Annotated in this window: 59 protein-coding genes (2 of these 59 only partly in view); 29 read left to right on the top strand and 30 right to left on the bottom strand. The window is 64.7% G+C overall.

Annotation, left to right across the window (positions count from 1 at the left end; translation table 11 throughout):
• The 5 genes from guaB to GL300_RS03945 form a co-directional block, all read left to right on the top strand.
• On the top strand, positions 1 to 954 hold the 3' portion of the coding sequence (guaB, locus tag GL300_RS03965) for an IMP dehydrogenase (protein ID WP_155038248.1). The gene continues 495 nt to the left of window position 1, outside the view; only the last 954 of its 1,449 coding nucleotides appear in the window; its start codon lies beyond the left edge, outside the window; it ends in the stop codon at positions 952 to 954.
• Positions 955 to 1,049: 95 nt separating this feature from the next.
• Entirely contained in the window at positions 1,050 to 1,856 is an 807-nt protein-coding gene (locus GL300_RS03960) for a lysozyme family protein (protein WP_155038247.1), read from the top strand.
• A 54-nt stretch (positions 1,857 to 1,910) separates the two neighbouring features.
• On the top strand, positions 1,911 to 3,059 hold the full coding sequence (locus tag GL300_RS03955; RefSeq protein ID WP_155038246.1) for an RsmB/NOP family class I SAM-dependent RNA methyltransferase: 1,149 nt from the start codon (positions 1,911 to 1,913) through the stop codon (positions 3,057 to 3,059).
• 53 nt (positions 3,060 to 3,112) lie between these two features.
• A complete protein-coding gene (locus tag GL300_RS03950) occupies positions 3,113 to 3,454 on the top strand; it encodes a hypothetical protein (protein WP_155038245.1) in 342 nt (113 codons plus the stop codon).
• An 88-nt stretch (positions 3,455 to 3,542) separates the two neighbouring features.
• Positions 3,543 to 5,150 (top strand): ATP-binding protein, encoded by a 1,608-nt coding sequence (locus GL300_RS03945; protein WP_246195068.1) that lies wholly within the window; start codon positions 3,543 to 3,545, stop codon positions 5,148 to 5,150.
• On the opposite strand, the gene GL300_RS03940 is transcribed toward GL300_RS03945, so the two are convergent.
• Complete coding sequence (locus GL300_RS03940) at positions 5,135 to 5,719, bottom strand: sulfotransferase family protein (RefSeq protein ID WP_155038243.1); 585 nt, start codon at positions 5,717 to 5,719, stop codon at positions 5,135 to 5,137. The genes GL300_RS03945 and GL300_RS03940 overlap by 16 nt on opposite strands.
• A 243-nt stretch (positions 5,720 to 5,962) precedes the next feature.
• On the opposite strand from GL300_RS03940, the gene recA reads away from it, so the two are divergent.
• The 4 genes from recA to GL300_RS03920 all read left to right on the top strand — a co-directional run bounded on the left by recA (position 5,963) and on the right by GL300_RS03920 (position 10,967).
• Positions 5,963 to 7,033 (top strand): recombinase RecA, encoded by a 1,071-nt coding sequence (gene recA / locus GL300_RS03935; RefSeq protein ID WP_155038242.1) that lies wholly within the window; start codon positions 5,963 to 5,965, stop codon positions 7,031 to 7,033.
• Positions 7,034 to 7,162: 129 nt separating this feature from the next.
• Positions 7,163 to 9,820 carry an alanine--tRNA ligase gene (gene alaS, locus GL300_RS03930; protein WP_155038241.1) on the top strand — a complete coding sequence of 886 codons (2,658 nt, stop codon included), beginning with the start codon at positions 7,163 to 7,165 and terminating at the stop codon, positions 9,818 to 9,820.
• A complete protein-coding gene (locus GL300_RS03925) occupies positions 9,817 to 10,107 on the top strand; it encodes a DUF1330 domain-containing protein (protein ID WP_155038240.1) in 291 nt (96 codons plus the stop codon). The genes alaS and GL300_RS03925 overlap by 4 nt, the downstream gene beginning before the upstream one ends.
• A 65-nt stretch (positions 10,108 to 10,172) precedes the next feature.
• On the top strand, positions 10,173 to 10,967 hold the full coding sequence (locus GL300_RS03920) for a class II glutamine amidotransferase (RefSeq protein ID WP_155038239.1): 795 nt from the start codon (positions 10,173 to 10,175) through the stop codon (positions 10,965 to 10,967).
• A gap of 77 nt (positions 10,968 to 11,044) precedes the next feature.
• Here GL300_RS03920 and ureG read toward each other — a convergent pair whose 3' ends face one another.
• From ureG to GL300_RS03865, 11 genes are all read right to left on the bottom strand, one after another.
• Positions 11,045 to 11,671: an urease accessory protein UreG gene (gene ureG / locus GL300_RS03915; RefSeq protein WP_155038238.1), complete on the bottom strand. Its 627-nt coding sequence runs from the start codon at positions 11,669 to 11,671 to the stop codon at positions 11,045 to 11,047.
• On the bottom strand, positions 11,668 to 12,297 hold the full coding sequence (locus GL300_RS03910; RefSeq protein WP_155038237.1) for an urease accessory protein UreF: 630 nt from the start codon (positions 12,295 to 12,297) through the stop codon (positions 11,668 to 11,670). Before GL300_RS03910 ends, ureG begins: the two co-directional genes overlap by 4 nt.
• A complete protein-coding gene (locus tag GL300_RS03905) occupies positions 12,294 to 12,764 on the bottom strand; it encodes an urease accessory protein UreE (RefSeq protein ID WP_155038236.1) in 471 nt (156 codons plus the stop codon). Before GL300_RS03905 ends, GL300_RS03910 begins: the two co-directional genes overlap by 4 nt.
• A gap of 25 nt (positions 12,765 to 12,789) precedes the next feature.
• On the bottom strand, positions 12,790 to 13,008 hold the full coding sequence (locus tag GL300_RS03900; RefSeq protein WP_155038235.1) for a YjiS-like domain-containing protein: 219 nt from the start codon (positions 13,006 to 13,008) through the stop codon (positions 12,790 to 12,792).
• A gap of 109 nt (positions 13,009 to 13,117) precedes the next feature.
• On the bottom strand, positions 13,118 to 14,818 hold the full coding sequence (gene ureC, locus GL300_RS03895; protein ID WP_155038234.1) for an urease subunit alpha: 1,701 nt from the start codon (positions 14,816 to 14,818) through the stop codon (positions 13,118 to 13,120).
• Positions 14,819 to 15,217 (bottom strand): carboxymuconolactone decarboxylase family protein, encoded by a 399-nt coding sequence (locus tag GL300_RS03890; RefSeq protein ID WP_155038233.1) that lies wholly within the window; start codon positions 15,215 to 15,217, stop codon positions 14,819 to 14,821.
• Entirely contained in the window at positions 15,217 to 16,032 is an 816-nt protein-coding gene (locus GL300_RS03885) for a cyclase family protein (RefSeq protein WP_155038232.1), read from the bottom strand. The genes GL300_RS03890 and GL300_RS03885 overlap by 1 nt, the downstream gene beginning before the upstream one ends.
• A 23-nt stretch (positions 16,033 to 16,055) precedes the next feature.
• The gene (locus tag GL300_RS03880; protein ID WP_155038231.1) at positions 16,056 to 16,364 is read right to left on the bottom strand and encodes an urease subunit beta; all 309 of its coding nucleotides are present in this window, start codon (positions 16,362 to 16,364) and stop codon (positions 16,056 to 16,058) included.
• Positions 16,361 to 16,909 carry a HupE/UreJ family protein gene (locus tag GL300_RS03875; RefSeq protein WP_155038230.1) on the bottom strand — a complete coding sequence of 183 codons (549 nt, stop codon included), beginning with the start codon at positions 16,907 to 16,909 and terminating at the stop codon, positions 16,361 to 16,363. The genes GL300_RS03880 and GL300_RS03875 overlap by 4 nt, the downstream gene beginning before the upstream one ends.
• Positions 16,910 to 16,918: 9 nt before the next feature.
• Positions 16,919 to 17,221: an urease subunit gamma gene (locus GL300_RS03870; protein WP_155038229.1), complete on the bottom strand. Its 303-nt coding sequence runs from the start codon at positions 17,219 to 17,221 to the stop codon at positions 16,919 to 16,921.
• 16 nt (positions 17,222 to 17,237) lie between these two features.
• On the bottom strand, positions 17,238 to 18,044 hold the full coding sequence (locus GL300_RS03865; RefSeq protein ID WP_246195067.1) for an urease accessory protein UreD: 807 nt from the start codon (positions 18,042 to 18,044) through the stop codon (positions 17,238 to 17,240).
• A 198-nt stretch (positions 18,045 to 18,242) separates the two neighbouring features.
• On the opposite strand from GL300_RS03865, the gene GL300_RS03860 reads away from it, so the two are divergent.
• From GL300_RS03860 to GL300_RS03840, 5 genes are all read left to right on the top strand, one after another.
• On the top strand, positions 18,243 to 19,535 hold the full coding sequence (locus tag GL300_RS03860; protein WP_155038227.1) for an adenylosuccinate synthase: 1,293 nt from the start codon (positions 18,243 to 18,245) through the stop codon (positions 19,533 to 19,535).
• A gap of 1 nt (position 19,536) precedes the next feature.
• On the top strand, positions 19,537 to 19,749 hold the full coding sequence (locus GL300_RS03855; RefSeq protein WP_155038226.1) for a DUF2842 domain-containing protein: 213 nt from the start codon (positions 19,537 to 19,539) through the stop codon (positions 19,747 to 19,749).
• On the top strand, positions 19,746 to 20,411 hold the full coding sequence (locus GL300_RS03850) for a thiamine diphosphokinase (RefSeq protein ID WP_155038225.1): 666 nt from the start codon (positions 19,746 to 19,748) through the stop codon (positions 20,409 to 20,411). Before GL300_RS03855 ends, GL300_RS03850 begins: the two co-directional genes overlap by 4 nt.
• A 10-nt stretch (positions 20,412 to 20,421) precedes the next feature.
• Complete coding sequence (locus tag GL300_RS03845) at positions 20,422 to 21,765, top strand: NAD(P)/FAD-dependent oxidoreductase (RefSeq protein ID WP_155038224.1); 1,344 nt, start codon at positions 20,422 to 20,424, stop codon at positions 21,763 to 21,765.
• Positions 21,766 to 21,828: 63 nt separating this feature from the next.
• Positions 21,829 to 22,998, top strand: a complete 1,170-nt coding sequence (locus GL300_RS03840) for a M20 aminoacylase family protein (RefSeq protein ID WP_155038223.1) — start codon at positions 21,829 to 21,831, stop codon at positions 22,996 to 22,998.
• Between the two features lie 109 nt (positions 22,999 to 23,107).
• Here GL300_RS03840 and lpdA read toward each other — a convergent pair whose 3' ends face one another.
• From lpdA to queA, 4 genes are read right to left on the bottom strand one after another with little or no spacing between them, the layout of a single operon-like run.
• The gene (gene lpdA, locus GL300_RS03835; RefSeq protein ID WP_155038222.1) at positions 23,108 to 24,499 is read right to left on the bottom strand and encodes a dihydrolipoyl dehydrogenase; all 1,392 of its coding nucleotides are present in this window, start codon (positions 24,497 to 24,499) and stop codon (positions 23,108 to 23,110) included.
• Between the two features lie 42 nt (positions 24,500 to 24,541).
• Positions 24,542 to 25,129 (bottom strand): DUF924 family protein, encoded by a 588-nt coding sequence (locus GL300_RS03830; protein WP_155038221.1) that lies wholly within the window; start codon positions 25,127 to 25,129, stop codon positions 24,542 to 24,544.
• Between the two features lie 54 nt (positions 25,130 to 25,183).
• Complete coding sequence (locus GL300_RS03825) at positions 25,184 to 26,431, bottom strand: MFS transporter (protein WP_155038220.1); 1,248 nt, start codon at positions 26,429 to 26,431, stop codon at positions 25,184 to 25,186.
• Positions 26,432 to 26,442: 11 nt separating this feature from the next.
• On the bottom strand, positions 26,443 to 27,492 hold the full coding sequence (queA, locus tag GL300_RS03820) for a tRNA preQ1(34) S-adenosylmethionine ribosyltransferase-isomerase QueA (protein WP_155038219.1): 1,050 nt from the start codon (positions 27,490 to 27,492) through the stop codon (positions 26,443 to 26,445).
• 121 nt (positions 27,493 to 27,613) lie between these two features.
• On the opposite strand from queA, the gene GL300_RS03815 reads away from it, so the two are divergent.
• Both GL300_RS03815 and bfr read left to right on the top strand, forming a co-directional pair.
• Positions 27,614 to 27,904, top strand: coding sequence for a (2Fe-2S)-binding protein (locus GL300_RS03815; protein ID WP_155038218.1), 291 nt, complete (start codon positions 27,614 to 27,616; stop codon positions 27,902 to 27,904).
• Positions 27,852 to 28,337, top strand: a complete 486-nt coding sequence (bfr, locus tag GL300_RS03810) for a bacterioferritin (protein ID WP_155038217.1) — start codon at positions 27,852 to 27,854, stop codon at positions 28,335 to 28,337. Before GL300_RS03815 ends, bfr begins: the two co-directional genes overlap by 53 nt.
• A 46-nt stretch (positions 28,338 to 28,383) precedes the next feature.
• Here the strand turns inward: bfr and GL300_RS03805 are convergent, their stop codons facing one another.
• Complete coding sequence (locus GL300_RS03805; RefSeq protein WP_155038216.1) at positions 28,384 to 29,061, bottom strand: HAD-IA family hydrolase; 678 nt, start codon at positions 29,059 to 29,061, stop codon at positions 28,384 to 28,386.
• Positions 29,062 to 29,164: 103 nt separating this feature from the next.
• Between GL300_RS03805 and glmU the strand changes: the two genes are divergently transcribed.
• A complete protein-coding gene (glmU, locus tag GL300_RS03800; protein ID WP_155038215.1) occupies positions 29,165 to 30,505 on the top strand; it encodes a bifunctional UDP-N-acetylglucosamine diphosphorylase/glucosamine-1-phosphate N-acetyltransferase GlmU in 1,341 nt (446 codons plus the stop codon).
• 1 nt (position 30,506) lies between these two features.
• On the top strand, positions 30,507 to 32,324 hold the full coding sequence (gene glmS, locus GL300_RS03795) for a glutamine--fructose-6-phosphate transaminase (isomerizing) (RefSeq protein ID WP_155038214.1): 1,818 nt from the start codon (positions 30,507 to 30,509) through the stop codon (positions 32,322 to 32,324).
• A 16-nt stretch (positions 32,325 to 32,340) separates the two neighbouring features.
• On the opposite strand, the gene aqpZ is transcribed toward glmS, so the two are convergent.
• From aqpZ to GL300_RS03765, 7 genes are all read right to left on the bottom strand, one after another.
• Positions 32,341 to 33,027 (bottom strand): aquaporin Z, encoded by a 687-nt coding sequence (aqpZ, locus tag GL300_RS03790; RefSeq protein ID WP_155038213.1) that lies wholly within the window; start codon positions 33,025 to 33,027, stop codon positions 32,341 to 32,343.
• A 229-nt stretch (positions 33,028 to 33,256) separates the two neighbouring features.
• Complete coding sequence (locus GL300_RS03785; protein WP_155038212.1) at positions 33,257 to 35,113, bottom strand: PhoX family protein; 1,857 nt, start codon at positions 35,111 to 35,113, stop codon at positions 33,257 to 33,259.
• Between the two features lie 203 nt (positions 35,114 to 35,316).
• Complete coding sequence (locus GL300_RS26135; protein ID WP_170297594.1) at positions 35,317 to 35,469, bottom strand: hypothetical protein; 153 nt, start codon at positions 35,467 to 35,469, stop codon at positions 35,317 to 35,319.
• 133 nt (positions 35,470 to 35,602) lie between these two features.
• Positions 35,603 to 37,120 (bottom strand): tripartite tricarboxylate transporter permease, encoded by a 1,518-nt coding sequence (locus GL300_RS03780; RefSeq protein WP_155038211.1) that lies wholly within the window; start codon positions 37,118 to 37,120, stop codon positions 35,603 to 35,605.
• A gap of 3 nt (positions 37,121 to 37,123) precedes the next feature.
• Entirely contained in the window at positions 37,124 to 37,618 is a 495-nt protein-coding gene (locus GL300_RS03775) for a tripartite tricarboxylate transporter TctB family protein (protein ID WP_155038210.1), read from the bottom strand.
• Positions 37,615 to 38,556, bottom strand: coding sequence for a Bug family tripartite tricarboxylate transporter substrate binding protein (locus GL300_RS03770; protein WP_155038209.1), 942 nt, complete (start codon positions 38,554 to 38,556; stop codon positions 37,615 to 37,617). Before GL300_RS03770 ends, GL300_RS03775 begins: the two co-directional genes overlap by 4 nt.
• A 191-nt stretch (positions 38,557 to 38,747) precedes the next feature.
• Entirely contained in the window at positions 38,748 to 39,827 is a 1,080-nt protein-coding gene (locus GL300_RS03765; protein ID WP_170297593.1) for an ABC transporter substrate-binding protein, read from the bottom strand.
• Between the two features lie 81 nt (positions 39,828 to 39,908).
• Between GL300_RS03765 and GL300_RS03760 the strand changes: the two genes are divergently transcribed.
• The 5 genes from GL300_RS03760 (at position 39,909) to GL300_RS26130 (ending at position 44,574) form a co-directional block, all read left to right on the top strand.
• The gene (locus GL300_RS03760; protein WP_343042888.1) at positions 39,909 to 40,574 is read left to right on the top strand and encodes a response regulator transcription factor; all 666 of its coding nucleotides are present in this window, start codon (positions 39,909 to 39,911) and stop codon (positions 40,572 to 40,574) included.
• Positions 40,561 to 41,943, top strand: coding sequence for a sensor histidine kinase (locus GL300_RS03755; RefSeq protein WP_155038207.1), 1,383 nt, complete (start codon positions 40,561 to 40,563; stop codon positions 41,941 to 41,943). Before GL300_RS03760 ends, GL300_RS03755 begins: the two co-directional genes overlap by 14 nt.
• A gap of 179 nt (positions 41,944 to 42,122) precedes the next feature.
• Positions 42,123 to 43,217, top strand: a complete 1,095-nt coding sequence (locus tag GL300_RS03750) for a DUF475 domain-containing protein (RefSeq protein WP_155038206.1) — start codon at positions 42,123 to 42,125, stop codon at positions 43,215 to 43,217.
• Positions 43,218 to 43,329: 112 nt separating this feature from the next.
• Positions 43,330 to 44,322, top strand: coding sequence for a hypothetical protein (locus GL300_RS03745; RefSeq protein ID WP_155038205.1), 993 nt, complete (start codon positions 43,330 to 43,332; stop codon positions 44,320 to 44,322).
• An 84-nt stretch (positions 44,323 to 44,406) separates the two neighbouring features.
• Positions 44,407 to 44,574 (top strand): hypothetical protein, encoded by a 168-nt coding sequence (locus GL300_RS26130; RefSeq protein ID WP_170297592.1) that lies wholly within the window; start codon positions 44,407 to 44,409, stop codon positions 44,572 to 44,574.
• Between the two features lie 3 nt (positions 44,575 to 44,577).
• Here the strand turns inward: GL300_RS26130 and GL300_RS03740 are convergent, their stop codons facing one another.
• From GL300_RS03740 to GL300_RS03720, 5 genes are all read right to left on the bottom strand, one after another.
• Positions 44,578 to 45,423: an alpha/beta fold hydrolase gene (locus tag GL300_RS03740; protein WP_155038204.1), complete on the bottom strand. Its 846-nt coding sequence runs from the start codon at positions 45,421 to 45,423 to the stop codon at positions 44,578 to 44,580.
• The gene (locus GL300_RS03735) at positions 45,423 to 46,211 is read right to left on the bottom strand and encodes an enoyl-ACP reductase FabI (protein WP_155038203.1); all 789 of its coding nucleotides are present in this window, start codon (positions 46,209 to 46,211) and stop codon (positions 45,423 to 45,425) included. Before GL300_RS03735 ends, GL300_RS03740 begins: the two co-directional genes overlap by 1 nt.
• Positions 46,212 to 46,216: 5 nt before the next feature.
• A complete protein-coding gene (gene fabB / locus GL300_RS03730; protein ID WP_155038202.1) occupies positions 46,217 to 47,446 on the bottom strand; it encodes a beta-ketoacyl-ACP synthase I in 1,230 nt (409 codons plus the stop codon).
• A gap of 28 nt (positions 47,447 to 47,474) precedes the next feature.
• Positions 47,475 to 47,984, bottom strand: a complete 510-nt coding sequence (gene fabA, locus GL300_RS03725; RefSeq protein WP_155038201.1) for a bifunctional 3-hydroxydecanoyl-ACP dehydratase/trans-2-decenoyl-ACP isomerase — start codon at positions 47,982 to 47,984, stop codon at positions 47,475 to 47,477.
• A 166-nt stretch (positions 47,985 to 48,150) separates the two neighbouring features.
• The gene (locus GL300_RS03720; protein ID WP_155038200.1) at positions 48,151 to 49,026 is read right to left on the bottom strand and encodes a glycosyltransferase family 2 protein; all 876 of its coding nucleotides are present in this window, start codon (positions 49,024 to 49,026) and stop codon (positions 48,151 to 48,153) included.
• Between the two features lie 183 nt (positions 49,027 to 49,209).
• Between GL300_RS03720 and infC the strand changes: the two genes are divergently transcribed.
• Genes infC through GL300_RS03695 form a run of 5 tightly spaced genes read left to right on the top strand, consistent with a single transcriptional unit; the run spans position 49,210 to position 53,812 of the window.
• Positions 49,210 to 49,758 (top strand): translation initiation factor IF-3, encoded by a 549-nt coding sequence (infC, locus tag GL300_RS03715; protein WP_425495922.1) that lies wholly within the window; start codon positions 49,210 to 49,212, stop codon positions 49,756 to 49,758.
• Positions 49,759 to 49,767: 9 nt separating this feature from the next.
• Complete coding sequence (dut, locus tag GL300_RS03710; RefSeq protein ID WP_155038199.1) at positions 49,768 to 50,229, top strand: dUTP diphosphatase; 462 nt, start codon at positions 49,768 to 49,770, stop codon at positions 50,227 to 50,229.
• A 4-nt stretch (positions 50,230 to 50,233) separates the two neighbouring features.
• On the top strand, positions 50,234 to 51,286 hold the full coding sequence (locus tag GL300_RS03705; RefSeq protein WP_155038198.1) for a HesA/MoeB/ThiF family protein: 1,053 nt from the start codon (positions 50,234 to 50,236) through the stop codon (positions 51,284 to 51,286).
• A 33-nt stretch (positions 51,287 to 51,319) separates the two neighbouring features.
• Entirely contained in the window at positions 51,320 to 53,356 is a 2,037-nt protein-coding gene (locus GL300_RS03700; protein ID WP_155038197.1) for a M3 family metallopeptidase, read from the top strand.
• An 18-nt stretch (positions 53,357 to 53,374) separates the two neighbouring features.
• On the top strand, positions 53,375 to 53,812 hold the full coding sequence (locus GL300_RS03695) for a hypothetical protein (RefSeq protein ID WP_155038196.1): 438 nt from the start codon (positions 53,375 to 53,377) through the stop codon (positions 53,810 to 53,812).
• 52 nt (positions 53,813 to 53,864) lie between these two features.
• Here the strand turns inward: GL300_RS03695 and GL300_RS03690 are convergent, their stop codons facing one another.
• Entirely contained in the window at positions 53,865 to 54,467 is a 603-nt protein-coding gene (locus tag GL300_RS03690; RefSeq protein WP_155038195.1) for an SH3 domain-containing protein, read from the bottom strand.
• A 111-nt stretch (positions 54,468 to 54,578) separates the two neighbouring features.
• On the opposite strand from GL300_RS03690, the gene GL300_RS03685 reads away from it, so the two are divergent.
• On the top strand, positions 54,579 to 54,881 hold the 5' portion of the coding sequence (locus GL300_RS03685; RefSeq protein WP_155038194.1) for a 2-hydroxyacid dehydrogenase. 699 nt of this gene lie beyond the right edge of the window; only the first 303 of its 1,002 coding nucleotides appear in the window; it begins with the start codon at positions 54,579 to 54,581; its stop codon lies beyond the right edge, outside the window.

The raw sequence follows: 54,881 nt of genomic DNA, 5'->3' as shown, positions 1-54,881 counted from the left end.
GCTCAGGCGATCAACCTGATGAAAGAGCGCCGGATCGAGAAGTTGCTGATCACCAATGGTGAAGGCAAGCTTACCGGGCTGCTGACCCTGAAGGATACCGAGCAGTCGGTGCTGAACCCCTTGGCCTGCAAGGACGATCTGGGCCGTCTGCGTGTCGCCGCGGCCTCGACCGTCGGTGAAGAAGGCTATGAGCGCAGCCTTGCGCTGGTCGATGCCGGGGTGGACATGGTGGTGATTGACACCGCGCATGGCCATTCCGAGGGCGTCGCCCGCGCCGTCAGCCGCATCAAGGCCCATTCCAATCAGGTTCAGGTCGTCGCCGGAAACGTCGCCACCGCTGCCGCAGCACGCGCGCTGATCGAGGCTGGCGCTGACGCGATCAAGGTCGGCATCGGTCCGGGCTCGATCTGCACCACTCGCATCGTCGCGGGCGTGGGCGTGCCGCAGCTGACCGCGATCATGGATGCGGTTTCTGGTGCGGGTGACATCCCGGTCATCGCCGATGGCGGCATCAAGTTCTCGGGCGATTTCGCCAAGGCGATCGCGGCGGGCGCAAGCTGTGCCATGGTCGGCTCGGCCATTGCCGGGACCGATGAAAGCCCGGGTGAGGTCATCCTGTATCAGGGCCGCTCGTTCAAATCCTATCGCGGTATGGGCTCGCTGGGTGCCATGGCGCGCGGCTCGGCTGACCGCTACTTCCAGAAGGATGCAGCCTCGGACAAGCTGGTCCCCGAGGGGATCGAGGGGCAGGTTCCCTACAAGGGTTCGGCCGCTGCGGTCATCCACCAACTGGTCGGCGGTCTGCGCGCCGCCATGGGCTATACCGGCAACGCCACCGTCGCCGAGATGCGCGGCGGCTGCGAATTCGTGCGCATCACCGGGGCGGGGCTGAAGGAAAGCCACGTCCATGACGTGCAGATCACCCGCGAAAGCCCGAACTACCGTCTGGGTTAAGTTTGAAGGGGCGGCTTTGGCCGCCCTTTTTCATTGCGGAAACGGAATCTTAAGCTGTCGCGCCTAGACTGCCCTTGGTATTTCGGGCGGTGGGCATGGCGGCGATCATCCGGTTTCTTGCGGTATGTCTGGCGCTTGCCCTGATTGCGGGGCGGGCGCAGGCGCTGCCTGCTGCCGAGGTCTGCGAGTGGGCCGCGATGCAGGCGGCCAGCGAAACCGGCGTTCCCTCGGACATCCTTGGCGCGCTGACCCTGACCGAAACCGGGCGCAGGATGGACGGCGTCGTCCGCCCCTGGGCGTGGAGCGCGAATTCCGAGGGGGAGGGGACATGGTTTGACGACCCCGAATCTGCCATCGCCTTTGCCCATGACCGGCTGGCACAGGGGCGCACCAATCTGGACATCGGGTGTTTCCAGCTGAACTATCGCTGGCACGGCCAGAACTTTGCCTCGGTCGAGCAGATGTTCGATCCGCTGGAAAATGCCCGCTATGCGGCGCGCTTCGTTGCCGGGCTATTCGCCGAGATGGGTGATTGGCGGCGGGCCGCCGGGGCCTTTCATTCCCGCACGGCTCAATATGCCGACCGCTATCTGGCGCGGTTCGATACCCTGCATCAGATGCTGAACGCGCGCGGTTTTTCCGGCATGAGCGGTTCGCCCGAGACCTATAACCAGTTTGCGTCGATCGCCTCGGGGCAGCGCAAGGCGGTGCGGCAAAGGCTGATGCTGCTGGGGGCGCCGCTGGGCACGGGGGTAACCGGACAGCCGGGTTCGCTGGCAGCCATCGGTCAGGGCAGGGGGGCGACGCTGGTTGCGGCGCGTGGTCCGCTGATTGCCGCTCGGGCGGGCGGGCCGCTATTCGCGCAGGGCCCGCCCGCCGAAGATCCGGCGCTTCGGGATTGACAATGCGGGGCCAAGTGCCTTTTTGGGCGCAACCTCCCAGGAATTGTTTTTGCCATGACCCCTGCCGCGCGCGCACAGGCCGCGATTACCATCCTTGACCAGATCCTTGCCGGTGACCCGGCCGAGGCTGCCCTGCTGCGCTGGTCGCGTGCCAGCCGTTTCGCCGGTTCGGGCGACCGTGCCGCGATCCGCGATCTGGTGTTTGACAGTCTGCGGCGGCGACGCTCTCGGGCGGCGCTGGGTGGGGCGCTGACCGGACGCGGTCTGATCCTTGGCATGTGTCGTGAAGATGGTGCCGATCCCGTGTCGATCTTCTCGGGCATCGGGCATGCTCCGGCAGCGCTGGACGATGCGGAACTGGCGCAGGCGCGCGCGCCATCGGAAGCCGAGGCGTTTGATCTGCCGGATTGGGTCATCCCCTTGTGGCGGGAATCGCTGGGCAATGACGCCGCAGCGATCGCTGCCGCCATGCGCGATCGCGCGCCGGTCTGGCTGCGGGCAAACGCCCTGCGCGCGACGCCGCAGCAGGCGATCGAAGCGCTGGCACAGGACGGGATTGCGGCCGAGGCCTCGCCTGATCTGCCGACTGCATTGCTGGTCATGCAGGGCGGCAGGCGGCTGTCGGCCTCTCGCGCCTATCTTGAGGGTCTGGTCGAGTTGCAGGACCTGTCGCCGCAACTGGCCTGTGCGGCACTGCCGCAGGCGCGCAAGGTCTTGGATTACTGCGCGGGTGGGGGAGGCAAGTCGCTGGCCATCGCCGCGCAAGGCGGGGTCGAGGTGACGGCGCATGATGCCAATCCCGCCCGGATGTCCGACCTGCCGCGCCGTGCCGAACGGGCTGGGGCGCGGATTCGTCTGGCCCGTCCCGGTCAGTTGCGTGGTTCGTTCGATCTGGTCGTAACCGATGTGCCCTGTTCGGGCAGTGGCACCTGGCGGCGCACGCCTGATGCGAAATGGCGGCTGGACCCCAAAGGGTTGGACGGCCTGACCGAGCTGCAGGCCCGCATCCTTGATGAGGCATCGCACCTGGTCGCGCCGGGCGGCCATCTGGCCTATATGACCTGCTCGGTCCTTGATGCGGAAAATATGCGCCAGATCAATGGCTTTCTGAACCGCTCGGATTTTTGTCTGGTCAGTCACAGGCTATTCACGCCGCTCGATGCCTCGGATGGGTTTTTCCTTGCGATCCTGAGGCGGAATTAACCTCCGATTAATCGGCGGGATGCTATCACCACCTGACGAAAACGGGTGATGTGATGACGGCGGATATACCCTTTGCGAAACTTGCACTGTTGCTGGGCTTGGTGTCGGTGCTGCTTGGCGCGGGGTATCTGATGACACAGGGCGTGCCGCAGGCTGGTATTGCGGCCGGGGTGATCAGCGCCGGTATCGCCGTGGCCTTGCTGGTAGGAGAGCATTGGGCGCGCCTTGCTGCGTCCATCCTCTCGCAGCGGCGCAAGCTGTTTCTTGCCCGCCGGACGCTGGCGGCGATTGCCGATCCGGCGTTTCTGGTGGGGGAAGGCGGTGCAATTCTTGCGCAGAACGCGGCCTCGATCGTGCGCGACGGCGTGCTGACCGGGGGGACGGATACAAGATGATCTGGCGCTGGGACATGCCGAGCCCGATAGGGCTTGGCAGGATATCCGGCTGATTCTGACGAGGTCGGGCGATTATCAGGCCTCACTTTTGGGCCTTGGCTCGCATCTGGTTCGGAGGCTGGGGACGCTGCAGCTTTGGCAGGCTGTGCCCAAGCATGTTGCGCCTGAACCCGAGGCGAACAAGCCCGTCAGCAGCGACTTCGACCGACTTCCGGTGGCCATCGTTATTCTGCAAGGCGACGCACGTATAATTCGGCTGAACGAGGCCGCTCGCGACCTGCTGGGTGACGCGATGCCAGGCCAATCTATTGCAGCGCATCTTGACGGTCTGGGGCGTGAGATCTGCGACTGGGTTGCCGATATTTCTGCAGGTCGGATGTCCGGCGGCTCGGAGGTACTGCACCTGAAAGCTGCGGGCGGCGACCGCTTTGTTCAGGTTGGATTGACTCGTGACGGTGCCGATCAGGTCATCGCCGTGCTTTCGGACGCCAGCGCGATGAAGACGCTTGAGGCGCAATTCGTGCAAAGTCAGAAGATGCAGGCGATCGGTCAGCTTGCAGGCGGAATCGCGCATGACTTCAATAATTTGCTGACGGCCATTACTGGGCATTGCGATCTGCTGATGCTGCGTCGCGATAAGTCGGACCCGGATTATTCAGATCTGGACCAGATCAGCCAGAACGCCAATCGCGCCGCGGCGCTGGTGCGTCAGTTGTTGGCCTTTTCGCGCAAACAGACATTGAAACCGCAGATCATGGATCTGCGCGACACGCTGGCTGACCTGACGCATCTGCTGAACCGATTGGTGGGCGAACGGATCTATCTGACCTTTGAGCATGATCCGACGCTGCGAATGATCCGCGCGGATCGCAGGCAGTTGGAACAGGTCATCATGAATCTTGTGGTGAATGCCCGTGACGCAATGCCGAACGGCGGCGATATCTCGATCACCACCGACAACCTGCAGATCGATGGGGCAATGCAGATCGGCAAGGCGCGCCTTCCTGCTGGCGAATATGTTCGGGTGCAGGTCCGTGATCAGGGTTGTGGGATCAGCGATGACGATCTCGGCAAGATCTTTGAGCCCTTCTACACCACCAAGCGTCTGGGCGAGGGGACCGGGCTGGGATTGTCGACGGCATATGGCATCGTCAAACAGACTGGAGGCTATATTTTCTGCGATAGCCAATTGGGGCAGGGCAGCACGTTTGCGTTGTATTTCCCGGCGCATGACCGCCCGGTCGAAAGCGAAGTCGCGCAGGAAGCCATCCATGTCCCGGCTCCACGACATGAGCCCGATGCCACCGTCCTTCTTGTGGAGGATGAGGCCCCTGTGCGCGCCTTTGCCAGTCGAGCGCTGAAATTGCAGGGGTTGAAGGTGATCGAGGCCGCATCAGCCGAAGAGGCGTTGTCTTTGCTGACCGATCACCGCCTGTCGGTGGATGTTTTCGTGACGGATGTGGTCATGCCCGGCATGGACGGCCCGGCATGGGTGCGGACGGCACTTCGAGACCGGCCACAGACGCGTGTCGTCTTTATGTCAGGCTATGCCGAGGATGCCTTTGGCGAAGGCCATGTGCCGGTGCCAAACTCGGCCTTCCTGGCCAAGCCATTTTCACTGACCGAACTGACCTCGCTGGTCAGCCAGCAACTTCAGCGGGCGCCGGTGCCGTTGTCCGCTCAGAGCGAATCGTAAAGCGCGATGTCGCGGCTCATGACCTCGCGCAGCCGCGCCTGTTCGTCCTCATTCAGGGACACATCGACCTCGGGCGGAACGTTCACGCGCGGAAGGCTGATCGCGCAGTCGAGATTGTCTTCAAGGAAATGGGTAAACGATTCCATGTCTTCGTAACGGAAGATGCGGTCGGCACGGTCGCTCTGATGGGTCAGAAAGCCCGCCTGCCCCCCGATCCGGCGATGGAATTCATGGGACGGGTTGGCATAGGCGCGCGCGAACTCGGCAAAGCTGACGCCGATCATGGCATGGTCGGGGTCGTCGATATCGTCGCGCAGCAAGAAGCGATACCAGCTTTGCAGCCAGCTGATCGGCTCGCGCATGAGGGCGACGGTGGTGAAGCTCTCGCCCGTCTCATGACGCAGCCAGGGTTCGATATACTGGCGATAGGCCCGCAGATCGGTGTGCTTCAACGGCGAGGGGCGCTGCACGGCAACATTGGCCAATGATTCCAGCGCGGCCTCGATCGCAGTGGAACCGGCCTTGGGAGTCGCCAGAAAGACCAGCCGCTTTTCCCAAAAGATCAACATTCTGGCTGCCTCCCGGTGGTATCGAGCCTGACGGGGATAGCGGTCGGGCCGGGGGCTGTAAACTGTTTCTTAACCTTTCGCTGCGATGCTGCAACGACACGCGCAAGAGGCTGACCTGCATATCCCGAAGCTGTTCTTGCAATTTTGAAAGAAACTGCTCAGATTAGAACATCCCGTGAACAAATCGCGGGCGGGCGCTGATTGACCCCGGCGGGCGGGGTGTGAAATAAACATGGGGACAGCATGGCAGGGGCTTCACTTTTCGACATGAACGACAAGCGATCGGCAGATAAGCAGAAGGCTCTGGACAGCGCGCTGGCCCAGATCGAGCGGCAGTTCGGCAAGGGTTCGATCATGAAGCTCGGCGGTGATAATCCGGTGGCCGAGATCGAGGCGACCTCGACCGGTTCGCTGGGTCTGGATATCGCGCTGGGGATTGGTGGCCTGCCCAAGGGCCGTATCATCGAGATCTTTGGCCCGGAAAGCTCGGGCAAGACCACGCTGACGCTGCATGTTGTGGCGGAAGAGCAGAAAAAGGGCGGCGTCTGCGCCTTTGTCGACGCAGAACATGCGCTGGATCCGCAATATGCCAAGAAGCTGGGCGTCAATCTGGATGAGCTGCTGATCAGCCAACCCGATACCGGCGAGCAGGCGCTGGAGATTGTCGATACGCTGGTTCGATCAGGCGCGGTCAGCCTGGTCGTGGTCGACTCGGTCGCGGCGCTGACGCCCAAGTCCGAGATCGAAGGCGACATGGGCGACATGCAGATGGGCAGCCAGGCCCGCCTGATGAGCCAGGCGATGCGCAAGCTGACCGGCAGCATCGGCCGCAGCAACTGCATGGTGATCTTCATCAACCAGATCCGCATGAAGATCGGTGTAATGTTCGGCAATCCCGAAACCACCACCGGCGGCAATGCGCTGAAATTCTATGCTTCGGTGCGTCTGGATATCCGCCGCACCGGCTCGATCAAGGATCGCGACGAGGTGGTCGGCAACTCGACCAAGGTCAAGGTCGTCAAGAACAAGGTGGCCCCGCCCTTCCGTCAGGTCGAATTCGACATCATGTTCGGCGAGGGGATTTCGAAGGTTGGTGAGCTGATCGACCTTGGGATCAAGGCCGGCGTGGTCGAAAAATCCGGCAGCTGGTATTCCTATGGCGATGAGCGCATCGGTCAGGGCCGCGAGAATGCCAAGCAGTTCCTGCGCGACAATCCCGAAATCGCCTATGCGATCGAGGACAAGATCCGCGCCAGCCACGGTCTGGATTTCGGAGCCACCGATGACGGCGACGATGCCGTGACCGAGGACTGATCCACCGCCCATCGCCATGCGCGCCCCGACGGGGCGCGTTTTCCTTTGCCGCCCGCCTAAGCGTTCCGGCTTTACGCCCGCGCGCCCCTCGGTTATTTGCGGACTCTGCTCATCCGGGAAGATTGCGCCATGCCAAGCTTGAACGATATTCGCTCGACGTTTCTGAACTTCTTCGAACGCAACGGTCACCGTGTGGTCGAATCCAGCCCGCTGGTGCCGCGCAACGACCCGACGCTGATGTTCACCAACTCGGGCATGGTTCAGTTCAAGAACCTGTTCACCGGGGTTGAGACGCGCGATTACAACCGCGCGACCTCGGCGCAGAAATGTGTGCGCGCGGGCGGCAAGCACAACGACCTCGACAATGTCGGCTACACGGCGCGCCACCACACCTTCTTTGAAATGCTGGGCAATTTCAGCTTTGGCGACTATTTCAAGACGCAGGCGATCCCCTATGCATGGGAGCTGCTGACCAAGGATTTCGGCATCCCCAAGGACAAGCTGCTGGTCACCGTCTATCATACCGACGATGAGGCCGCGAATATCTGGAAGAAGGTCGCGGGCCTGTCGGATGACCGCATCATCCGTATCCCGACCAGCGACAACTTCTGGCAGATGGGCCCGACCGGCCCCTGCGGTCCCTGCACCGAGATCTTCTTTGACCACGGCGACAAGATCTGGGGCGGTCCGCCCGGCTCGCCGGATGAGGATGGCGATCGCTTCATCGAGATCTGGAACCTCGTCTTCATGCAGAACGAGCAGTTCGAGGATGGCTCGATGCGTGCCCTCGACATGCAGTCGATCGACACCGGCATGGGGCTGGAGCGGATCGGCGCGCTGCTGCAGGGCAAGCACGACAACTACGACACCGACCTGATGCGCAGCCTGATCGAGGCTTCGGCGCACGCGACCTCGAACGATCCCGACGGTCCGGGCAAGGTGCATCACCGCGTCATCGCCGACCATCTGCGCTCGACCAGCTTCCTGATCGCGGATGGCGTCATGCCCTCGAACGAGGGTCGCGGTTACGTCCTGCGCCGCATCATGCGCCGCGCCATGCGTCACGCGCATATTCTTGGTGCGAAAGACCCGGTCATGCACAAGCTGGTCCCGGCGCTGGTCAGCCAGATGGGCACCGCTTACCCGGAACTGGGCCGCGCACAGGCGCTGATCGAGGAAACCCTGAAGCTGGAGGAAACCCGCTTCAAGCAGACGCTGGATCGCGGTCTGCGCCTGCTGGATGACGAGCTTTCCCGCCTGCCCGAAGGTGCGAACCTGCCCGGTGAGGCTGCCTTCAAGCTGTATGACACCTATGGCTTCCCGCTGGACCTGACGCAGGACGCCCTGCGCGAGCAGGGCCGCGCGGTCGATACCGCCGGTTTCGACACGGCCATGGCCGAGCAAAAGGCCAAGGCCCGCGCCGCATGGGCGGGTTCGGGCGAAACCAAGGACGCGGCGATCTGGTTCGACCTTGCTGAGCAGCATGGCGCGACCGAATTCCTTGGCTATGACACCGAGGAAAGCGAAGGTCAGATCCTTGCGCTGGTGCAGGATGGCGCGGCTGTCGAACAGGCGACCGAAGGCCAGGAGGTCCAGATCGTCGTGAACCAGACGCCCTTCTATGGCGAATCCGGCGGTCAGGTCGGCGATACCGGGTTGATCAAGACCGAGACCGGGGCCGCGCGCATCACCGATACCAAGAAATCCGGCGGTCTGTTCATCCATGTGGCCGAGGTCACCTTGGGCACGATCAGCCGCGCTCAGGGTGCGCAGCTTGCGGTCGATCACGACCGCCGCGGCGCGATCCGTGCGAACCATTCGGCCACGCACCTGCTGCATGAGGCACTGCGCCGCGCGCTGGGTGAGCATGTCGCTCAGCGCGGCAGCCTCAACGCGCCGGACCGTCTGCGCTTCGACTTCAGCCATGCCAAAGCGCTGACTGCCGAAGAAATCGCCCGAGTTGAACGCGAGGTGAATGATTTCATCCGCCAGAACACCCCGGTCGAGACCCGTATCATGACCCCGGACGACGCCCGTGGTCTTGGCGCGCAGGCGCTGTTCGGTGAGAAATACGGCGACGAAGTCCGCGTTGTTTCGATGGGTGAACTGGTCGGTTCGGGCAAGGGCGCGAACGGCCGGACCTATTCGCTGGAACTTTGCGGCGGCACTCATGTCGCGCGCACCGGCGATATCGGCATGTTCGCGCTGACCTCGGAAACCGCCTCGGCTGCCGGCATCCGCCGGATCGAAGCGCTGACCGGTCAGGCTGCGATGGATGCCCTGCGCCGCGTCGACGGCGAACTGTCCGAGGTCGCGGGCATCGTCAAGGCGCAGGCCGGTGACGTCGTGAACAAGGTCCGCGCGCTGGCTGATGAGCGCAAGGCTCTGGCCAATGAGGTCGCCCAGCTGAAGCGTCAATTGGCGATGGGCGGCGGTTCGGACGACGCGCCGAAGGAAATCAACGGCATCAAGCTGATCGCGCGCCGCGTCGATGGCGTCTCGGGCAAGGAACTTGGCCCGCTGGTCGATGAGATGAAGTCGCGTCTGGGCTCCGGCGTAGTGGTGGTTCTGGCCGAGGCCGATGGCAAGGCGACCGTCGCCGCTGGCGTCACGCCCGACCTGATCGCGCGTGTTACCGCAGTCGAACTGGTGCAGGCCGCGACCGCGGCGCTGGGTGGCAAGGGCGGCGGTGGCCGTCCCGACCGCGCCCAGGGCGGCGCGCCCAGCCTGGATGCCGCCGACAGCGCCATCGCTGCCATTGAGACCCTGATCGGAGAGAAAGCATGACCGCGCTCTGGATTGCCCATGTCAACGTGACCAACCCGGACGCTTACGGCGAATATGCCAAGCTGGCCGGTCCGGCCATCGCCGCGCATGGCGGGGTCTTCCTTGCCCGTGGCACGCGCTATGTGCAGCTTGAGGGCAATGAGCGCGCCCGCAATGTCGTCGCCCGCTTCCCCAGCGTCGAGGATGCGGTGGCCTGCTACCGCTCGGCCGAGTATCAGGCTGCCCTCGAATTCGCCAAAGGTGCTGCCGAGCGCGATCTTGTGATCGTCGAGGAAAACCCGGCCTAAGACTTATTGATGATTTCTCAAGCTTTTCGTGCCAAGCTTCGGAAAAAGCACGAAAGGGGACAGGTATGTGCCGCTGGGCAGCCTATATCGGCAGTCCGATCTTCCTTGAGGACGTGATCTGCCGGCCCGGCCATTCGCTGGTCCGGCAAAGCCATGGCGCGACGCGCTGCCATACTCCGGTCAATGCCGATGGTTTCGGCGTTGCCTGGTACGGCGAACGCCCCGAGCCGGGTCTTTACCGCGACATCATGCCCGCCTGGTCCGACAGCAACCTGCGCAGCCTGACCGCGACGCTGAAATCGCACCTGTTTCTGGCCCATGTCCGCGCCTCGACCGGCACCGCAACCAGCCGCAACAATTGCCATCCCTTTGTCGTCGGCAGATGGAGCTTCATGCATAACGGCCAGTTCGGCGGCTATGACCGCTACCGCCGCCATGCCGAAGTAATGATCCCCGACGAATATTATCCGCATCGCAAGGGCGCGACCGACAGTGAGGCGCTGTTCCTGATGGCCTTGGGTGAGGGGCTGGACAATGACCCGGCCCGCGCGATGGCCATCGCCACTGCGAAGTTCGAATCCCTTGCCCGGCAAAAGGGCGAAGCGCCGCATGTCCGCCTGACCGCCGCCTTCTCGGATGGCGAAAGGCTCTATGCCTTGCGCTATGCCAGCGACAATCAGGCGCCGACACTGTTTCATCGCTGGTCGGACACGCGGGGCGGACGCGCCGTGGTCTCGGAACCTTTGGAAACGGATGAATCCGACTGGCTGGAGGTGCCGCCGCAAAGCTTCTGCATCTTTGACGGCCCGGATCTGGTGGTCACACCCTTCGTGCCACAGGCTCAGGCGGCGGCCGCCTGAGGCGCGACCGCGCATTTCTCCGTTTCACAAATACCCACTGCGAGCTTTCAGCCCGCGATGCGTCTGCCTTCGGCCCGTCAGGCTGCGGTTCTCAGAACCAGCCCGCCCTCGCGCACCAGAAAATCGACGATCTCGTCGATACCCTTGCCGTGACGCAATTGCGCCATGACAAAGGGCCGGGGCCCGCGAGCAACCCGCGCGTCGCTCTCCAGCAGGTCCAGATCGACCCCGACATAGGGGGCCAGATCGGTCTTGTTCACCACCAGCAGGTCCGAGCGCGCCAGTCCCGGCCCGCGCTTCCTTGGGATGTCCTGCCCGGCGGCGGTGTCGATGACATAGATGGTCAGGTCGGCCAGTTCCGGGCTGAAGGTCGCGGCCAGATTGTCGCCGCCTGATTCGATCAGGATCAGCTCCAGATCGGGATGGGCGGCGCGCAGATCGGCGACGGCGGCCAGATTGATGCTGGCATCCTCGCGGATCGCGGTATGAGGGCAGCCGCCGGTCTCGACGCCGCGGATGCGGTCGACGGGCAGGACCTGCGCGCGCATCAGCGCCTCGGCATCTTCGCGGGTGTAGATGTCATTGGTGATGACCGCCATCGACAGGCGCGGGGCCAGCGCGCGGGCCAGTTGCTCGGTCAGGGTGGTCTTGCCCGCGCCGACGGGGCCGCCGATGCCGACGCGCAGGGGGCCGTTATGGCTCATGTGCGGAAAATCCTTACGTCCAGAGTTTCATGCCGCATGGCGGCAAGATCGGCGCCGAAGCAACCGGTTTCAAGCGCGTCCCGCCCTGCCTGCACCGCCAGCGCCGCTACATCTGCGATCACCGGATGCAGGGCGGCCAGCGTCTGCTGCGCTTGCGCCTGACCCAAGGGCAGGAAGCGCGTCGCCGCCGAGATCAGGTTGGCGGCAAAGGCATGCAGGTAATGGGCGATGATGTCTTCATGCGGCAGGTCCAGCCCACGCGCAGCAAAACCGACGGCGACGGGCAGGGGGCGCAACGGCTGGGGCGAACCGGTCAGCGCCTCGACCGTCTGGGCGAAGGCGCGGCCCTGATCCATCGTCTCGGTCAGGCGCTCGGCCGATCCGGCCTGCGCCCGCACCAGATCGGCCAGTTCGTCGGCATCCTCGCCGCGCAGGGTCAGGGACAGAGCCACGGCATCGGTCCAGCCACCGCCGCGCCGCAGCACATCCGACACCCAAGCCCGCACGGCATCGGCATCGCGGGCACCGTCCACCATGGCCTGTTCAAGGCCATGGGAATAGGCGAAGCCCCCGGTCGGAAAGGCGGGGGACAGCCATTGGATCAGGGTCAGACGGGAGAGCATCAGTGCGAATGGAAGCCGGGGCCGTGGTCATGGCCCATGGTGCGGCCGTGGCCATAAGCACCGCCCTCGGGGGCAAAGGGGGCCATGGTGGCGGTGACGGTTGCGCCAAGGCCACGCAGCATGCCCTCCAGCACATGATCGGCGCGGATCAGCAGATGGTCGGCTTCGATCTGGCAGGGGGTGTGGCGGTTGCCGATATGCCAGGCAAGGCGGGGCAGTGGCCCCACGACGCGCAGGCAAGGCTCCATCGCTGCGACGACACCGATCAACTGGCCGCTCTCAAGGCGAAAGGCATCGCCGGGATCAAGGCTGACGGTCTCGGGCAGGTCGACCAGAAAGGACAGACCCGCACGGGAAATCAGGCGCTTGCGGCGCAGGAAGCGGCCTTCATAGTCAAGGACGACGGTATCCTCGGCCGGGGTCGCGCGCAGGACTTCTGTCGCGCGCAGGCTGATCAGGGGCGCGCTCATTGACGCACCCCCGTCCGGGCGTGGCTTACAGCCAGACCATGTCGCGGAAGACGTAATGCACGATCCGGTCGCGCGCGATGCCCATATCGGCCAGTTCTTTGTCCGACAGAGCTTCGAGCGCCTCGATCTCGCGGCGGCGCGAGCGGCGGTCGGCATAGTTGGTCATGCCCTGACCGATGCGGGCAAAGATTGCATCCACGCGGGCGCGAAGCGACGGGGCGAATTCGGTCGATTGGATAGCCATTGGAAACCCTTCCGGTGTTGGCGAACGGTTTCCTCCCATGAGGATGACTATAGGTCATATCTGCTGTCTCAACTATGGCGGTTTTTGCAATGCTGCGTTGCAGCAATGGTCAGTAAAGGAAGTAGCGCTGCGCCAGAGGCAGCTCGGTCGCGGGCTGGCAGGTCAGCAATTCGCCATTTGCGCGGACCTCATAGGTTTCGGGATCGACCTCGATCACGGGCGTGGTGGCGTTCAGCATCATGTCGGCCTTGCCGATGCCACGGGTGCCGCGCACGGCGACCGCGCCTTTCAGCATGCTGTCGGCGCAGCCGGCATCCAGCCCCGCCTGACTGACAAAGGTCACGCTTGATGCCTGCATCGCCCGTCCCATCGCGCCCCACATCGGCCGCATATACATCGGCTGAACCGGGATCGAGCCGTTCGGGTCGCCCATCTGCGCCCATGAGATCATGCCGCCGACCAGCACCATCTCGGGCTTGGCGCCAAACATGGCCGGGTCCCAGATCACCAGATCGGCGCGCTTGCCGGGCTCGATAGAGCCGATCTCATGCGCGATGCCATGGGCGATGGCGGGGTTGATCGTGTATTTCGCGACGTAGCGGCGGGCGCGGATATTGTCGTTCTGGCCGGTCTCATCGGCCAGCCGCCCACGCTGGACCTTCATCTTATGCGCGGTCTGCCATGTCCGGGTGATGACCTCGCCCACCCGGCCCATGGCCTGACTGTCCGAGGAGATCACCGAAAACGCCCCCATGTCATGCAGGATATCCTCGGCGGCGATGGTCTCGCGGCGGATGCGGGATTCGGCGAAGGCCACGTCCTCGGGGACGCGCTTGTCGAGGTGATGGCAGACCATCAGCATATCCAGATGCTCTTCCAGCGTATTCGCGGTGAAGGGGCGGGTCGGGTTGGTGGAACTGGGGATGACATTCGGTGCGCCGACCAGACGGATGATGTCGGGGGCATGACCGCCGCCCGCGCCCTCGGTATGGAAGGCGTGGATGGTGCGGCCCTTGATCGCGGCAAGGGTGTTTTCGACGAAGCCGGATTCGTTCAGCGTGTCGGTATGGATGGTGACCTGCACATCCATCGCATCGGCGACCGTCAGGCAGCAGTCGATGGCGGCGGGGGTGGTGCCCCAATCCTCATGCAGTTTCAGGGTCGAGGCCCCGGCACGGACCATTTCCTCAAGCGCCTCGGGACGCGAGGCATTGCCCTTGGCCGAGATCAGCATGTTCACCGGCACTGAATCCATCGCCATCAGCATCCGCCCGATATGCCACGGGCCGGGGGTGCAAGTGGTCGCCAGCGTGCCATGCGCCGGACCGGTTCCGCCGCCCAGCATCGTCGTCATGCCCGAGGAAATCGCGTCCTCGACCTGCTGGGGGCAGATGAAATGGATATGCGCGTCCATACCGCCGGCGGTGACGATGCGGCCCTCGCTGGCGATGATTTCCGTGCCCGGCCCGATGATCAGGGTGACACCGGGCTGGGTGTCGGGGTTGCCGGCCTTGCCGATCCCGGCGATGCGCCCGTCGCGCAGCCCGATATCGGCCTTGTAGATGCCGGAATGATCAAGGATCAGCGCATTGGTGATGACCGTGTCCATCGACCCGCCCGCGCGGCTGATCTGGGACTGGCCCATGCCGTCGCGGATGACCTTCCCGCCGCCGAATTTCACCTCTTCGCCATAGGAGGTCAGGTCGCGTTCGACCTCGATGATGATTTCGGTGTCGCCCAAGCGGACACGGTCGCCGGTGGTGGGACCGTACATCTGGGCATATTCGGCGCGGGAAATGGTCAGGGCCATCTAGTTCTCCTGAAAGCGGTCATCCACCGGCACGGCAAGCGCGGTGGCCAAGGCATTGGTCTGGCTGGCCATGGCGATCACGGCCAGCAGCTCGGTATGCTGTTCGGGGGTCATGCCCTTGGCGCGGGCGGCGGCCGTGTGGGAATGGACGCAATAGGTGCAGCCATTGGCGGTCGAGACGGCGATATAGACCAGCTCCTTGACCAGCGGATGCAGCGCGCCCGGCGCCATCACATGCGCCGCGCGTTCCCAGGTCGCGCGCAAAAGCGCCGGGTCATGGGCCAGCGCGCGCCAGAAATTATTGACGTAATCGGTGCCGCGCGCCTCGCGGATCTCGTCAAAGACCGCGAGGCTTTCGGGCGGCGCCTCGCCATCGGCAAGCAGCGGAACGGTCGCCATCAGACCATCGCCAGAATACGGGCCGGGCCACCAGTGCCACGGGCATGTTTCGGCGCGCCGACAAAGATCGTGGCCCCCTTGGCGGGAAGCTGGTCGACATTGGCAAGGTTCTCGATCCCGTAGCGGCCACCGGGCAGCCACGAGTTATGCACCGCGAAATCCGGCGAATTGCCGGGATCGAGCGACAGGCTGTCGCTGGCAATCGCCGCCACGCCCATTTCGGCCAAGAGGTCGGTCGCGGATTTACCAAAGCCCGGAAAGGCGAATTTGCCATCGGGCGTATTGCGGAATTCGGGCGTGGCGACCTTGGCCCCCCAGCCGGAATTCATGGCGATGCAGGCCCCTTTCGGGATATCGCCATTGGCGGAAACCCATGCCTGTACGTCCTCGGCCTCAAGGGCGGCATTGGCGTCGTCCTTGGCCTTGGCAGAGATGTCGATCACGCAAAGCGGGCAGATCAGGCTTTCCGCCGGGATCTGGTCGACCGACATCCCGTCCTTGGAGAAATGCAGCGGCGCGTCGATATGGGTGCCGGAATGTTCGACGATCGTCAGCTTCCACAATTGGTAGCCTGACTTGTCGAAGTTGACCGCCTCTTCATAGGCAATGCCGGGCGCGCCGTCGAAGGTCGGGAACTTCTCGTCAAAGACATAGGTCAGGTCGACGACCTTGCCGCTGGCCTGAGCCATCGCGGGCCGGGCGCTGATCGCGCTGGCGGCAATCGCCGCCGCACCCGAGGCCGCCGCGCCCATGAACAGGCTGCGCCGGCTTAGCATGGTTTCCTTGACATGTTCGATCACGCAGGCATTGCACATCGTCCGTTCCCTCCCTTGGCAGGTCAGTCCAGCGGACCCATGACCTGACCGTTGAAACCCCAGATCGCGCGCGCCCCGGAAATGGGAATCAGCCGGACCTCGCGCTTCTGGCCCGGCTCGAAGCGGACGGCAGTGCCTGCCGCTATGTCAAGCCGCATCCCTCGCGCCGCATCGCGGTCGAAGCTGAGACCCGGATTGGTTTCGGCGAAATGGTAATGGCTGCCTACCTGAACCGGGCGGTCGCCGGTATTGGCGACCATCAGGGTGATCGCCTCGACGCCCTCGTTCAGGGTAATCTCGCCCTCGGCAGGGAAGACCTCGCCGGGGATCATGGCATCACCGCCAAGGCGACGCCCGCCGCCGCCGTGACCGCGCCAAGGACGCGTGCGCCGCCCAGACGACCCAGACCGATCCCCGCCAGATGCAAGCCGCCGGTCGCCAGCGCAAAGCCCGCCGCATAGGCCAGTGGCCCGGTCGCCGGACCTTCGACCCCATGGGCATGGCCATGGAACAGCCCGAAGAGCGCCACCACCGGCAAGGCAAAACCCAGCGACGGACGCAGCGCCAGCGCGACGGCAAGGCCAAGAAGGATGGATGAGGCAAGGATCATCGGCTCGACCGCAGGCAGGCCGATACCGGCAGCGCCCATCGCCCCGCCCGCCAGCATCGCCGCGACAAAGGCCAGGGGCAGCGCCCAGACGCCGCGGCGGTCGGATGCGGTCGCGGCCCAAAGCCCCACCGCGACCATCGCCAGCACATGATCGGTGCCGCCCAAGGGGTGCATCCAGCCCTCGGTGAAGGGGGCGGCATGGCCATGCGCGCCGGGATGGGCAAGGGCCGCCGTGGGCATCAGAAGCAAGGGAAGGATACGTTTCATCATGGCCTCTCAGCGGATCGGGTCGTGGACGGTGACAAGTTTCGTGCCGTCGGGGAATGTCGCCTCGACCTGCACGGAATGGATCATCTCGGGGATGCCGGACATGCAGTCCTCGCGGGTGATGACATGGGCGCCTGCCTCCATCAGATCGGCGACCGAGCGTCCGTCCCGCGCGCCTTCGACCACGAAATCGGTGATCAGCGCGATGGCCTCGGGGTGGTTCAGCTTGACGCCGCGCGCCAGCCGACCCCGCGCCACCATTGCGGCGACCGAGACCAGCAGCTTTTCCTTTTCGCGGGGGCTCAGGTTCATCTTGTCCTCATCAGGTTCAATTTTGCCAGACGCGGGGCAGGGGACCGGGGCGGACCGCCCGGATCAGCCGCATCAGGGCCTGCCGCAGCGGCCAGCCGTCATCAGCCATCAGTCGCGCCACCAGCTTGCCGTCAAAGGCACTGGCAGCACCGTCGGGGCCCAAGGCCGCACGGGCGGGCGCGAGGCGGTCAGCGGCGTCGGGGGCGACCAGCACCAGCGTCGCAAAAGCGCGACATCCGGCCAGCGTGGCGGGGTTGTCGCCTGCCAGCGCCGCATCATCCAGCCGCAGGTTCTCGATAAAAACCGGGTGGCCATCGCGGGTCACCCGGCGGCGGTCGGTCAGGTCCAGCGTGCGGACGGTTTCGCCCATCGCGGCGCGGCCAAGGATCAGGGTTTCCACCCACAGACAGGTGGCGCTGCCGATCAAAGCGATCTCCTGCTGCCGCATGAGCGCTGCGCGGTCGAACAGGATGGTTTCCTGCGGCAGCAGGTCAAGATGCGCTGCGTCCGCGACCTCGAACCGGGCTTCGACCCGCGCCCGTCCGGTGGTTGAGCGATAGGCGCGCTCCGCCGTCTGCGTCGTCACCGTCAGCTGCGTGTTGGCATCCTGCGTCACCGCGATCTGCATGCGGTCGCCGCCGGTCAGCCCGCCCGAGGTGTTCAGCAGCACCATCTCGCAGCCGGGGGCGGGGGGCAGCATGGCCTTGGCGCTGCCCGCCTGATGCAGCCGCGCAATCCGGGTCGCGCCGCGCGAATGCGCGAATCCGGCACGAAGCGTGCCTTGGGCGCGGGGCAATACGGGTGACATGTTCTGGTGCAGCATCATGGCCTCTTGCCTGAACCATGGGCAAAGCCGCGACGAATTCGCAATGGAGCGGCGCGGTTGGCCATCTCATCTCTTTCGACCGGCCAAAAATCCGGCAGTTCGCCCAAAAAATGCGCAGGGGTAATTGCGCTTTAATCCAGCGCCTTCAATGTCTATACCATCAGCGGCATTTCATGACCGCGGAAGGGATCCAATATGGCCAATGTGGTGGTCGTCGGCGCGCAATGGGGCGACGAAGGCAAGGGCAAGATCGTTGACTGGCTGTCCGAACGCGCTGACGTGATCGCGCGTTTCCAGGGGGGCCATAACGCGGGCCACACCTTGGTCATCGGCGAAACGGTCTTCAAACTGTCGCTGCTGCCCTCGGGCATCGTGCGCAAGGGCAAGATGGCGGTCATCGGCAACGGCGTCGTGCTGGACCCCTGGGCGCTGTTCACCGAAATCGCGAAACTTGAGGCTCAGGGCGTCGAAATCGGCCCCGAGAACCTGATGATCGCGGAAAACACTCCGCTGATCCTGCCGCTGCATCAGGATCTGGACCAGCTGCGCGAAGCCGCTGCCGGTGCCTCGAAAATCGGCACGACCGGTCGCGGCATCGGCCCGGCCTATGAGGATAAGGTCGGCCGCCGCACCATCCGCGTCGCCGATCTGGGCGATGAGGAAACGCTGGATTCCCGCCTTGACCGCCTGCTGGCGCATCACGACGCGCTGCGTCAGGGCCTTGGCGCGACCCCGATCGACCGGGCCGAGCTGCGCGCCAAGCTGTTGGAAATCGCCCCCCGTCTGCTGCAATACGCGCAACCGGTCTGGAAGGTGATGAACGACTACCGCAAGGCGGGCAAACGTATCCTGTTCGAAGGCGCGCAAGGCAGCCTGCTGGACATCGATTTCGGCACCTATCCCTATGTGACCTCCTCGACCACCATGTCGGGCATGGCCGCTTCCGGGACCGGCATGGGCCCCAGCGCCATCGGCTTCGTTCTGGGCATCGTCAAGGCCTACACCACCCGCGTCGGCGAAGGCCCCTTCCCGACCGAGCTGGAGGATGCCGATGGCCAACGTCTGGGCGAACGTGGCCATGAATTCGGCACCGTCACCGGGCGCAAGCGCCGCTGCGGTTGGTTCGATGCGGTTCTGGTCCGCCAGACCTGCGCCATTTCCGGTGTGAACGGCATCGCGCTGACCAAGCTGGACGTGATGGACGGGTTCGAGACCATCAAGATCTGCACCGGCTACGAGATCGACGGCGTGCGTTACGACCACCTGCCGACCGCCGCCGCGCTGCAATCGCGTGTGACGCCGATCTATGAGGAAATGGACGGCTGGTCGGAATCGACCCAAGGTGCGCGCAGCTGGGCCGATCTGCCGGCGAATGCCATCAAGTATGTCCGTCGCATCGAGGAACTGATCCAGTGCCCGGTGGCGCTGCTCTCGACCTCGCCCGAGCGTGACGATACCATCCTTGTCACCGATCCCTTCGCGGACTGAGATGAACCTGAAGGCGCGCAAACGCTGGTCCTTGGTGATCCTGCTGATCGGCCTGCCACTGTATATCGTGGTGGCCGTGACGCTGGTGAACTGGATGGATCGCGCCTTTGGGCGCCAGCCGATCATTGTCGAGCTGGCGGTCTATATCGGGTTGGGCATCCTGTGGATCCTGCCCTTTCGCCGGGTCTTCACCGGCATCGGCAAGGGCGAATGACCGTCCTTGCCAGCCGCCTGCCGGTCACCTTGATCGGCGGCGGCCCGTTTTCGCAGGCGGATATTGATGCAGCGCGGGCTTTGGCCCCGGTGATCGCCGCCGCCGATGGCGGTGCGGATCGCGCGCTGGCCCATGGCTTGACCCCCGAGGCGGTCTTTGGCGATTTCGATTCCCTGTCCGATGCTGCCCATAAGGCAATTCCGGCGGATCGCCTGCATCACATTGCGGAACAGGACAGCACCGACTTCGAAAAATGCCTGATACGGATCGACGCGCCGCTTGTTCTGGCGGTGGGTTTTTCTGGCGCGCGGCAAGACCATTTTCTGGCCGCGCTGAACGTGCTTTCTCGCCGCATCGGCCCGCCTTGCATTTTGATCGCCGGGGATGACGTGATCGCACTATGTCCGCCCCGGATCGCGCTGGATCTTGCTCCGGGGACACGGGTGTCGCTGTTCCCGATGGGGCAGGCGACGGGCCGCTCGACCGGGTTGCGCTGGCCAATCGACGGGCTTGAGTTTGCGCCAATGGGCCGGGTCGGGACCTCGAACGAGGCGACGGGTCCGGTGGTGATCGAAACCGACGGTGCGATGCTGTTGATCCTGCCGCGCAAATCTCTGGACCTTCTTGCGGCGGTTCTTGCCGAAGGACAGAGCGCCCGCTAAGCCTTGGGCCATGAAAACCGGTGGCCCGATTACCCTCGCAGCGCCCGCGCGCTTTCCCGCAACTCCGCCCGCACAGGCCGATGTCGTCATCATTGGCGGTGGCATCGCCGGGGTGATGACCGCGCTATATCTGGCCGAGGCCGGGCAGCGCGTGACCCTGTGCGAAAAGGGCCGCATCGCGGGCGAGCAAAGCTCTCGCAACTGGGGCTGGGTGCGCCAGCAGGGCCGCGATCCGGGCGAATTGCCGATCATGGTCGAGGCCTTGCGCCTGTGGCAGGGCTTGGACCAGCGGCTGGGCGAGGCGGTCAGCCTGCGCCGCACCGGCACCACCTATCTGGCGGCCTCCGAAGTCGATCTGGCCAGCTATGAAAGCTGGCTGCCCCATGCCCGCGCGCATGGGCTGGACACGCACCTGCTGGGCCGGGCCGAGCTTGACCAGATCCTGCCCAATGCTGCGGGCTGGGTCGGCGCGCTGACCACGCCCAGCGATGCCCGCGCCGAGCCCTGGAGCGCTGTTCCCGCCATTGCCGGACTGGCCGCTGATGCGGGTGTGACCATCTGCGAGGATTGCGCCGTGCGCGGGGTCGAGACCTCGGGCGGGCGGATCTCGGGCGTGGTGACCGAAAAGGGCAGGATCGCCGCGCCCTTGGTGCTGCTGGCCGGGGGCGCATGGTCGTCGCTGTTCGCGGGCAATGCCGGGCTGTGGTTTCCGCAGCTATCGGTCCGCGCGACGGTTGCCGCGACCGAGGAGATGCCGGATTTCCATGCCGGAAACGCGGCGGATGCGGGATTTGCCTTTCGGCGGCGGGCGGATGGCGGCTACACGCTGGCTCCGGGCATTGGCCATGACTTCTGGATCGGCCCGGCGGCCTTCCGCAATCTGCGGGCGTTCCTGCCGCAGATCCGGCGTGACCTGAGCCATACCCGTCTTAGCCCTGCCGCCCCGAAAGGCTTTCCCGACGCATGGGGCACGGCCCGGCGCTGGGGGCCAGACGACGTGTCGCCGTTTGAGCGGATGCGTGTGCTGGACCCCGCCCCAAACATGGCCCGGATCGAGCGTCTGCGCAGCGATTTCGCGTCCGCCTTCCCGAAACTGGGCAAGCCGGGCATCGCCCGCGCATGGGCGGGGATGATCGACGTGACGCCGGATCAGGTTCCGATTCTGGACCAAAGCCGGATTCCCGGCTTTTTCATCGCGACGGGCCTGTCCGGGCATGGTTTCGGCATCGGGCCGGGCATTGGCCGCGTCATGGCCGATCTGATGCTGGGCAAGCCCGTGGGCCATGATCTGACCCGCTTCCGCTTTGCCCGTTTTTCAGACGGATCGAAGATCGAGCTTGGCCCCTCGATCTGAGCGGGTGGCAGCCCTTGCGGCGGCTTGGCAAAACCGCCAAGCTTCCAGCGAAGGAGATGTCATATGCCCGTCAAGAACCGTTTCGCCGAACTTCTGCCCGAGATCACCGCATGGAGACGGGATTTCCACGAAAATCCCGAGCTGCTTTATGAGGTTCATCGCACGGCAGGCAAGGTGGCCGAATTGCTGCGTGGCTTTGGCATCGATGAGGTGGTCGAGGGTATTGGCCGGACCGGCGTCGTGGGCGTCATCAAGGGCAATCGCGACACGCAGGGCCGCGTGATCGGGCTGCGCGCCGACATGGATGCCTTGCCGATCACCGAGATCACCGGGGCGGATTATGCCTCGAAAACGCCGGGTATCATGCATGCCTGTGGTCATGACGGCCATACCGCGATGTTGCTGGGGGCGGCGAAATACCTGTCCGAGACGCGGAATTTCGACGGCACCGCCGTGGTGATCTTTCAACCCGCCGAAGAGGGTGGCGGCGGTGGCCTTGCCATGATCCAGGACGGGCTGGCGGATCGCTGGGGCATTCAGGAATTCTATGGCATGCACAATATGCCGGGCCTGCCGACCGGCAGCTTTGCCATCCGCGAGGGCGCGATGATGGCTGCCGCCGACCAGTTCGACATTATCGTGACGGGCCGGGGCGGCCATGCGGCGAAACCCCATGAGACGATCGACACCACGCTGGTTTCGGCCCAGATCATCGTGGCGCTGCAATCTATCGTCTCGCGCAATATCGATCCGCTGAAAAGCGGCGTGGTCTCGGTCTGCGTGGTCGAGACGGATTCGACGGCGCATAACGTGATCCCGCAGGTGGTGAAGCTGAAGGGCACGGCACGGAGCCTTGATCCCGGCGTGCGCGACCAACTTGAGGAAGGCATCAAGCGCGTGGCCGAAAATGTCGCCGCGGCCTTTGGCGCGCAGGCGCATGTCGAATATGAGCGTGGCTATCCGGTGACGATGAACGATCCCACGTCGGCGCAGCATGCCGCCGAGGTGGCGCGCCAGATCGCGGGCGGGGTGGACATGGATCTGGCCCCGCTGATGGCGGGCGAGGATTTCAGCTACATGCTGAACACCCGTCCCGGCGCCTATATCTTTGTCGGGAATGGCGACACCGCCATGTTGCATCACGCCGCCTATGATTTCGACGATGATGCGATCCCGGCCGGGTCGAGTTGGTATGCGGGTATGGTCGAGGCGCGGATGCCGCTTTCGGCCTGAGCGCTGGGGGCTTTGGACCCCGGCCATAGTGCCGGGGGTTTCACACCCCCGGACCCCCGTGGGGTATTTCCAAAACGAAGAAAGGGGGCGTTGCGGCCCCCTTTTCGCGTCAGAAGTGGATGGTGCGTCCGTAAGCCGACAGCACGGATTCGTGCATCATCTCGGACAGGGTCGGGTGCGGGAAGACCGTCTCCATCAGCTCGGCCTCGGTGGTTTCCAGCGTGCGGCCGATCACATAGCCCTGGATCAGTTCGGTGACTTCGGCGCCGACCATATGGGCACCCAGCAGCTCGCCGGTTTTCGCGTCGAAGATGGTTTTGACCAGACCTTCCGGTTCGCCAAGGGCGATGGCTTTGCCATTGCCGACGAAGGGGAAGCGGCCGACCTTGATGTCGTAACCTTCGGCCTTGGCCTTTTCCTCGGTCAGACCGACAGAGGCGACCTGCGGGTTGCAATAGGTGCAGCCGGGGATCGAGTTCGGCTTGATCGGGTGCGGGTGTTGGCCCGCGATCAGTTCGGCGACCATGACGCCTTCATGGCTGGCCTTATGCGCAAGCCAGGGCGCGCCGGCGACGTCACCGATGGCGAAAAGTCCCTCGACGCCGGTGCGGCAATATTCATCGGTCACGACATGGGTGCGGTCGATTTTCGCGCCCAGTTTCTCGAGGCCAAGGTTTTCGACATTGCCGACGATGCCGACGGCGGAAATGACGGTGTCGAAGTCATGCGTCTCGGTCTTGCCGCCGATCTCGATATGGGCGGTGACTTTGCCCTTGGCGCGGTCAAGCTTCTTGACCGTGGCCTTTTCCATGATCTTCATGCCCTGCTTGACGAATTGCTTCTTCGCCAAAGCCGAGATTTCCGCATCCTCGACGGGCAGCACACGGTCCATCACTTCGACCACCGTGGTATCGGCGCCAAGCGTGTTGAAGAAGCTGGCGAATTCGATGCCGATTGCGCCCGAGCCGATGACCAGCAGCTTGCCGGGCATCCGCGGTGGGTTCAGGGCGTGCTTGTAGTTCCAGACCAGATCGCCATCGGGCTCAAGTCCCGGCAATTCGCGGGCACGCGCGCCGGTGGCCAGCACGATGGACTTGCCGGTGACTTCCTCGGTGCCTTTGTCGGTCTTGACGGTGATCTTGCCGGGGGCGGCCAGCGTCGCCTCGCCCATGATCACGGTGACCTTGTTCTTTTTCAGCAGGTGGCCGACGCCGCTGGCCAGCTGTTTCGCCACACCGCGCGAACGCTGGACGACGGCGGGCAGGTCATAGCCGATATTGCCTGCGGACAGGCCGAATTCCTTGGCGCGGTGCATCAGGTGGAAGACCTCGGCCGAGCGCAGCAGTGCCTTGGTCGGGATGCAGCCCCAGTTCAGGCAGATGCCGCCCAGATGCTCGCGCTCGATCACTGCGACCTTCAGGCCAAGCTGGGCTCCGCGGATGGCGCAGACATAACCGCCCGGACCCGAGCCGATCACCACCATGTCGAAGGATTGCGCCATGGAATTCCCCCTCTGGAAAAAGATAGTTGAGCGTTAAACCATTTACTCGAGATCGGCAAGCGACAGCTTGCCCGAGACCAGCGCGCCATAGCCGCCTGCCTGCATCACGTGCATTTCCGCCGGTGTCGGATCGCGCCCCAGCGCCGCATTGCGCCACGGGAAGCGGCCGAAACGGGCGATGGTGTCGCGGTGCAGTTCGGCATGGTGCACATTCTCGCCGGGCATGAACTCGGCGAAAAGCGCGACCGCGCGGTCCTGATCGGCCAGATCCTCGGAATGCTCGAAGGGCAGGTAGAAGAACTGCCGGGCGGGTGGCTGGATCTGCAGATCGAACCCGTTGGCAATGGCTGCATCCGCGATGGCGCAGGCGAGGGCGTCGGTGGCAAAGGCGCGGGGATCCTCGCGGAACATGTTGCGCGGGAACTGGTCGGTCAGGATCAGCGCGGCCAGCGTACCTTCGGCGGTTCCGGTCCAGTCCGGGGTCAGCGTTGCCGCCTGTTCCCATGTCGCCATGAAGCGGTCGCGGATGGTTTGATCGAGTGTGTCCGAACGCGTGTACCAGCCTTGAGCGCCGACCTCATCCAGCCAGAACCGGACGATCTGGTCCGGGGTTGCGATGTTTTGGGTCATGCCATCCCTCCATATTTGCGGGGATGGTTGCATTGGCCGGGCCGGGCCGCAAGGTCACGTGGCGGGTTTCTGCGCCTCGTCCGGGCCAGCGTTTTCCAGCGCGGCCTCGATCGCGACGGTGGTGGCCGAGGGGGCGATGACCGCAAAGTTCTGGTCCATGGCCGGGGCCGCGCGGCGCAACATGCGCCAACCCGCGTAAATCGTCAGCAGGGTCAGCAGGAAGCCGATATAGACCCAGAAGCCCTCCGGCCCCAGTTGCGACATCAACCAGCCGGTGATCAGCGGCCCGGTGATCGCGCCGACGCCGTTGATGAACAGCAGCCCCGCCGAGGCGGCGGCCATGTCCCGGTTGTCCAGAAAGTCGTTGGTATAAGCGATCAGCAGCGAATAGACCGGGTTCGCGACGCCCCCGATCAGCGCCGCCGTCAGCAGCAGGCCCCAGATGCCCGGCTGCACGTAAAGCGTGACGAAGCTGACGATCAGCCCGACCAGCGACAGCACCATCACGATCATCCGCCGGTCGTTATGGTCCGAGAACCAGCCGACCGGATATTGCAGCACCAGCCCGCCCATGTAGATCGCGGCGACAAAGGCCGATATCTCGGTCACGGTCAGCCCCTTGAGCGAACCCCAGACCGAGGCCATGCCGAAGATGGCCGAGAACACCCCGCCCATCAGGAACATGCCGATGCAGCCCAGCGGAGAGACCTGGAACAGCCGGGCGAAGGACATCCTTTGGATCGATGCGAATTGCGGCGCGGGTTGGCGCGACAGCAGGATCGGCAGGAACGAGAAGCTGACCAGAACCGAGGGGATGACGAACAGCATGTAGCCCGCCGGATCGCTGATATTCATCAGAAGCTGCGCCGTGATGATGCCCAGCATCTGCACGATCATATAGGCCGACAGCGCCTGACCGCGGGTTTGATTGCTGGCGCTGGCATTCAGCCAGCTTTCCGAGGTGATGTAGACCCCCGAGAAGCAGAAGCCGATCGACAGCCGCAGCACCGCCCAGAAGATCCAGTGCGGCCAGACCGCGTAAAGGATCAGCACCGACGAGATCATCGAGGCCAGCGCGGCAAAGACGCGGACATGACCGACCTTCTGGATCATCCCCGGCACCAAGCGCGAGCCCAGCAGGAAGCCGCCGAAATAGGTCGACATGACCACCGACATCTGGGTGGTGCTGATGCCTTCGATCGCGCCGCGGATGCCCAGCAATGTGCCCTGCATCCCGTTGCCGACCATCAGCAGCAGGATGCCAAGAAGCAGGGGCCATGTGGTTCGCAGCACGGTCAGCATGTCGAAATCCCTTAGGGAATCAAAAGTGAGGCATCGCCATAGCTGAAAAAGCGATAGCCCGAATCCACGGCGTGACGATAGATCTCGCGGATGCGGTCCTGCCCCATCAGCGCGCTGACCAGCATCAGCAGCGTCGATTTCGGCAGGTGGAAATTGGTCATCAGCGCGTCGGTCACCCGGAAACGATAACCCGGATAGATGAAGATTTCGGTGACATCGCGGAAGGGCAGGACGATTCCGTCCTCGGAGGCGGCGGATTCGATCAGGCGCAGCGCGGTGGTGCCGACCGGGATCACGCGACCACCGGCGGCGCGGGTGGCGTTGATCGCCTCGGCCGCTTCCGGCGTCACCTCGCCCCATTCGCCATGCATCTTGTGGGTGGTCACGTCCTCGACCTTGACCGGCAGGAAGGTGCCCGCGCCGACATGCAGGGTGACATGGACAAAGCGGACGCCGCGCGCCTTCAGCGCCTCAAGCAGATCCGCGTCGAAATGCAGGCTGGCGGTGGGCGCGGCGACGGCACCGGTATTCCGGGCCCAGACGGTCTGGTAATCCTCGCGGTCGGCCTCATCAGGGGCGCGAAGTGCGGCGATATAGGGGGGCAGGGGCATCGCGCCGACCTGGCTCAGCGCGGCGTCAAAGGCCTCGCCGGTGGCGTCAAAGCGCAGGGTCAGCCCGGCCTCGGCGATCTCGGTGACATCGGCGGACAGCGCCTCGCCGAAATGGATGGTCTCGCCCTGCTTGAGCTTGCGCAGGGGCTTGGCCAGCGCTTTCCAGCCGCCATTGGCATCGGGCTCCAGCAGCGTGATCTCGACCTTGGCCACGGCCTCGCCCTGCGGGGTCTGGCGGGTGCGGCTACCGGTCAGCCGGGCGGGGATGACCTTGGTGTCATTCAGCACCAGCAGATCGCCCGGACCCAGCAGGTCGGTCAGGTCGCGCACATGCAGGTCGCTGATCGCGTCGCCCTTGGCCAATAGCAGACGGGCCGCGCTGCGCGGGCGCGCGGGGCGGGTGGCAATCAGCCCTTCGGGCAGGTGAAAATCGAAATCGTCAAGCTTCATATGGGGCTTCTCGCGCCGCTGAATTCCAGCGTCAAGGCGGCGGATAATCACAAAGTGAAAAGCTCAGGCTTTACATGCCGCACGGAATCAGTAAGTTTTGCGCATTCCTGAGGTGAGTCCCATGATCATCTGCCACTGCTCCCAGATCTCCGACCATGACATCCGCGCGGCGGTGGACTGGATGCGTGCAGCCGATCCAGAAGCGATCATAACCCCCGGAAAAGTCTATCATACCCTTGGCAAGCGGCCCGATTGCGGCAGCTGCATGCCCTTGTTCCTAGACACGATGCGCCATTGCGATAATCTGGCCGTGCCCCCCATTCTTCGGGGTCTACGAGCCACGCGCAAAGGAGCAATCCATGAAGGGCGACGCCAAGGTCATCGAGTATCTCAACGCAGCGCTACGGTCTGAACTGACCGCTGTCAGCCAGTATTGGCTGCATTACCGCCTGCAGGATGATTGGGGCTACGGCCGCATCGCCGAGAAGTCCCGTGCCGAATCCATTGAGGAAATGAATCACGCGGATCGGCTGATCCAGCGCATCATCTTCCTTGAGGGACATCCGAACCTGCAGAAACTGGACCCGCTGCGCATCGGCCAGAACCTGAAGGAAACTTTGGAATCCGATCTGGCTGCCGAATATGACGCGCGCACGCTTTACGTCGAGGCGCGCGACCACTGCGAATCCGTCAAGGACTATGTCAGCAAGGATCTGTTCGAAGCGCTGATCACCGATGAGGAAGGTCATATCGACTTCCTGGAAACCCAGCTTGACCTGTACGAGTCGATCGGCGCGCAGAATTACGGCCATCTCAACGCGAAACCGGCCAACGAAGCCGAGTGATCCAACCGGGACCTTCGTCAACGGGGGGCCTATTGGCCCCCCTTTATCATGCGCCCAGCCAGTCCTGCGCCAAGGCGGGCAGGTCATCGAAATGCTTGAGCATAGCTTCCGGGGCCAGGCGGGTCAGCGCCTCGCCCTCGGGGCCAAAGGCGACCAGCGCAACTTTCACCCCCGCAGCGGCGGCGGTTTTGCGGTCGGTTTCGGTGTCTCCGACAAGGAAGGAATGCGCGACCTCGCCGCCCGCCGCCTCAACCGCGGCGGCATAGGGGCGGGGGTCGGGCTTCCTGACCGGCAGCGTATCCGCGCCGATCATCGCAGCGAAGCGATCGCGGATGCCCAGTTCCCGCAGCAGGATTTCGGCCAGCGCCTCGGGCTTGTTGGTGCAGACCGCCAGAAGGTGGCCGGCCTCGGCCAGACGATCCAGCGCGGCCTCGGTTCCCGGATAAAGCCTTGTATGGACGGCGATGCGGGCACCGTAATGGTCAAGCAGGCGGGGATAATCCTCATCCTCGGCGCCGGGTGGCAACAGGGTGTCGGCACCGATCCTTGCATAGCCCGCGCGCAGCATGGCGCGGCCGCCGTGAAAGGCGATCAGCGCATCCGCGACCGGGTCCAGAAGCCGGCCAAGGCCGCGATCCGTGAAACAGGCATTGGCCGCCGCGATCAGATCGCCCGAAGTATCGGCCAGCGTCCCGTCCAGATCGAAGACCACCGTTCCCGCCATGCTGTAACCTTCCGTCAAGATGTGTGATGCGCCGGGGTCTTTCCCCGATGCCGCCCCATAGGTAGAACGCCAAGATCAGATAAGAAACAGGCAAGAGGCCGTCATGTCAGACAATCCCGTCGCTCTCATCGTTCTGGCCGCCGGTCAGGGCAGTCGGATGCAGTCGGACCTGCCCAAGGTGCTGCACCGTCTGGGCGGCGTGCCTCTGGTCGCGCATGCGCTGGCCGCCGGTCGTGCGGTCGAACCCGAGCGGGTCGTGGTTGTCGCCGGCCACGGCGCGGATGCGGTGAAGAAGGCGGTCGGCAAGCTGGACCCCGAGGCGCTGGTCGCCCTGCAGGAAGAGCAGCTTGGCACCGCCCATGCCGTCAGCCAGGCGCTGCCGCAGCTTGAGGGCTTCGAAGGCCGGGTGATCGTGCTGTATGGCGACACCCCCTTTATCGGAGAGGAGACGCTGCTGGCGCTGGCCGCCCATTCCGCCGATGTCGTGGTGCTGGGCTTCGAGGCTGTCGATCCCGGCCGCTATGGCCGTCTGGTGACCGGCCCCGAGGGGCTGGAGCGGATCGTCGAGTACAAGGACGCCGATGAGGCCACGCGCGCCATCCGTCTGGTGAATTCCGGCGTGCTGGCCGCCGATGCCGGGCTGCTGCGCGAATTGCTGCCCCGGATCGGCAATGCCAATGCGGCGGGTGAGTATTACCTGACCGACATCCCCGCCCTTGCCCGCGCCGAGGGCCGCCGGGTCGAGGTCGTGACCTGTCCCGAAGCCGAAACCCTTGGCATCAACACCCGCGAGGAACTGGCTGCCGCCGAGGCCGCATTCCAGTCCCGCGCCCGCATCCGCGCGCTTGAGGATGGGGTGACGCTGGCCGATCCGGCCACGGTCTGGTTCGCGCTGGACACCTTTGTCGGCCGCGATGCGATCATCGGCCAGAACGTGGTCTTCGGTCCCGGCGTCACCGTCGAAAGCGGGGCCGAGATCCTGCCCTTCTGCCATCTGGAAGGCTGTCATGTCAGCTCGGGCGCGACCGTAGGTCCCTTTGCCCGCCTGCGTCCCGGCGCGGAGCTGGGCGGCGACGTGCATGTCGGCAACTTTGTCGAGATCAAGAATTCGGTGCTGGACGAAGGCGTCAAGGTGGGCCACCTGACCTATCTGGGCGATGCCCATATCGGCGAGGCCACGAATATCGGCGCGGGCACGGTCACCTGCAATTATGACGGCGTCGGCAAGCACCGGACCGAGATCGGCGCCCATGCCTTCATCGGCTCGGACACGATGCTGGTCGCGCCTGTGCGCGTGGGCAACCGCGCCATGACCGGCTCGGGTTCGGTCATCACCGAGGATGTGCCCGATGACGCGATGGCCATTGGCCGCGCGCGTCAGGTGACGAAACCCGGCCTTGCCACCCGCCTGATGCAGGCTTTGCGCCAGAAGAAGGGTCAGTAACATGTGCGGAATCATCGGCATTCTGGGCAGCCACGAAGTTTCCCCCCAACTGGTCGAGGCGCTGAAGCGTCTGGAATATCGCGGCTATGACAGCGCCGGCGTCGCCACCGTCGATGCCTCGGGGCAGCTTGACCGCCGCCGTGCGGTGGGCAAGCTGGTCAACCTGTCCGACCGGCTGGTGCATGAGCCGCTGCCCGGCCATGCCGGGATTGGCCATACCCGCTGGGCCACCCATGGTGCCGCGACCGAGGCCAATGCCCATCCCCATCGCCGCGGCCCGGTGGCCGTCGTCCATAACGGCATCATCGAAAACTTCCGCGAGCTGCGTGATGAGGTCGTGGCGCTGGGCCTGACGCCCGAATCCGACACCGATACCGAAACCGTCGCCCTGCTGACCGCATGGCACATGGATCAGGGCCTTGGCCCCGTTGAGGCCGCCCGCGCCACGCTGTCGCGCCTGCATGGTGCCTTTGCGCTGGCCTTCCTGTTCCAGGGTGAGGGCGACCTGATGATCGCCGCCCGCAAGGGCAGCCCGCTGGCCGTCGGCCATGGCAAGGGCGAGATGTTCATCGGCTCGGACGCGGTGGCGCTGGCGCCCTTCACCGACCGCATCACCTATCTGGAAGACGGCGATCACGCGATCATCACCCGGCAAGGGGCCCAGATCTTCAACGCCGCAGGCCAACCCGCCAACCGCGAGATCCAACAGATCGACGTGGGCGCGACCCAGATCGACAAGGGCGGCTACCGCCATTTCATGGCCAAGGAAATCGCCGAGCAGCCCGCCGTGCTGGGCGATGCGCTTGAGCATTACATCAAGGACGGTCGCATCGTCCTGCCCGAGGCCATCGATTTCCGCGACGTGGACCGGCTGACGCTGGTGGGCTGCGGCACCGCCTATTACGCCGCCTGCGTCGCCCGCTACTGGTTCGAAAGCATCGCCGGGCTGCCCTGTGATCTGGATGTGGCCTCCGAGTTCCGCTACCGCGAGCCGCCTCTGTCGCCCCGCAGCTGGGCCATGTTCATCAGCCAGTCGGGCGAGACGGCCGATACGCTGGCCGCGCTGCATTACGCGCGTGACAAGGTCGCCAAGACCGTCGGCGTGGTCAATGTCGGCACCTCTGCCATCGCACGGGACGCGGACATCGCCCTGCCGACGCTGGCCGGGATCGAGGTCGGCGTGGCCTCGTCCAAGGCCTTCACCTGCCAGCTTGCGGTCCTTGCCGTGCTGGCGCTGAAAGCCGCCCATGACCGGGGTCGCCTGACAGATGGCGAATTGCGCGCGCATCTGGCTGATCTGCGGGCGCTGCCGGGGCTGCTGAACCAGACGCTGGCCGTCAGCGACGAATGCCGCCGCCTTGCGGGCTGGCTCTCCGAGGCGCAGGACGTGCTGTATCTGGGCCGCGGGCCGCTTTATCCGGTGGCGCTGGAAGGAGCGCTGAAGCTCAAGGAACTCAGCTATATCCACGCCGAAGGCTATGCTTCGGGCGAACTCAAGCACGGCCCGATCGCGCTGATCGACCGCAATGTGCCGGTGGTGGTCGTTGCTCCGCGCGACGCGCTGTTCGACAAGACCGTCTCGAACATGCAAGAGGTCATGGCCCGCCACGGGCAAGTACTGCTGATTTCCGACGCCGAGGGGATCGAGAAAGGCGGGCACGGTATCCGTGCCAGCCTGACCCTGCCTTCCGGAGGGGGCGCTTTCGCGGCGATCCTCTATGCCGTGCCGATGCAATATCTGGCCTATCACACCGCTGTCGCGAAGGGCACGGATGTGGACCAGCCGCGCAACCTCGCGAAGTCGGTGACGGTCGAATGACCGCCTGGGGCGGGACCTAGTCGGTCTCGCCCACCGCTTTCCAGATCACCGCGCCGATCACCGCACCGACGATCGGCGCGACCCAGAACAGCCACAGCTGCGAAATCGCCGTGCCGCCTGCGAACAGTGCCTGACTGGTCGAGCGCGCCGGATTGACCGAGGTATTGGTCACCGGGATCGAGATCAGGTGGATCAGTGTCAGGGTCAGGCCGATGGCCAGTGGCGCAAAGCCCACCGGCGCACGCCCATGCGTCACGCCCAGAATGACGAACAGGAAGAACGCGGTCAGCACGATCTCGATCACCAGCCCCGACAGCATCGAATAGCCATCGGGAGAGGCCGCGCCATAGCCATTCGCCGCGAATGACCCCAGGTTTGCCCCGGTCTTGCCCGAGGCGATGACATATAGCACCGCCGCCGCAAGGATCGCGCCGATCAATTGCGCGATGATATAGGGCACGACCCGCCCGCCGGGAAAACGCCCCGCGGTGGCCAGACCGATCGTGACCGCCGGGTTGAAATGCCCGCCCGAGATGCCGCCGACCGCATAGGCCATGGTGACGACCGTCAGACCGAACGCGAGCGAAACGCCCAAAAATCCAATGCCCAGATCAGGCACACCGGCTGCCAGAATGGCGCTGCCGCAACCGCCGAAAACCAGCCAGAACGTGCCAAGCGCTTCCGCGCCCAATTGCTTCTGCATTTCAGGACTCCAATCACAAGGATAGTTCGTCAAATTAGTGCATTGCGGGGCGATGCTCTCATCATCCTGCGGGTCTGGAAACGAAATTCGCCCGGCCGCTGCCGACAGGCCGCTACTGTTGCAGCCTCGCTTCAGCCATGCAAAAGCCGGGTCGCAGCAATGCGGCCCGGCTTCTTTCTTGCCCAAATATCCCGGGATCCGGGGCGGAGCCCCGGCGCAACGTATGACGTCAGCCGATCGTCGACATATCCTCGCGCCAGACCGCGATCACGCTGGAACGCGGTTTGCCATTGCCGTCGGGCCAGCTGCCGCCGGGATGCTGGATGCCGACAAAAGCGACCTTTTTATCCGCCGACCAGCACAGGCCGGTGACTTCGGCGCCGTTGGGGGCGGTCAGGAAGCGGGCGATCTCGCCGGTTTCGGGATTGCCGACCAGCATCTGGTTGTTGCCCATGCCAGCGAAATTGCCCTCGTTGCTGTCCTCGCCATCGGTCTGGATCCACAGCATGCCTTCGCTGTCAAAGGCCATACCATCGGGCGAGTTGAACATATTGCCCGCGTTCACATTGGGCGACCCGGCAAAGGCGTCCTTGTGGACATTGGGGTTGCCGGCCATGACATACAGATCCCAGGCGAACTTGTCGGCACCATGATCCTCGCCCTCGGGACGCCAGCGCACGATCTGGCCGAATTCATTGGCCTCGCGCGGGTTGGCGGCGTTCGTCGGCATCGCCTCGCCGCCGCGTTTCGAGTTGTTGGTCAGCGCGCAGTAAGCCTCGCATTTCGCGGGATGGGCGGCGATCCATTCCGGGCGGTCCATGGTCGTCGCGCCGACCTTGGTGCCGGCCAGACGGGCATGGACCAGCAACTCGGGCAGGGTCATGCCGGTGGTCTCGGGCGTCAGCGCCAGCCACTCGCCGCTCATGTCGTCGTTGAAGCGCGCGACGTAAAGCGTGCCGTCGGACAGCAGGCCTTCGGTCGGCTGACCCTCGGCCCAGGTCCCGTTCGAGACATAGCGATAGATGAACTCGCCGCGTTCATCATCACCCAGATAGACGACAATGCGACCGTCTTTCGCCTGCGCCATCTCGGCATTCTCATGCTTGAAGCGGCCAAGGGCGGTGTGCTTCACCGGGGTCGATTTCGGGTCGGCAGGATTGATCTCGACCACCCAGCCGAAGCGGTTCGGCTCATTGGGGTTGGTGATCAGGTCGAAACGCGCGTCGAACTTTTCATAGGCATATTGGCTTTCGCCCTTCAGGCCATAGCGCTTCTCGGCTGGGGTCTGCTCGCGCTCGGCGGTCATGCCGAAATAGCCGTTGAAGTTTTCCTCGCAGGTCAGATAGGTGCCCCACAGCGTCCGGCCCGAGCCGCAATTGTTCAGCGTACCCAGAACCGCCCGACCATCGGGATCGGCGGCGGTCTTCACGAAATCCGTGCCCGCAACCGGACCACCAAGGGTCATCGGCGTGTCATTGGTGATGCGGCGGTTATAGGGGCTGTCCAGAACGATGCCGTAACCCGCGCCGGTATCGGCCACTTCCATCACCGTCACGCCCTGCATGTTCTTCAGCAGCTGGACTTCCTCGGCGGTGCGGGGGGTGCCCTCGGCCTCGACCGGCAGGTTGATCTCGGGGTTCACATATTCCGAGTTGACGGCGATGACCTGCTTGCCGGCGACCTCGAACAGCTCCATCCCGTCGGTATTCTCGCCAAAGACCTTGTCGGACATGGCAAGGGAAACGCCGGTTTCGGCCGAGAAGCTGTCCTTGGCCTCGGTGACCAGCGCATCGCCCCAGCGCACCAGCGGCTTCCAGGCATAGCCCTTGGGCACCTGAATTTCGAAACCGGTGCCTGCGGCGACCGGCTCGAACTTGAAGGCCGCCGCCTGCGCGCGGGCCGAGGTCGCGCCCAGCAACGCCGAGCCAAAGACCGCTGCACCCGAGCCGACCGCCAGAACACCCAGAAAACCACGACGCGAGATGGCGCGGTCGACGACCTCGTCGAATTGCTGGCGGGCGGGACGCGGATCGCGCAACTCGTCGAATTCGTCCCAGGACAGGTCAAGCGTGGTTTTCTTGGTCATGGCGGCCTCTGGCTAGCTGATGATCGCTTGCACGGGCGCTGTCCGCGCCTCGTATCGCGGACCCTATCGCAGTGGGGCATGACGGCGGGCCGACAGTCATGCGACAATTCTCTGACAATCGGGCACGAAAAAAAACCGCCCGGTCACAGGACACGGGCGGCATGAATTGGGCAGAAGAGAGGGAGGGAGGAAGAAGGGGGTGCTTACAGGTGGATACGCTGGAAAGCGGCCTTGTCGATGCCCAGCTTGTTCAGGTCACGAGCCGTCGGCACACGGTGCATTTCCACGGCCGAGGCGGCATGGATCGCCGCGCGGAGCGTGCTGAAAGCCTGTCGGATGGAATGAAGGACGGTCATCGTTTTTCCTGTCTGGTCCTGAATGTTTCGGTACCAGTCAGATGGGCGCTCCCGCCGGTTTGCACAACGCGGCAAAGGGTCAAAGCCGCCATGCCCACAGGACATGGCGGCCCGATTTTGTTGCGGAAGGACCTTAGTCCTCGTCGCCGCCCAGTTGGGCCAGAACCTGTCCCTTGCCACGGGCGCGCAGGATCAGCGGCACGATCAGCGCCAAGGCGGCGATGCCTAGCAGGGTCGCGGCGATGGGCGATTGCACCAGCACGGTCCAGTCGCCTTGGCTGATTGCCAATGCGCGGCGCAACTGCTGCTCGGCCATCGGGCCAAGGATCAGGCCGACGACGATCGGCGCGATCGGATAGCCGAAAAGCCGCATCACATAGCCCAGCACGCCAAAGCCCAGCAGCATCCCCAGCTCGAAGCTTGACGGGTTGGCCCCGATGGTGCCCAGCGTCGCAAACAGCAGGATGCCCGCATAAAGCCACGGCTTCGGCACGGTCAGCAGCTTTACCCACAGCCCGATCAGCGGCAGGTTCAAGACCAGCAGCATGGCATTGGCGATCAGCAACGAGGCGATCAGCCCCCAGACCAGCGTCGGGTTGGTGGCAAACAGCAGCGGCCCCGGTTGCAGGCCGAATTGCTGGAAGCCCGCCAGCATGATCGCCGCCGTGGCCGAGGTCGGCAGGCCCAGCGTCAGCAGCGGCACCAGCGTCCCGGCGGCCGAGGCGTTATTCGCGGCCTCGGGACCGGCGACGCCCTCAATGGCGCCATGGCCGAATTCCTCGGGGTGCTTGGACAGCTTCTTCTCGGTGGCGTAGCTCAGGAAGGTGCCGATTTCGGCCCCGCCCGCGGGCATGGCACCGATGGGGAAGCCAAGGAAGGTCCCGCGCAGCCACGGTTTCCACGAGCGCGCCCAGTCGCTGCGGCTCATCCAGACCGAGCCCTTGACGGCGGTGACCTCATCGTCTTGCTGGTTTTTCTGACCGGCGATGAACAGGGCCTCGCCAATGGCGAACATGGCGACGGCCATGGTGGTGACCTCGATCCCGTCCAGCAGTTCCGGCACGCCAAAGGACATGCGGGCCTGACCGGTCAGCTGGTCGATGCCGACGCAGGCCAGCGCCAGACCAAGGAACAGCGAGGTCAGGCCGCGCAGCGCCGAATCCCCGAAGGCGGCGGATACGGTGACAAAGGCCAGCACCATCAGCGCGAAATATTCACGCGGGCCAAAGACCAGCGCCACCTTGACGATGCTTGGCGCAAGGAAGGCCAGCAGCAAGGTCGCGATCAGACCCGCGACAAACGACCCGATGGCGGCAGTGGCCAAAGCCGGGCCGCCACGGCCCTTGCGGGCCATCTTGTTGCCCTCAAGCGCGGTGATGATCGAGGCGCTTTCGCCGGGCGTGTTCAGCAGGATCGAGGTGGTCGAGCCGCCATACATCCCGCCGTAATAGATGCCTGCGAACATGATCAGCGAGCCTGCCGGGTCCAGCCGGTAGGTAACCGGCAGCAGCAGGGCCACGGTCAGCGCCGGCCCGATGCCGGGCAGGACGCCCACGGCGGTGCCCAGCGTCACGCCGATCAGCGCGTAAAGCAGCATCATCGGCTCGGCCGCGGTGGCCAGACCCTGCATCAGGAAATCGAATGCACCCATGTCTCAGGCCCCCCGAAAGATCAGATGCTCAAGCGGGCCCGCAGGCAGATGCAGCATCAGAAGCTGGGAGAAGACCGCCCAGACGGCAAAGGCAAAGACGATGCCCAGCGGGATCGTCATCGCCAGATTGCGCTTGCCAAAGGCCCGCGCGGTAAAGGCGAACAGAATGCCCGTGGCGATCGAGAATCCAGCGACATGCAGCAGCAGCAGTTGCGCGGCAAGGCCCGCGATGATCCACAGGACCGGGGGCACGTTCTGTTCGGGACGTTCGGGGAAGTCGCCCTTCAGCGCGGCAAAGACGGTCCAGACCGACAGGCCCAGCAACCCGTAAGCCACGACGCGCGGGACGCTGGCCGGACCGACGCCGGAATAGCCGCCCAGATCGGCAAGGCGTGCGCTGTCCCACAGCATCACGCCCGCGACGACGGCCAGACCGGCGGCGATGACCAGCGCCGCCGTATCCCGGCGGCGCTGTTTTTGTGGTTCGTTTACGCTCATTTCACCAGACCGATGTCCTTGAGGACGGTCCCGGTCGAGGTCACATCCTTTTCAAGCTGGGCGTCGAAATCCGCGCCCGACAGATAGGTGTCCGACCAGCCCTTGTCGGCCAGCTGTTTCTGCCAGTTCTCGGATTTCACCATCTTCTCGACATCGGCAGTGACCTTGGCCTTCTGCTCGTCCGACAGACCCGGAGCGGCGGCGACCATGCGCCAGTTCTGCAGCTCGACGTCCAGACCCGCTTCCTTCAGCGTCGGCGCGTCGGCACCGGCGATCCGCTCGGGCGAGGACACGGCCAGCAGGCGCAGCGTGCCTGCCTTGATCTGGGCGTCGAATTCGCCCAGCGAGGAAATCCCTGCGGTCACCTGATTGCCAAGGATCGCGGCCAGCGCCTCGCCACCGCCGGAATAGGCGATGTAGTTGATCTTGGTCGGATCGACGCCCGCCGCCTTGGCGATCAGGCCAACGGCGATATGATCGGTGCCACCGGCCGAGCCGCCAGCCCAGCTGACCGCGCCCGGATCGGCTTTCAGCGATTCGATCAGTCCGGCAATGTCCTTGATGGGCGAGGCGGCGGGGACGACGATGGCCTCATATTCGCCGGTCAGGCGTGCGATCGGGGTCACGTCCTTCAGCGAGACGGGCGAGTTGTTGGTCAGGATCGCGCCGACCATGACATAGCCGCCGACGATCAGCGCGTCGGGGTTGCCCTTGTTCTGGCTGGCGAATTGCGCAAGGCCGATGGTGCCGCCGGCGCCGGGGACGTTCTGGACCTGCACCGATTTCGAGATGCCTTCTTCCTGCAGCACGGTCTGCATGGTGCGCGCGGTCTGGTCCCAGCCGCCGCCCGGGTTGGCGGGGGCGATGATGGTGTAATCGGCCATGGCGGGCATGGCGACCGAGCCGGCAAGCAGGCTGGCGAGAACGAATTGCTTCATGACATTCCTCCGCAGGGCGCCGCGACGGTCATGGCCGCCCGGTCGCATGTCTTGTTTTTTCTGACCTGACCCCCAGCCTCTCCCAAAGCGGGGGGTGTCCTCCTTGGAGCGGCACACGGGCCGGTCCGGGAACCGTTTCACCACAGGAACCTGTCATGGACCTGACATGGCGGACAGAAATTCAAGAAAGGTTAATGGCCCGCGATTGCCTCGTTCCAGCGCGCCAGCAGTTTTGCCCGTGTCGCCTGATCCAGATAGGCCAGCAGGCCGGGGCTGACCGGCACCGGCTTCAGCCGCAGTCCGGCCAGATCCTGCATGCCGCCCGCCGGGCTTTGCTGGCCCGCGACCTCAAGGCTGACGGCGGACAGGCGCAGGGTCTGGGACAGCAGCGTCTGTCCCTCGGGGGACATCAGGAAGGCCAGAAAGCTGGTGCCCAGATCGGGGCGGCGCGCGGCGGCGGGCACCAGTGCCACCCGCGACACGACCACGGTGAAATCTCGCGGCAGGATCACGCCCACCTCGGGGTGGCGGCGCGACCATTCGGCGGCATAGGAGCCCAGCAGGTTGTAGCCGACCGCCAGTCTGCCATCCGAGATCCGCTCCAGCAGCTCGCCCGAGGTGGCGAATTGCTGCACACCCGCCCGACCCATCGCAGCCACGACCGACCAGATATCGGGGTAAAGCTCCTGATCGCGGGCCATGAACAGGTAACCCACGCCCGAGCGCGAGATGTCATAGGTGCCGATCCGGCCTTGCGCCTGATCGGGATGCTCGGCCATCCAGCGCATCAGGTCGGTGCGGGTGGCGGGCGGTGCGCGGCCCGCGAAACTGGGCTTGTGATAGGCAAAGACGGCAGGCTCGAAGGTCAGCGCATAGGCGGTGTCGCGCCAGTTCGCCCAGTCGGGCCAAGCGGCGGTGTCGGGCGTTTCGACCGCGCGGGCAAAACCGTCATTGGCCAGCTTGATCTGCAGGTCCATGGCCGAGGAAAAGGCGAAATCCGCCGTGCCCTCGCCCGATTGCGTCTCGGCCACGATGCGGTCATGCAGGTCGCCGGTCAACAGGTTGCGGTAGCGGACCAAGACATCGGGATGGCGCGCCTGAAAGGCCTGGATCAGCGGTGCGGCCAGATCATTGTCCAGCGAGGAATAGACCGAAAGTTCATTCCCGGCGCTGCCCGTCTGTGCGGGAAACACCGTGGTCTGGGCCGCAGCCGCGCCGGTCAGCAGCGTCAGAAGGGCGGCGATTGCTGGCAACAGGGCGGGCAGGCGCATGATCGCGCGACATTGCCAAAGCCGCGCCCCGTTCACAAGCGCCGCGCGCGGGGATAGGTTCGCAGCCATTGGGGGGACGTCGTGCGCATCTTGCTGGTCGAGGACAATCTATCACTGGCCGAGGGGCTGCATGCCCTGCTGCGGCAATCGGGCTATGCGGTGGACGTGGTCCATGACGGTGCCTCGGCCGAGGCTGTGGCTGCCGCCGAAAGCTTCGATCTGGTCATCCTTGACCTGAACCTGCCTCAGATGGACGGGCTGGAGGTGTTGCGCGCCATGCGCGCCCGCCGCAATCCCGCCGCCGTGATGATCCTGACCGCGCGCGGCGCGCCCGAGGACCGGGTGAAGGGGTTGGACCTTGGTGCGGACGATTACCTGATCAAGCCCTTCGACATCGGCGAGTTCGAGGCGCGCATCCGCTCGCTTCTGCGGCGTCAGGCGGGGCTGCGCACGGCGACGGTCAGCTTTGGCGGGCTGAGTTTCGACCAGAACAGCCGCAGCTTTAGGGTGGGCGATCAGCCGCTGGATCTGCCGGCGCGCGAACGCGGGTTGCTGGAACTGCTGATCACCCGTGCGGGTAAGGTCGTTCCCCGTGAAACCATCGTGCAGTCCCTGACCTCGCTGGAAGACGACCTGTCCGCCAATGCGATCGAGCAATATGTCAGCCGGTTGCGCAAACGCCTTGCCCCCGCCGGGCTGACGGTCAAGACGGCGCGCGGCATCGGCTATTTCCTTGACCGGGCGTAGGCCGTTCTCGATCCGACGGCGGCTGCTGTTGTGGCTGCTGGTCGCCACGGCGGCATTCGGGACATTGGCGCTGATCGATACCGGGCGCGAGGCCGAGCGCATGGCGAATGCGCTGGCCGATCGGGTGCTGGCCGGTTCCGCGCTGGTCATCGCGGAGCGCGCCTCGCTGGATCAGGACGGCCGTATCGCCATTGAGATACCCTACGGCGCGCTGGAAATGCTGAGTTCGGCGGCCGAGGACCGGGTGTTCTATCGTGTCGACGGCCCGCCCGGCCATCTGGTGACCGGCTATGCCGACCTGCCGGTGGCGCGCGCCCGGCAAGGGGCCGATCCGGCCTTTTCCGACGGCGTTTTCCGCGGTGAGCCGGTGCGCGTCGCCAGCCTTGCCCGCGCCGCATCGACCGGCATAGATGAGGTGCCCTTCGTCGTCACCGTGGCGGAAACCACGCGGGCGCGGGTTGAATTGACCCGCACGATCCTGATGCGCTCGGCCTTGCGGCTCGCGCTGATGATCCTTGGGGCGGTGGGCATCGTCGGCATCGCCGTCACCGTGTCCTTGCAGCCGCTTTACCGTCTGGGCGAGGCGATTGCCGAACGCAGCCCCGACGATCTGGGCCCGGTCGAGACCCGCGTGCCATCCGAGGTGCGCGGGCTGGTCGGCACCATCAACCTGTTCATGTCGCGGCTGAAATCGGCGCTGGACGGGTTGCGGAATTTCACCGGCAATGCGGGCCACCAGCTGCGCACGCCCTTGGCGGTGGTGCGCACGCAACTGGCGCTGGCGGCGCGGGCGGGCAGTCTGGCCGAGGCACAGGAAGCCGCGCAAAAGGGCGATGCCGCCGTGGCGCATGCCGAGCGTATCCTTGCGCAATTGCTGCTGTTGGCCAAGGTCGATGCGACCTCGGGGCGGGATGTGGGCCAGATGGATCTGGTGGGTTTCGCCCGCGACCTGACCGCCGATCATATCCCCGCCGCTGCCGAAATGGGGATCGATCTGGGCTATGAGGGCGAGGAGGCGCAGGTCCTTGTCCGCGCCGAACCCCTGCTGCTGGGCGAGGCTTTGCGCAACCTGATCTCGAACGCGATGCTGCATGGCCGGGCGGGGGGCATGGTGACGGTCCGGGTCCGGCGAGAGGATGCGAATGCCGTGCTGGAGGTCGAGGATGACGGGCCGGGGATCCCGCCCGAGGCCCGCGCTGCCGCCGTAAACCGTTTCGCGCGCGGTCGCACGCAGGGGCCGGGCATGGGGCTGGGTCTGCCGGTCGTCGATGAGATTGCGGCGCTGTTCGGGGGGCACCTGACGCTGGTCGATGGTGCGGGCGGGCAGGGGCTTTGCGCCCGGATCAGCCTGCCTTTGGCGGAAACCTGAGGGCTGATAGCGCAAAAACAGAAGATCAGGCTTGCGTTTCAGGAATGGAGTCGCCATTTTCCCGGAATTCGCGAAAGCGTGAATACAGTTTGGTGTCCGGGCCCCTCTGGCGAAACGTGGCGGCACGTTCGTGATGTCGGCACCGATCTTTGACCAGCCGCCTGGACCTTAGTTCTCACATGCAGCACGGAAGCAACCCTCTCGCGGGGGGAAACGCGAATGGAGCCCAATCCTCAACCCTCAGCTATTTCCGCTGGTCCTTCATCGTCACGGCCATCGGCCTGGCGCTGGGCGCGGTGCTTGGCTGGCAAGCGACCGGAACCGTCGGCGGGACGCTGTCGGTCTTCTTCATCTGCGCCGTGCTTGCGGTGCTTGAGATCTCGCTGAGCTTCGACAACGCCATCGTCAACGCCAACAAGCTCAAAGACATGACGCCGGAATGGCAGCATCGCTTCCTGACCTGGGGCATCGTCATCGCCGTCTTCGGCATGCGGATCGTCTTCCCGCTGCTGATCGTCGTGGTCGCGGCCAATATCGGCCCGTGGCAGGCGATGGTGCTGGCAGCGACGCAGCCTGACCAGTATTCGGCCATCATGCATGACGCGCATCTGCCGATCGCGGCCTTTGGCGGCACCTTCCTGATGATGGTCGGCCTGTCCTTCTTCTTCGACCATGAAAAGGACGTGCACTGGGTTCGCTGGCTTGAGGACAAGATGCAGCGCTACGCCACGATTCGCGGCATCGAGGTCGCGATCGTTCTGGTCACCGTGCTGATCTTCTCGCGCTTCCTTGGCGAGGCCGAATCCGAGGTCTTCTTCCGCTCGGCCATTTGGGGCCTGCTGACCTTCCTTCTAGTCGAGGTTCTGGGCGGTCTTCTGGACAGCACGCAGCAGCAGACGCTGCAGGCGGGCGCCAAGGGCGGTCTGGGTGCGTTCCTGTATCTGGAAGTTCTGGATGCCTCGTTCAGCTTCGACGGCGTGATCGGTGCGTTTGCGCTGACCCACAACCTGTTCATCATCGCCATCGGCCTTGGCATCGGCGCGATGTATGTCCGCTCGATGACCATCATGCTGGTCGAGCGCGGCACGCTGGCCGAGTACCGCTTCCTGGAGCATGGCGCCTTCTACGCGATCATCGCGCTGTCGATCATCATGTTCGTGCAGCCCCTGATGCATATCCCCGAGGTCATCACCGGCCTTGGCGGTGCGACGCTGATCGGGATCTCGCTGTGGTCGTCGATCCGCTGGAACCGCAAGAAGGTTGCCGAGGGCTAAGGCCTTCGCCCCGATGAAATGACAGGGCCGCCCTTCGGGGCGGCCTTTTTTCGTCGAATTTTGACATGGCGCTGCTAGCCTTGGCGCGGGTTCATCGGTTCGGGGCGCGGGTTTGCGGTATATTTTCCTTATTGGGCTGGCGCTGGTGACGGCGGGTTTGCTGCTTCTGGCATTTCGTTGGCGCGGTGGTGCATTGCCGCGTCTGGGTCTGGTGGTGCTGGCCATTGCCATCCTGCTGGGGGGCGCGTGGCGGCTGATGCCGCAGGCGATGCCGCGCCATGACGACGGTGCGGATGTGCGGGCGCTGTATCAGGAACCGCGGGTGCTGCCGCAAGGGCCGCAGCGGATCTATCACCTTGGCCACAGCCTTGTCGGGCGCGACATGCCCGCGATGCTGGCGCAGCTGGCTGGACATGACTACGCGCTGCAGCTGGGCTGGGGCGCGGCGTTGAGCGAGCATTTCAAGGGGCCCGAGGCCGTCAACGGCTTCGATCAGGAAAACGCCACTCCCCATTACCGCGACGCGCATCAGGCGCTGGCCAGCGGCGAATACGACGCCTTCGTCATGACCGAGATGGTCAGCCTGCGCGATGCGATCCTGTACAAGGATTCGCTGGCCGCCGTCGGTAAATGGAGTGCCGAGGCGGTGGCCGGAAACCCGGATATCGATCTGTTCCTGTATGAAAGCTGGCACAATCTGAAGGACCAGCCCGATTGGCTGCAACGGATTCCCGGCGATCTGGACGGGCTGTGGAGCCAGCTTCTGTGGTCCGCCGCGCGCGGGGTCGGGCGTCCGGTCTGGCTGATCCCGGCGGGGCAGGTCATGGCGCGGCTGGTGACTGAGGCCGAATCGTCGGGCGGTATTGCCGAACTCAAGCGCCGCGAGGATCTGTTCAGCGACGATATCCATGTGAACGATCTGGGCGTCTATCTGGTCGCGCTGACGCATTACGCGGTGATCTATGGCAAAAGCCCGGTCGGGCTGCCGTATCAGCTGAAGCTGGCGGATGGTTCGGATGCCCGCGCGCCGTCTGCCGAATTGGCGCGGCGGATGCAGGAAACTGTCTGGCAGGTAGTCACCTCGCAGCCGCTGACGGGTCTGTGAGGCGGGGGAACCCGAACCGGCTGCCGGGCGTAATCCCTGAGAAAGGCGGCATGTTGTCGCGCATCTCAAGGAAAGGAATACGTGATGAAGTTCCTGTCCGCTGCCCTTGTTCTGGGCGTGATCCTGACTGTTTCGGCCTGCGGCGAAAACGCCACGACCCGCGCCGCAACCGGTGGAGTGGGTGGTGCCGTGGTCGGTGGGCCTGTCGGTGCCGTGGCGGGCGCCACGGTGGGCGCGGCGACGGCCAAGTAGGGCTTAGTCGCCCCGGCCCGGTTGCAGCATCAGCGCCAGCCAGTCACGGATGCCGCGCAGGGCTTCGGCCTCATCCAGATAGGGGATATGGCCGCGATCGGGGACCTCGGCAAAGATCATGTCGGGGCGGCGCGCGCACATCTGCGCCGCGATCTCGGGTGACAGCAGGTCGGAATTCGCGCCCCGGATCAGGGCCAGCGGCAAGCCATCCGCGGCGTTGAACAGCGGCCACAGGTCGATATCGGGACCGTTGAAGCCTTCAAGGAAGGATTGGCGCAACTCGGGGTCGTAGCTGATCTTGAGCCCATCCGGGGTCGCAATGTAATGGCGCGTTGCCTCGGACAGCCAGCGGCTGTCGGGGACATTCCGGAACTCGGTCATCAGGCGGGGCAGCTTACGGGCCAGTTCCTCATGGGTCTTGGCGGCGGGGTTGCGACCCACATAATCCTTGATCTTTTCCAGTCCCGGACGATGCAGGATCGGGCCGACATCGTTCAGGCACAGGCCCAGCATCCGGTCCTTGGCGGTCGCGGCCAGATACATGCCGATAATGCCGCCGCGCGAGGTGCCCAGCACCGCGGCCTTGCCGACGCCCAGATGGTCCAGCAGCTCCAGCGCGTCCTGCGCCTCGCGCTGGACGGTGTAGCTGGCGGCCCCTGTCCATTCCGATCCGCCCCGACCGCGATAGTCGGGCCGGATCAGCCGCACGCCCTGCAGATGCGGGGCCAGATAGTCGAAATCGGCGCCGCTGCGGGTCAGCCCCGACAGCGCCAGCACCGGCAGTCCCTGACCCTGATCCCGAAAGGCAAGGCGGGCGCCGTCACTGACGGTGAAGTGGCTGACATCCATCACAGGTTTTCCGAATGCGGCATCCCCAGCACGTGATAGCCACCATCGACCAGAACGATCTCGCCGGTGGTGCAGGCACCCCAGTCTGAACACAGCCAGACTGCCGTGCCACCAATTGCTTCCAGCGTGGCATTGGCGCGCAGGGGCGCATTCGCCTCGGTATGGCGATAGGTCTTGCGCGCGCCACCGATGGCCGCGCCCGCCAGTGTCTTCATCGGGCCGGGGCTGATCGCATTGACGCGGATGCCCTCGGGGCCAAGGTCGTCGGCCAGATAGCGCACGGCCGATTCCAGCGCGGCCTTGGCCACGCCCATCACGTTATAGAACGGCGTCACCCGGTTCGAGCCGCCATAGGTCAGCGTGATGATCGTGCCGCCATCGGTCATCAGCGGCCGCGCACGGCGGGCCACGTCGATCAGCGAATAGCAGGAAATCGTCAGCGAATTCTTGAAGTTATCGCGCGAGGTATTGATGAAGCGCCCGGCAAGTTCGTTCTTGTCGGAAAACGCGATGGCATGGACGACGAAGTCCAGCTTGCCCCAGCGCTTCTCGATCTGGCCAAAGGCCGCGTCCAGCGATGCGTCGTCATTCACGTCCACGTCGACAAGGAAATCCGAGCCGACCGACTGGGCCAGCGGCTCGACCCGTTTGCCGAACGCCTCGCCCTGATAGGAAAAGGCCAGTTCCGCGCCCTGATCGGCCAGCGCCTTGGCAATGCCCCATGCGATAGAGCGCTCATTCGCGACCCCCATCACGAGACCGCGTTTGCCCTTCATCAAATCCGACATGTTTCTTATCCGTTGTATCTGGACAGCAGCATCGAGCCATTCGTACCGCCAAAGCCGAAGGAGTTGGTCATAACCGTATCCAATCCGGCATTTTCGATCAGGCGCGTTGCAATTTCGCCTTCATGAATGGCGGGGTCCAGCGTCTCGACGTTGATCGAGGGCGCGATGAAGTCATTGTCCAGCATCAGCAGGCAGTAGATCGCCTCTTGTGCGCCGGTGGCGCCCTGGCTGTGGCCGGTCATCGACTTGGTCGAGGAGATCAGCGGGGTCGAGCCTTCGCCAAAGACGCGGCGGACGGCCTGAACCTCGCCCACGTCACCGACCGGGGTCGAGGTGCCATGCGCGTTGATATAGCCGACCTTGCGGCCCGGCTGCAGGGTTTCCAGCGCCAGACGCATCGCGCGCTCGCCGCCTTCGCCCGAGGGCGCGACCATGTCATGCCCGTCCGAGGTCGCGGCATAGCCGGTGACTTCGGCGTAGATCTTGGCACCGCGGGCTTTCGCGTGTTCGAGTTCTTCAAGAACCAGAATGCCGCCGCCGCCCGAGATGACGAAGCCGTCGCGGTTCGCGTCAAACGCGCGCGAGGCCTTTTCGGGCTGGTCGTTATACTTGGACGACATCGCGCCCATCGCATCGAACAGGCAGGACAGGGTCCAGTCCAGTTCCTCGGCACCGCCAGCGAACATGATGTCCTGACGGCCGAAAGCGATCTGCTCGGCGGCGTTGCCGATGCAATGCAGCGAGGTCGAGCAGGCCGAGGTGATCGAATAGTTCACGCCCTTGATGCGGAACGCGGTCGACAGGTTGGCCGAGATGGTCGAGCTCATGCATTTCGGCACCGCGAAAGGCCCGATCTTCTTGGGCGCGCCCGAGTTCAGCACCAGCTGATGCGCCGCGAACATGCTGGAGGTCGACGGCCCGCCCGAACCGGCGATCAGGCCGGTGCGCGGATTCACCACGTCGCTTTCCTCAAGGCCTGCATCGGCAATGGCCTGCTGCATGGCCAGATAGCCATAGGCGGCACCCGGACCCATGAAGCGCAGCACGCGCTTGTCGATCAGTTCCTTGGGGTCCAGCTTGACCGCACCGGCAACCTGACTGCGGAAGCCGTATTCCTTCATGTCCTCATTGGCGGTGATGCCGGATTTTCCGGCCTTCAACGCGGCAAGGACTTCGTTCTTGTCGTTTCCGATGCTGGAAACGATGCCTAGACCAGTGACGACAACGCGGCGCATGGGGGCTCTCCTGAATTCGGTGGTGAAGTCAGCTTTCCGACAGCGCGACTTTCATGTCTTTGACCAGATAGATGACTTCGCCATCTGCCTCGACGCGACCATCCGCGACGCCCATGGTCAGGCGGCGGGTCTGCACGGCTTTGGTGAAGTCGACGTAATAACGCAGCATCTTGCGATCCGGGCGGACCATGCCGGTCAGCTTGACCTCGCCCACGCCAAGCGCGTAGCCGCGGCCGGTCCAGCCCCGCCAGCCCAGATTGAAGCCGGTCAGCTGCCACAGCCCGTCAAGGCCAAGGCAGCCCGGCATGATCGGGTTGCCGGGGAAGTGGCAGGAAAAGAACCACAGGTCCGGGTTGATGTCGAATTCCGCGACGACATGGCCCTTGCCATGCAGCCCGCCATCGCCCGAGATCTCGGTGATGCGGTCCATCATCAGCATCGGCGGCTCGGGGAGCTGCGCGTTGCCGGGGCCAAACAGCTCGCCACGGGCACAGGCCAGCAGGTCGTCCTTGTCAAAGCTGGTCCGGGTCATCGTCATGCGCGCTGGTCTCCTCGATGGAAGTCGGGTCAGAATATGCTGCCGCACCGGGGAACCCGGCACGAAACTTGCGCAGGGTCTACCATTCAGCCCGCCAGAGGCGCAAGGGTTGCCGGTTTACGCCGGGTTAACCATCAAATCCTCAGGCTGTGCTGAGAATTCGCGCTTAGAACCACTGGCCGGGCTCCATCAGTCCGAAATCCATCAGCTGCTGGGAATGCCAGCGGAAGGGCTGCGAATTGCGCCAGGCAAAGCTGCGGATTTCGCGACGAGATCCGGGATTGCGGGCCAGCGCCTTGGCCACGCGGAATGATGCCATGGCCGCGGTCAGGTTATGATGCCACGGACAGGAATAGGTGTTGTATTCCGCAACGTTAAATCGGTGATCGGGCAGAATGCGCAGACCGGGCTGAGTGCGAAACAGCGCGATCCGGTCGATCCGGCGGCGGTCGGCGGGAATATGTTCCTCAAAGCGCCAGCGCAGCCCGCCGTGGAAGTCCAACTGCCGTTCCAGAAAGTTGCCGTCGCGGTCCTTGCGGCCAAGGGCGAAATAGCCGCTGCGGTCGAACATCGCCTCGTTGATGCTGACCGCGTCGGGGAAGCGTTCCAGATCGGGGGCGTAAAGATCGACGACATAGGTCAGCATCGCCCGCCGGCGTTCCTCGGCGTGAAAGGCCAGCATCTCGCCGACGGTGCGGTGTTCCGAGAAGGGATAGAACAGGAATTCGGCGTTGTAGCCGTAATGCAGCCAGGTATCGGTGGGCACCGCGTCGATCATCGCATTGACGGCTGCGACATGTGCGCGGGGCTGACGGGCGTCGAATTGCAGGTTGACGATGCGGCCATCGGGATCGTCGGGCAGCGCATGCGGGGGCAGCGGTTCATTCGACAGCGCGAGGATCAGCCGGAAGCCGCATTTCAACTGATGGGTCAGCGTCTGCATGACGGCTGCGGAATCCTCGATCAGCAGCAGGGCGATCGGGCCTTTTTGCAGGCGGTCAGGGGACTGGGTCAGGAATTCGGCAAGGGGCGGATGGCTCATTGACGGCGGCTCGGTTTGTTCGCGCGGGCATCATCTATGCATGGGGTTGGTCCGGGGTAAAGCCGACTTTGCCCCGAAAGCCGTCACGGACCGGTGCGAAACCTGCCCGTTGCCAAGCGAATCCTGTTGAAATGAGCGATTTGCACGACTATCTAACCGCGCAAACAATTTGGCCATGTAAGGATCACAGCCATAGCCCGCAGACCGCATAACGCTCCGCCCACCCGCGACACCGGCCCCCGCGTCAACGACCGCATTCGAGTCCCCGAAATCCGCCTGATCGGCGCTGAGGGCGAGAATATCGGCGTAGTGACGCCCGCCCGCGGGATGGAGCTTGCACAGGACGCCGGGCTGGACCTGGTCGAGATTTCGCCCAATGCCGTGCCGCCGGTCTGCAAGATCATGGACCTCGGCAAGTTCAAGTATGAACAGCAAAAGCGCGAAGCCGAAGCCCGCAAGAAGCAGAAGATCATCGAGATCAAGGAAATCAAGTTCCGTCCCGGCACGGATACCCATGACTACGAGGTCAAGATGCGCTCGGTCATGAAGTTCCTGACCGAGGGTGACAAGGTCAAGGTGACCCTGCGCTTCCGTGGCCGTGAAATGGCGCACCAGCAGCTGGGGCTTGAGCTTCTGAACCGCGTGGCCGGCGATGTCGGCGAAGCGGGCAAGATCGAATCGATGCCCAAGCTTGAAGGGCGTCAGATGGTCATGATGATCGCTCCGAAGTAAGGCAGGAATATGGCGGCGGATGTGACGATTCTGGTTCTGCGTGAACCGGGCGCCGATACGGCGCTGCCCTTGCCCGAATACCAGACCTCCGGTTCCGCAGGCGCTGACCTGCGGGCCGATCTGGGCGGTGTTGAGCTGGTGCTTGAGCCCGGCCAGATCCGCCTCGTGCCCACGGGCCTGCGCGTGCAGATCCCCGAAGGGTTCGAAATGCAGATCCGCCCCCGCTCCAGCCTTGCGCTGAAGCATGGCGTGACCCTGCCCAATACGCCCGGCACGATCGACAGCGATTACCGCGGGCCGTTGGGCGTCATCATGATCAACCTTGGCCAGCAGCCCTACACCATCCAGCATGGTGAGCGCATCGCGCAGGCGGTGGTCGCGCCGGTGACCCGCGCGCGCTACGTGATGGCCGAGGCGCTTGAGGAAACCCTTCGCGGCGCGGGCGGTTTCGGCTCGACCGGCCGGGCCTGATTTCATGCTCATCCTGATTGCGATGGCTGCCGTGCTTGCCGCGGGGGCCATCCTTGGCTGGCCTGCCGTTCGCGGCTGGGCTATCGTCGCCCTGCTTTGGGCGGCGAGCGTCCTGCTGCTGGCCGTCGCGCCGGGTTCCGGTGCGGCGCGTCTGGTCGGGGGCGACCTGCGGCTCTGGCTGCTGGGCGGGGGCATTGTCGCCATCGTTCTGGCCTACCGCATGGCATTGCGCCACCTGCACAGAAAGGCGATCCCCTTGCCTGAGACCAAACCCGCCGCCACCCCTGCCGGTCCGCTGTCTGACGCCGAGCTTGACCGCTATGCCCGCCATATCGTCCTGCGCGAGCTGGGCGGTCCCGGTCAGGCGGCCTTGCGCCGGGCACGGGTGCTGATCGTGGGGGCCGGGGGGCTGGGCGCGCCGGTCTGCCTGTATCTGGCCGCCGCTGGGGTCGGGCGGATCACCGTCGCCGATGACGACCGGGTCAGCATCTCGAACCTGCAACGTCAGGTGATCTTTCGCGTCAGCGATGATGGCCAGCCCAAGGCCGGGGCCGCCGCCGGGGCGATGCGCGCCCTGAACCCCCATGTCACCGTGACCGCGCTGGATCGTCGCATCGCGGATGCCGATGCGGGTCTGATCGCGGAACATGATCTGGTGATCGACGGCACCGACACTTTTGCCGCGCGACAGGCGGTCAATGCGGCCTGTGTCGCGGCGGGTGTGCCGCTGATCGCAGGCGCAATCGCGCAATGGGAGGGGCAGGTCACCGTCTGGGACCCCAAGCGCGGCGCGCCCTGCATGAGCTGCATCTTTCCACAGGCCCCCGCCGCCGGTCTGGCCCCCGCCTGCGCCGAGGCGGGCGTGGTCGGACCATTGCCGGGTGTCATCGGCAGCATGATGGCGCTGGAGGCGATCAAGATCATCGCCGGTGCGGGTGAGCCTTTGCGCGGGCGGATGATGATCTTTGACGGGCTGTGGGGCGAAAACCGCACCATGAAACTGTCGCGCCGCGCCGATTGCCCGGTCTGCGGCTCTGGACATTTCCCTCAGGGGTGAAACACTCGCGGGCAACCATTCAGGAGGCCCCGCATGAACCCCGAACTGACCAACTGGACCGGCACGCTGGGTCTGCCGCGTTTCGACCTGATCTCGGATCAGGATTTCGCCCCCGCCTTTGACACCTGCCTGCAACTGGCCGGTGAGGCAGTCGAGGCGATCGCCGCCAACCCCGAACCGCCCAGCTTTCAGAACACCGTCGCCGCGCTGGAAACCGCCGAGGATCCGCTGAACCGGCTTTGCGCGGTTTTCTACACGCTGGCTGGTGTCGATTCGAACCCGGCGCGCGAGGATCTGCAGCGCCAGATCGCGCCCCGTCTGGCGGCGCATGGCTCCAAGATCAGCATGGACCCACGCCTGTTCGACCGGGTCGAAGCCGTGATGCAAGAGAAGGACGCGCTTGCCCCGCAGGATCGCCGCCTGACCGAACTGACCCTGCGCGGATTGCGCCGCTCGGGAGCCGGTCTGACCGGCGAGGCGCGCGACCGCATGGCCGCGATCCGTGAACGTCTTGCGGTGCTGTCCACCGATTTCGCCCAGAACGTGCTGGCCGATGAGCGCGACTTCACCATGGCCATCGCCGATGACCGGCTGGCGGGCCTGCCTGACTGGCTGCTGCGCGCGATGCGGGCCGCCGCCAAGGAACGCGGGCTTTCGGGCCAGATCGTGACGCTGAACCGCTCGCTGATCGTGCCCTTCCTTGAACATGCGGGCGACCGCGCCCTGCGCGAACTGGCATGGCGGGCATGGACCGCACGGGGCGACGGTTCGGGGGCAGGCGGTGCCAAGACCGACAACCGCCCCATCGCCGCCGAGATCCTGCAACTGCGCCACGAACGCGCCCAACTGCTGGGTTACGCCGATTTCGCCAGCTACAAGCTCGAGCCGGAAATGGCCGGCAGCGCCGAGAATGTCGAGGCGCTGCTGCGTCAGGTCTGGGACCCCGCCAAATCCCGCGCTGAGGCCGATGGGCGCCAGCTTGAGACCATGCTGAACGATGACGGCGTCAACGGCGCGCTGGAGCCCTGGGACTGGCGCTTCTATGCCGAACGCCGCCGCAAGGCCCTGCATGATCTGGATGATGCCGCGGTCAAGCCCTACCTGACGCTGGATGCGATGATCGGCGCGGTGTTCGACACCGCGAACCGCCTGTTCGGGCTGGAGATGCGCGAGTTTCAGGCCCCGCTATGGTCGCCCGATGTCCGCGCATGGGAAATCACCCGTGACGGTCGCCAGATGGCGGTGTTCCTTGGCGATTTCTTTGCCCGGCCCAGCAAACGCTCGGGGGCGTGGTGTTCGTCGTTGCAGCAGCAGCACCATATCGGCAAGGGGCAGCGTCCCATTGTCGTCAACGTCTGCAACTTCACCCCGCCCGAGCAGCCCGGCGCGCCCGCCTATCTGTCATGGGATGATGCGCATACGCTGTTCCACGAATTCGGCCATGCGCTGCATCACATCCTGTCGGATGTCGGCTGGCCCTCGATTTCGGGCACGTCCGTGGCGCGGGATTTCGTCGAACTGCCCAGTCAGTTGTTCGAGCATTGGCTGGAACAGCCCGAGGTGCTGGACCGCCATGCCCGCCATGCCGAAACCGGAGAGCCGCTGCCCGCCGCCCTGCGCGACCGCATCCTTGCCGCCCGCAATGCCGATTCCGGCTTTGCCACGACCGAATATCTGGCCAGCGCGCTTGTCGATCTGGATTTCCATCGCGGCCAGCCTCCGGCCGATCCGATGGCCCGTCAGGTCGAGATCCTGAAGGAACTGGGTGCGCCTGCCGCCATCCCGATGCGCCATGCGACGCCGCATTTCGCGCATGTCTTTTCGGGCGATGGTTATTCGGCGGGCTATTACAGCTACATGTGGTCCGAGGTCATGGATGCCGATGCCTTTGAGGCCTTCATGGAAAAAGGCGATGCCTTTGACCCCGAAACCGCCCGGAAACTTGAGGAATGGATCCTTTCGAAGGGGGATTCTCTGCCCGCTGATGAACTTTGGTTGAAATTCAGGGAACGAAAACCGGGGGTTCACGCTTTGTTGAAAGGACGCGACCTTATTGAGGTTGCCTCATGATTCAACGGGAGAAACGAGATGACACGGACCACGCTGCTCTTTGCCTTCGCCGCTGCCGCAACCTTGGTGGGCCTTGCCGCCTGCGATCAGGTCGCTCCCGTCAAGCCCGAACCGACCCCTGGTCCGGTGGCACAGTCGAGCGCGCTGAACGGCACCTATAATCTGTTGAAGTCGCAATGCGATAACGTGACCAGCGACAAGAGCCTGGTGATCGACGGCAACAAGTTCAGGTTCCCTGCTGCGACCTGCACCGCTACCGGCTCGACTCAGGAAATTGGCAAGACCCGCGTCACCCTGTCCTGCGAAGGCTCGCCTGCAGCCGGCAACCGGGTGGTCGATCTGCAGACGCTGCCCGACGGCACGCTGCGCATGACCGAGGATTCGATCACGCTGACCTACTTCCAGTGCATGAAGGCCTCGGCCAGCTCCAGCTCGCTGATCGGTCAGTCCATGTAGGATCGTCGTCCGGCACGGGTCGCCCATGGGGCGGCCCGCATCGGGCGCGGTATCACTCGCGGGTTTCGTCCGCGTCGACGCCCCAGATCGTGGATTTGGGCACCCAGCCCTTTTCCCCACCGCCCGAAACGCGGCACCATTCGGGGTTGCATTCGTGCAGGCGCACGATGGCCCCGGCTTCGGCACGGGCGACGACATCGGCGCGTTCGTCGGGCTTGGCCAGCAGTTCAAGCATGTCCTTGCGCACGATCGCCGTCCGGACCCCTGACAGAAGCGAATAATGCACCCAGCCGCCCGCGCCGTCCTGATCCTCGACCCGGCGCCAATGGCCGAATTCCGCGACCACCCGCAGCGGCATCCCGGCATGGCGGAACACCCAGTCGATGCGATGTGACAGGCTGGGACCGCGGCGTGCATTGCCCTCTCCGCCTTTCAGGCTGACATAGCGGGGCAGGGGCAGGTTGGTGACAGAGCCTCGATGCGGGTCGCGCTGTCCTTCGGCATGGCGGCTGATCTCGGCATCGGCAGAGACTTCGGGGATCTGCTGCGCATCCAGATTCTCGCCCGGATCGGTGGCCTGTGCCTGAACCCCTGTGGCCAATCCGACACCCAGTGCCAGAGCCGCAAGGCCCGCCAGAACCATTCTGTGATTCATCTGCCCGTCCTGTTCTTCCGGGGTCTTGTGCCCGCCCCTCGACGCAGGCACTTTGCCAAATGAGGCCCGGCTTGGGAAGACAGCAAGGGCCACGAGGGGGAGAGAAGAGCCATGCCAGCCACAGGCCCGGCCGATGCGCGGCTGAAGGTCTTCGTGACCCGCCGTCTGCCCGAACTGGTCGAAACGCGGATGGCCGAACTGTTCCATGTCGTCCTGAGCGACGAGGATCGCAAGCTTTCCCGCGAGGAACTGCTGGCCGCCATGCAGGATTGCGATATTTTCGTGCCCTGCGTCACCGATCGCATCGACGCCGAGATGCTGGCGGATGTCGGCGACCGGCTGAAACTGATCGCGAATTACGGCGCGGGCGTCGATCACCTTGACGTGAGGGCGGCCTGTGCGCGCGGGATCTCG

The sequence above is a fragment of the Paracoccus litorisediminis genome (genome assembly GCF_009711205.1).
GTDB classification, from domain to species: domain Bacteria; phylum Pseudomonadota; class Alphaproteobacteria; order Rhodobacterales; family Rhodobacteraceae; genus Paracoccus; species Paracoccus litorisediminis.
This window is presented reverse-complemented; position numbering and strand designations above follow the sequence as displayed.

Excerpts from the sequence above, each read along its gene's own strand:
- GL300_RS03960 (WP_155038247.1), top strand. The coding sequence starts at position 1,050 with ATGGCGGCGATCATCCGGTTTCTTGCGGTATGTCTGGCGCTTGCCCTG.
- GL300_RS03955 (WP_155038246.1), top strand. The coding sequence starts at position 1,911 with ATGACCCCTGCCGCGCGCGCACAGGCCGCGATTACCATCCTTGACCAG.
- GL300_RS03950 (WP_155038245.1), top strand. The coding sequence starts at position 3,113 with ATGACGGCGGATATACCCTTTGCGAAACTTGCACTGTTGCTGGGCTTG.
- GL300_RS03940 (WP_155038243.1), bottom strand. The coding sequence starts at position 5,719 with ATGTTGATCTTTTGGGAAAAGCGGCTGGTCTTTCTGGCGACTCCCAAG.
- recA (WP_155038242.1), top strand. The coding sequence starts at position 5,963 with ATGGCAGGGGCTTCACTTTTCGACATGAACGACAAGCGATCGGCAGAT.
- alaS (WP_155038241.1), top strand. The coding sequence starts at position 7,163 with ATGCCAAGCTTGAACGATATTCGCTCGACGTTTCTGAACTTCTTCGAA.
- GL300_RS03925 (WP_155038240.1), top strand. The coding sequence starts at position 9,817 with ATGACCGCGCTCTGGATTGCCCATGTCAACGTGACCAACCCGGACGCT.
- GL300_RS03920 (WP_155038239.1), top strand. The coding sequence starts at position 10,173 with ATGTGCCGCTGGGCAGCCTATATCGGCAGTCCGATCTTCCTTGAGGAC.
- ureG (WP_155038238.1), bottom strand. The coding sequence starts at position 11,671 with ATGAGCCATAACGGCCCCCTGCGCGTCGGCATCGGCGGCCCCGTCGGC.
- GL300_RS03905 (WP_155038236.1), bottom strand. The coding sequence starts at position 12,764 with ATGAGCGCGCCCCTGATCAGCCTGCGCGCGACAGAAGTCCTGCGCGCG.
- GL300_RS03900 (WP_155038235.1), bottom strand. The coding sequence starts at position 13,008 with ATGGCTATCCAATCGACCGAATTCGCCCCGTCGCTTCGCGCCCGCGTG.
- ureC (WP_155038234.1), bottom strand. The coding sequence starts at position 14,818 with ATGGCCCTGACCATTTCCCGCGCCGAATATGCCCAGATGTACGGTCCC.
- GL300_RS03890 (WP_155038233.1), bottom strand. The coding sequence starts at position 15,217 with ATGGCGACCGTTCCGCTGCTTGCCGATGGCGAGGCGCCGCCCGAAAGC.
- GL300_RS03885 (WP_155038232.1), bottom strand. The coding sequence starts at position 16,032 with ATGTGCAATGCCTGCGTGATCGAACATGTCAAGGAAACCATGCTAAGC.
- GL300_RS03880 (WP_155038231.1), bottom strand. The coding sequence starts at position 16,364 with ATGATCCCCGGCGAGGTCTTCCCTGCCGAGGGCGAGATTACCCTGAAC.
- GL300_RS03875 (WP_155038230.1), bottom strand. The coding sequence starts at position 16,909 with ATGAAACGTATCCTTCCCTTGCTTCTGATGCCCACGGCGGCCCTTGCC.
- GL300_RS03870 (WP_155038229.1), bottom strand. The coding sequence starts at position 17,221 with ATGAACCTGAGCCCCCGCGAAAAGGAAAAGCTGCTGGTCTCGGTCGCC.
- GL300_RS03865 (WP_246195067.1), bottom strand. The coding sequence starts at position 18,044 with ATGCTGCACCAGAACATGTCACCCGTATTGCCCCGCGCCCAAGGCACG.
- GL300_RS03860 (WP_155038227.1), top strand. The coding sequence starts at position 18,243 with ATGGCCAATGTGGTGGTCGTCGGCGCGCAATGGGGCGACGAAGGCAAG.
- GL300_RS03855 (WP_155038226.1), top strand. The coding sequence starts at position 19,537 with ATGAACCTGAAGGCGCGCAAACGCTGGTCCTTGGTGATCCTGCTGATC.
- GL300_RS03850 (WP_155038225.1), top strand. The coding sequence starts at position 19,746 with ATGACCGTCCTTGCCAGCCGCCTGCCGGTCACCTTGATCGGCGGCGGC.
- GL300_RS03845 (WP_155038224.1), top strand. The coding sequence starts at position 20,422 with ATGAAAACCGGTGGCCCGATTACCCTCGCAGCGCCCGCGCGCTTTCCC.
- GL300_RS03840 (WP_155038223.1), top strand. The coding sequence starts at position 21,829 with ATGCCCGTCAAGAACCGTTTCGCCGAACTTCTGCCCGAGATCACCGCA.
- lpdA (WP_155038222.1), bottom strand. The coding sequence starts at position 24,499 with ATGGCGCAATCCTTCGACATGGTGGTGATCGGCTCGGGTCCGGGCGGT.
- GL300_RS03830 (WP_155038221.1), bottom strand. The coding sequence starts at position 25,129 with ATGACCCAAAACATCGCAACCCCGGACCAGATCGTCCGGTTCTGGCTG.
- GL300_RS03825 (WP_155038220.1), bottom strand. The coding sequence starts at position 26,431 with ATGCTGACCGTGCTGCGAACCACATGGCCCCTGCTTCTTGGCATCCTG.
- queA (WP_155038219.1), bottom strand. The coding sequence starts at position 27,492 with ATGAAGCTTGACGATTTCGATTTTCACCTGCCCGAAGGGCTGATTGCC.
- GL300_RS03815 (WP_155038218.1), top strand. The coding sequence starts at position 27,614 with ATGATCATCTGCCACTGCTCCCAGATCTCCGACCATGACATCCGCGCG.
- bfr (WP_155038217.1), top strand. The coding sequence starts at position 27,852 with ATGAAGGGCGACGCCAAGGTCATCGAGTATCTCAACGCAGCGCTACGG.
- GL300_RS03805 (WP_155038216.1), bottom strand. The coding sequence starts at position 29,061 with ATGGCGGGAACGGTGGTCTTCGATCTGGACGGGACGCTGGCCGATACT.
- glmU (WP_155038215.1), top strand. The coding sequence starts at position 29,165 with ATGTCAGACAATCCCGTCGCTCTCATCGTTCTGGCCGCCGGTCAGGGC.
- glmS (WP_155038214.1), top strand. The coding sequence starts at position 30,507 with ATGTGCGGAATCATCGGCATTCTGGGCAGCCACGAAGTTTCCCCCCAA.
- aqpZ (WP_155038213.1), bottom strand. The coding sequence starts at position 33,027 with ATGCAGAAGCAATTGGGCGCGGAAGCGCTTGGCACGTTCTGGCTGGTT.
- GL300_RS03785 (WP_155038212.1), bottom strand. The coding sequence starts at position 35,113 with ATGACCAAGAAAACCACGCTTGACCTGTCCTGGGACGAATTCGACGAG.
- GL300_RS26135 (WP_170297594.1), bottom strand. The coding sequence starts at position 35,469 with ATGACCGTCCTTCATTCCATCCGACAGGCTTTCAGCACGCTCCGCGCG.
- GL300_RS03780 (WP_155038211.1), bottom strand. The coding sequence starts at position 37,120 with ATGGGTGCATTCGATTTCCTGATGCAGGGTCTGGCCACCGCGGCCGAG.
- GL300_RS03775 (WP_155038210.1), bottom strand. The coding sequence starts at position 37,618 with ATGAGCGTAAACGAACCACAAAAACAGCGCCGCCGGGATACGGCGGCG.
- GL300_RS03770 (WP_155038209.1), bottom strand. The coding sequence starts at position 38,556 with ATGAAGCAATTCGTTCTCGCCAGCCTGCTTGCCGGCTCGGTCGCCATG.
- GL300_RS03765 (WP_170297593.1), bottom strand. The coding sequence starts at position 39,827 with ATGCGCCTGCCCGCCCTGTTGCCAGCAATCGCCGCCCTTCTGACGCTG.
- GL300_RS03750 (WP_155038206.1), top strand. The coding sequence starts at position 42,123 with ATGCAGCACGGAAGCAACCCTCTCGCGGGGGGAAACGCGAATGGAGCC.
- GL300_RS26130 (WP_170297592.1), top strand. The coding sequence starts at position 44,407 with ATGAAGTTCCTGTCCGCTGCCCTTGTTCTGGGCGTGATCCTGACTGTT.
- GL300_RS03740 (WP_155038204.1), bottom strand. The coding sequence starts at position 45,423 with ATGGATGTCAGCCACTTCACCGTCAGTGACGGCGCCCGCCTTGCCTTT.
- GL300_RS03735 (WP_155038203.1), bottom strand. The coding sequence starts at position 46,211 with ATGTCGGATTTGATGAAGGGCAAACGCGGTCTCGTGATGGGGGTCGCG.
- fabB (WP_155038202.1), bottom strand. The coding sequence starts at position 47,446 with ATGCGCCGCGTTGTCGTCACTGGTCTAGGCATCGTTTCCAGCATCGGA.
- fabA (WP_155038201.1), bottom strand. The coding sequence starts at position 47,984 with ATGACGATGACCCGGACCAGCTTTGACAAGGACGACCTGCTGGCCTGT.
- GL300_RS03720 (WP_155038200.1), bottom strand. The coding sequence starts at position 49,026 with ATGAGCCATCCGCCCCTTGCCGAATTCCTGACCCAGTCCCCTGACCGC.
- dut (WP_155038199.1), top strand. The coding sequence starts at position 49,768 with ATGGCGGCGGATGTGACGATTCTGGTTCTGCGTGAACCGGGCGCCGAT.
- GL300_RS03705 (WP_155038198.1), top strand. The coding sequence starts at position 50,234 with ATGCTCATCCTGATTGCGATGGCTGCCGTGCTTGCCGCGGGGGCCATC.
- GL300_RS03700 (WP_155038197.1), top strand. The coding sequence starts at position 51,320 with ATGAACCCCGAACTGACCAACTGGACCGGCACGCTGGGTCTGCCGCGT.
- GL300_RS03695 (WP_155038196.1), top strand. The coding sequence starts at position 53,375 with ATGACACGGACCACGCTGCTCTTTGCCTTCGCCGCTGCCGCAACCTTG.
- GL300_RS03690 (WP_155038195.1), bottom strand. The coding sequence starts at position 54,467 with ATGAATCACAGAATGGTTCTGGCGGGCCTTGCGGCTCTGGCACTGGGT.